Below are 57,671 nucleotides of genomic sequence, written 5' to 3'. Positions count from 1 at the left end.
ATCTGCCGGGTGAACGGGATGCGGATCGGCGGCGGCCAGGAAATCGGCATGGCCGCAGACTTCAGTATCGCCCAGGATCTGGCCAACTTCGGCCAGGCGGGCCCCAAGCACGGTTCGGCCGCCATCGGCGGGGCAACCGACTTCCTCCCGCTCATGATCGGCTGCGAGCAGGCCATGGTCTCCGGCACCCTCTGCGAGCCCTTCTCGGCCCACAAGGCGGCACGGCTCGGCATCATCGCTGATGTGGTTCCGGCCCTCAAGGTCGGCGGTAAATTCGTCGCCAACCCCACCGTTATCACCGACCGGTTCCTGGACGAGTATGGCAGGATAGTCCAGGGTGAGTTCAAGACCGGCGCTGACTTCAAGGCGGGACAGGCCCAGATCAAGGAAGGGGAGATCGACCTCAGCCTCCTCGATGAGAAGGTGGAGGAACTGTGCGCCAAGCTCCTGGACACCTTCCCCGAGTGCATGACCAAGAGCCTGGAGGAGCTGCGCAAGCCGAAGCTTCAGGCGTGGAACCTGAACAAGGAAAACTCCCGCGCGTGGCTGGCGCTCAACATGATGAACGAGGCCCGCACCGGCTTCCGCGCCTTCAACGAGGGGACCAAGGAGACCGGCCGCGAAATCGACTTCGTCAAGCTTCGCCAAGGTCTGGCCAAGGGAACTCCCTGGACCGAGGAACTGATCGAAAGCCTCATGCCGACAGGTCAGAAGTAAGGAAGCAAGCGCGTCCGGCGCCCCGATCCTGAAGGGGCACCGGACGCGGAAGCGCGGAAATCGTTTCGAGAAAAACGTCTAATCAAATATTGTTTGACAGAAAATAAGTATTGTAGTACTAAATTACCAAAGAGCAACAATGTTGCATCGGTCCCGATAGGCGGAGCCCGTATTAAGGTTACTTACGAAGGGGTAATAATATGAGGTATGCAGAGACCGGATATGTTCTGGAAGTCGATCTGACCAAGGGAAGCATTGAGAGGGTGGCCACGGATCCGAAAGACACCGAGCTTTATCTCGGTGGACTGGGAACCAATGCCAAGATTCTGTGGGACAGGGTTCCCCCCGAAGTCGAGCCATTCTCGCCGGAGAATCTCCTGATTTTCGCCGCAGGCCTGTTGTGCGGGACGCCGGCAACGGGATGCAACCGCACCATCGTCTCCACCGTTTCTCCCCAGACCAAGTTGATGGCCTTCTCGATGATGGGGGGGTTCTGGGCGCCGGAGCTGAAGTATGCCGGGTATGACAAGATCATCTTCCGCGGCAAGTCGCCGGAGCTGGTCTACCTCTATATCAACAACGACAAGGTTGAGATCCGTGACGCCTCCCACCTGAAGGGGAAGGGGGCCATTGAGACGGCGGAGATCATCAAGAAGGAGTTGAATGAGCCGCGGGCCCAGGTGGCGGCCATTGGCAAGGCCGGGGAAAACCGGGTCTTCTATGCCTCCATCGAGCAGGGGCGGTCCAGCGCCAGCCGTGGCGGCATCGGCGCCGTCATGGGGGACAAGGGGCTCAAGGCCGTCGTCGTGCGCGGGACCAAGGACCTCTGTGTGGCCAAGCCGGAGGAGTACATCGGCCTCTGTAACGAGGTGCTCGACTACATCAAACATCGGGAAGAGAATCCGATTCCGGACGTCATGCCGATCCTGGCCGGCCTGGGTTCGCCCCAGGAGATGAAGGTGCACGACGAAAAGTGGCACACCGAGAACTTCAACTGGGGGAACGCCCGGACCCGCCGCAAGGACTTCTGGACCGACGAGGTGTCGCACGCCTGGGAAGAAACCATGGAGAAGGCCCGGACGCGCCTCATCAGCTGCTACAACTGTCCCATGAAGTGCGGCGCCACCATCTCCATGGAAGGGCTCCCCACCTACATGATGAAATGCTTCACCAAGCTCACCTATACCATGGCTGCCTTTTCGAACCTGGATTTCGGGCTGCGGATCGCCCAGAAGGCTACGGAATACGGGCTCGACGGGTTCTCCGCCCCCCAGGTCATGGCCTTTGCCTTTGAGCTCCTGGAAAAGGGGATTCTCAAGGAGTCCGACTTCCCGGGGCTGCCCGAGAGCAACGAAGAGAGATTCTTCTACCTCCTCGACAAGATCGTCAACCGGGACGGAATCGGAGACGTGCTGGCCAACGGCACCTACTGGGCGGCGCAGGAGATCGGCAACGGCGCCGAGGAGTACGCCCACAACAACATCAAGAAGCACGAGCAGCTGCCGCTCAAGCTCTCCATGCTGAACCCCATCTACTATCTCATGTACTGCACCGGCGAGAAGATCAACATCACCCAGATCGAGGGGCAGTTCCCCCAGGCGCCGTATCCGAAGCTTGAGCAGCGGGAAGCCTTTGTCAAGGATTGGATCCAGGTGCCTGACGAGAAGTTCAAGAAGATCTTCCTGGAGTGGGAGCCCCGCGGCGAGAAGTCGATGCCCCACTTCCCCACCGTGGACATGTGCTGCGACATCGTCGACTGGCAGGAGATGATGCACTACATCGACGACGCCCTCGGGCAATGCGCCGGCCTCTCCTCGTTCCCCCTGAAGCCGCCGTATCACATCCACAACTATCCCAAGTTCATCGCGGCCGGCGCCGGCATCGAGATGGACACGGAGAAGCTCAAGAAGGCGGCGAAGCGCTACCGCACCCTGGTCCGGGCCTTCAACATCAGAAGGGGGATGAGAAGGGTCGACGAGCAGCCCCCCGCGAACCACTGGAAAAACAGGTTCCCCGAGCTTGAGAAGGAGCTTCTGGATTCCTACTACAAGCTCAAGGGATGGAACGATGACGGCATCCCGACGAAGGAAACCCTGGACGATCTGGGCCTGGGCTACGTGGGCGAGGAATTCATCAAGCGCGGGATTCTGTCGGCCAGCTGAAAAGGCTTCCGCGGCAACAGAGATACTTGAGAGTGGAGGGCGAGAACTTGAACAGCGAGACGAAGAAGAGAATAGTCAAGACCATAAATATCGATGCCGACAAATGCAATGGTTGCCGGGCCTGCGAAGTGATCTGCTCCGCCTTCCACGCCATGCCGAGGTACAGCAGCAACAATCCGGCCCGCTCCCGGGTCAGGGTGGTGCGCGACCCCCTGAGAGACATCTATGTGCCGCTCTATGCCGGGGAGTACACCGAGTCGGAATGCATCGGCAGGGACAAGTTCACCATTGACGGCAAGGAGTACGACGAGTGCGGGTTCTGCCGGGCATCCTGCCCGTCCCGAGACCTGTTCCGGGAGCCCGATTCGGGCCTGCCCCTCAAGTGCGACCTCTGCGACGGCGAGCCCGAGCCCCTCTGTGTCAAGTGGTGCCTCGTGGGCGCCCTGAGCGTCACGGAGCGGGAGGTGGAAGAGCCCGATGAGAGCACGAAGCTGAGCGAGATGGAAATCGGCCTGGAATCGCTCATCAGCAGGTTTGGCGCGGACAAGGTAGCCGATACGGTTGAGCAGCTCACCAAAAAACGCTAACTCGACAGAACAGGATGGGTGCCATCGTGGAAACCGTTACTCCATACAAAGAGATCATCGATGTCATAAAAGAGAAGGGGGGCGACTCGCTCAAGTACTGCTACCAGTGCGGTCTGTGCGATTCGGTCTGCCCCTGGAACCGGGTACGGCAGTTCAGCATGCGCAAGATCGTCCGTCAGGGGACGTTCGGCCTGACCGAGATCGAGCAGGAAGACATCTGGCGCTGCAGCACCTGCGGCACCTGCCCCAGCCGCTGCCCCAGGGGGGTGAACCAGATCGAGGCGGGAGTCGCCATGCGTCGGATCGGCGCCGAGTACGACGTCTATCCCGGCCACGTGGGGACGATCCGCAACGTGGTGGCGAGCCTCACCTCCGAGGGGAACTCCCTGGGGGGCGACCGGACCCAGCGGGGCGATTGGGCCAAGGACCTGCCGGTCAAGCCCTATGCCGAGGGGATGGAGCTTCTCTATTTTACCGGCTGTTACCTGAGCTACGACCCGAGAATGAGAAAAGTGGCCGCTGCAACCGCCGCGATTCTCAACAAGGCCGGCGTTGATTTCGGCATCCTCGGATCAAAGGAGAGCTGCTGCGGGGAGAGCATCCGCAAGACCGGCAACGAGGAGCTGTTCAAGCGGCTGGCCAAGGAGAACATCAAGCAGTTCATCGACAACGGCGTCACGAAAATTCTTGTTTCCTCTCCCCACTGCTACCACACCTTCGTGAACGAGTATCCCGAGTTCAAGGTGAACTTCGAGGTGGTCTTCATCTCCCAGTACATCGGCCAGCTCATCGCCGAGGGGCGGCTCCGGATCACCGGCGAGTTCGCCAAGAAGGTCACCTATCACGATCCCTGCTACCTGGGGCGCCATAACGGCATCTACGACGAGCCCCGGCAAGTGCTGCAGCAGGTCCCCGGCCTCGAACTGCTGGAGATGGCGGATAACCGGGAAACCAGCCTCTGTTGCGGTGGCGGCGGCGGCCGAATCTGGATGGAAACGCCCAAGGAAGAGCGGTTCGCCGATCTGCGGATCAGGCAGGCGGTCGACGTGGGGGCGACGGTGCTGGCAACCTCCTGCCCTTACTGCATCACGAACTTCACGGACAGCAGCCTGGATCTGGCCGAGCACGAGAAGGTCGAGGTGAAGGACCTGGCGGAAATCATCCTGGAAGTGATCTAGGAACAACGGAAGCAGAGCATTGAACAGCATTCCAGTCGAAGGGCGAACTCTATGAATACCTCAGACAGAAATATTGGTGACGTACTTATTGTCGGCGGCGGGATCAGCGGTATTCAGGCCGCTCTCGACCTCGCCAATTCGGGATTCCGGGTCTTTCTGGTCGACAAATCTCCCGCCCTTGGCGGCAAGATGTCCCAGTTGGACAAGACCTTCCCCACCAACGACTGTTCCATGTGCATCGAGTCCCCCAAGTTCATCGAATGCGCCCGGAACCCCAACATCGAGATCATCACCTACACGGAAGTGGAGCGGGTGGATGGCGAGGCCGGCGACTTCCGGGTGACTCTGACCAAGAAGCCCCGTTACATCTCCGAGGAGAAATGTACTGGCTGCAACATCTGCGTGGACTACTGCCCGGTCAAGATCCCTGATCCGTTCAACCAGAACCTGTCCGAGAACAAGGCGGTCCACATCTACTTCTCCCAGGCGGTGCCGCTGGTCACCTACGTGGACCCGGAGACCTGCCTCTACCTCAAAGAGGGGAAATGCCAGATCTGCGTCGGCGCCTGCAAGACCAAGGCGATCGATCTCCACCAGAAGCCCGAGACCATGGTGGTGGAGGTGGGGGCGATCATCCTCTCCCCCGGCTACGAGACCTTCAACCCGAAGCTTCGCGGGGATTTCGGCTACGGCAAAATGCAGAACGTGGTCACCAGCCTCGACTTCGAGCGGATTCTCTGCGCCACCGGTCCCTACGAGGGTGAGATCCTGCGCCCCTCGGACAAGAAGCACCCCCACAAGATCGCCTGGATCCAGTGCGTCGGCTCGCGGCAGGTGAACGAAGGGGGGAACAACTACTGTTCGGCGGTCTGCTGCGCCTACAGCCAGAAGCAGGTGATCCTGGCCAAGGACCACGACGCCGACCTGCAGGCCACCATCTTCCACAACGATATCCGGGCCTACGGCAAGGACTTCGAGCGCTTCCACCAGCGGGCGGAAAAGCTTTCCGACGTGCGCTTCATCCGGAGCTACGTGACCGTGGGGAGAGAGATTGAGAGCACCAAGAACGTCACCATCCGGTACTCGACCCTTGACGACGGCGTGAAGGAAGAAGAATTCGACATGGTGGTCCTGTCGGTGGGTCTCAATCCGCCGAAGGATGTGGAGGCGCTGGCCCAGAAGATCGGCATCGAGCTCACCAGCCAGCGGTTCTGCAAGAACAACCCGTACAACCCCATCGAGACCTCCCGCAAGGGGATCTTCGTCAGCGGCGCCTTCCAGGGCCCCCTGGACATCCCCGAGTCGGTCGTGACCGCCAGCGGCGCCGGCGCCCTCTGCGGCCAGCTCCTCTCCTACCGGCGCGGCCGGCTGGAGCGGGAGCGGGTCTACCCGCCGGAGAAAGATGTCTCGCAGGAGGAGTTGAAGATCGGGGTCGTTGTCTGCTACTGCGGCGCCAACATCGGCCGGGTCGTCAACATCCCCGAAGTGATCGAATACGCGGCCACGCTCCCCAACGTCGCCTGGGCCGGCGAGAACCTCTTTGCCTGCTCCACGGAGAACGCCAAACAGATATCGGACGCCATCGTGGAAAAGGGGCTCAACCGGGTCGTCCTGGCGGCCTGCACGCCGCGGACCCACGAGCCGCTCTTCCGGGATACCTGCCGGGAAGCGGGGCTCAACCAGTACTTCTTCGAGTTTGCCAACATCCGCGAGCACTGCTCCTGGGTCCACTCCCGCGAGAAGGAGAGCGCCACCCAGAAGGCAAAAGAGATCGTCAGGATGTCCGTTGCCCGGGCCGCCCACCTGGAGCCGCTGCAGGAATTCCAGCTGCCGGTGGACCACACGGGGCTCGTGGTCGGCGGAGGGGTGGCCGGCATGACCGCCGCCCTCAACATGGCCGAACAGGGATTCGAGGTCTACCTGATCGAAAAAGACGACGACCTGGGAGGGATGGCACGGCGCCTCCACTACACCCTGGAGGGGATGGATGTCCAGTCCTTCCTCGCGGACCTGGTCAAGAAGGTCTACCGCCACCCGCGGGTGCATGTCTGGACCGATGCGAACATCACCGATGTCTCCGGTTACGTGGGGAACTTCGTTACCACGGTGGCCTCCCAAGGGCGCAACCGGGAAGTGAAGCACGGCGTGGCCGTCATCGCCACCGGCGCCCAGGAATACAAGCCGACCGAATACCTCTACGGCCAGAGCGACCGGGTCCTGACCCAACTGGAACTGGAAGGGGAGATCGTCAACCAGAGCGAGAAGGTGACGGGCGCCCAGAGCGTGGTGATGATCCAATGTGTCGGCTGCCGGCAGGCTGACCGCAACTACTGCAGCCGCGTCTGCTGCAGCCAGGCCATCAAGAACGCCCACAAGCTCAAGGAGATCAATCCGGAGATGGAGATCCAGATCATCTTCCGGGACATGCGGACCTACGGCCTCAAGGAGACCTACTACCGCGAGGCGTCGGAGAAGAACGTGAAGTTCATCCGCTACGAGGCGGATACCAAGCCGGTGGTGGAGGCCGCCGGGGATGGCTTCAAGGTAACGGTCCCCGATCCGGTCCTGGGGCAGATGATGGAGCTCGAAGCCGACCTGGTGGTGCTCGCCGCCGCGGTCATCCCGGCCGAATCGAGCCAGGACGCCGGGAAGTTCTTCAAGGTCTCCAACAACCCCGACGGCTTCTTCCAGGAGGCCCACGTGAAGCTCAGGCCGGTGGATTTTGCGGCGGACGGCGTCTTTCTCTGCGGCACGGCCCACTATCCGAAGCACCTGTCGGAAACCATCAGCCAGGCCTATGGCGCAGCGGGACGCGCCGTGGGGATCCTCTCGCGGGAGACGGTCACCGCCTCCGGGGCCGTATGCGATGTGACCGAGAGCGACTGCGTATCCTGCGGGGCATGCATCACCGCCTGTAAGTACGGAGCCATCTCCTTTGTCGACACGCCCCAGGGGAAAAAGGCCAGGGTCGAACCGATCCTCTGCAAGGGTGACGGTCTCTGCAACGCGAAATGCCCGACCGGGGCAATTTATCTGAAGCACTACACCGATGACGAGATATTTGCCCAGATCGACGCGGCCTTTCCTGAGCACTAAGGAAGGCACTACACAGAGGGCAGCGGCTGTTGCCCGGGAAGGAGAGTACAGATGAGTACCGATCATAAACCCAGCGTAGTCGGTTTTCTGTGCACATGGTGAGCGTACGGCGCTGCCGACCTGGCTGGAGTTTCCAGACTGCAATATACAACTGAAACAAAGATTATCCGCGTAATGTGTACCGGCAGAGTGGACCTGGCATTCGTGCTCAGGGCATTCTCCAAGGGGGCGGACGGCGTGTTCATCGGCGGCTGCTGGCCCGGCGAATGCCACTATGTCACCGAGGGCAACTACGATGTGCTGAAGAACGTGCACATCGCCAAGAAGATCCTGGAACGGATCGGCATCAATCCCGACCGGCTGCGGCTCGAATGGATCGCCGCCTCGGAGGGGATGCGGTACGCCGAGGTGATGAACGACTTCGGCAAGAAGCTGAAGGAACTGGGGCCGTTGGGCAAAGGGGAGGGGATAGAGCCGGGCGCCCTCAAGCTCAGGCTGGAAGCGGCCAACAAGCTGGTCCCCTACGTGAAGCTGGTGGAACGGGAACGGCTGCGGCAGCGCTTCAAGACGGAGCAGGAGTACGCTGATTTCTTCGCCAGTGATGAGCTGAAAAAGCTCTTTGACGAACTGGTGGCGAACAAGCTGGCGGTGAGCCAGATCACGCTCCTCCTCCAGGACAAGCCCCTGAACACGGGAGAGATCGTAACAACCCTCGGCCTGAACGCATCTGAAGTATCACGGCATTTGAAGAGCGCGACCATGCACGGGCTGGTCAGGTTCGACGAAGAGCTGAAGCGGTACGCACTGGCCTGAGAAACAGGGGTTTCTGATTACGGAAGAAAAGGAAGGCGACCATGGATATCTCAAAAATAGACCAAATCATTGACAAGCATGACGGTGAAGCCAGTTCGCTCATCCAGATCCTGCTGGATATCCAGAGCGAGCACAATTGGTTGCCCAAGGAGGCGCTGAAAAGGGTCAGTGAGAAACTGCAGGTGCCCATGAGCCGCATCCAGCACATTGCCACGTTTTACAAGGCCTTCAGCCTCGTTCCGAAGGGGCGTCATCAGGTTCACGTCTGCATGGGGACCGCCTGCCACGTCCGGGGCGCCCAGCGGGTCCTCGACACGGTGCAGGAGGTGACCGGCGTCAAGTCCGGCGAAACGGACTCAGACCTGAAGTTCAGCGTCGAAACCGTTAACTGCCTCGGTTGCTGCGCCTTGGGGCCGGTAATGGAAGTGGACGGCAAGCACCACGGCAACATTGCCCCGTCCCAGATTGCATCCGTGCTGAATAACTGCGAGTAAGGGTGATTTATGACAAGGTTGAACTCCCCTGAAAAATTGGAATGCGCCAGGAAGGATATCGTCTCCCGCATTGACCCGACCAAGCCGTGCATCTCGGTTTGCGCCGGCGCCGGCTGCCTCGCCTCCGGGGCAGCCGAGGTCATCGCGGCCTTCAAGACGGAGCTTGATTTCCATGGCCTGACGACTGAAGTGAACACCAAGGGAACCGGCTGTCCCGGCTTCTGCGAGCGTGGGCCCATCGTGATGATCTACCCCGAGGGGATCTGCTATCTCAAGGTGAAGCCCGAGGACGTCCCCGAGATCGTCTCCCACACCATCAAGGAGAAAAAGGTGGTGGACCGCCTCCTCTACGAGGACCCGGCCACGGGGACGAGGGCGCTGCGGGAGTCGGACATCCCCTTCTACAAGAACCAGCAGCGCAACATCCTCAGCGAGAACATCCGGCTCGATTCCAAGAGCATGGACGACTATCTCGCCATTGGCGGCTACTCGGCCCTCTCCAAGGTCCTCTTCCAGATGACCCCCGAAGAGGTGATGGGGGAAATCAAGAAGTCGAACCTGCGGGGGAGGGGAGGGGGCGGTTTCCCGGCCTGGCGCAAGTGGGAGGAATCCCGCAACGCCCCGGACCCGATCAAGTACGTGATCGTCAACGCCGACGAGGGTGACCCCGGCGCCTTCATGGACCGGGCGCTCATCGAGGGGAATCCCCACTCGATCCTCGAAGGCCTGATCATCGGCGCCTATGCGGTCGGCGCCCATGAGGGGTTCATCTACGTCCGCCAGGAATATCCCCTGGCCGTCGAGAACATCAACCTCGCCATCCGGCAGGCCAGTGAGCGCGGGTTTGTCGGCAAGGATATCCTCGGGTCGGGTTTTGATTTCACCGTCAAGGTCCACATGGGTGCCGGCGCCTTTGTCTGCGGCGAATCCTCGGCGCTCATGACGGCCCTGGAGGGGCGTGCCGGCGAACCGCGGCCCAAGTACATCCATACCGCCGTCAAGGGGGTCTGGGACCACCCGAGCGTCCTGAACAACGTGGAAACCTGGGCCAACGTGCCGCAGATCATCAACAAGGGGGCCGACTGGTTCACTTCCTTCGGCACCGCTGGGAGCACCGGGACCAAGATATTCTCCCTTGTTGGCAAAATCACCAACACCGGTCTCGTGGAAGTGCCGATGGGCGTTACCCTGAGGGACATCATCACGAAAGTGGGGGGCGGCATCCCCGGCGGCAAGAAGTTCAAGGCCGTGCAGACCGGCGGCCCCTCCGGCGGCTGCATCCCCGAGGCGCAATTGGACCTGCCGGTGGATTTCGATGAGCTGACCAAGGCGGGGTCCATGATGGGGTCCGGCGGCATGATCGTTATGGATGAAGACACCTGCATGGTGGACATCGCCCGGTACTTCATCGACTTCCTCAAGGACGAATCCTGCGGCAAGTGCACCCCGTGCCGCGAGGGGATCCGCCAGATGCTGGCGGTCCTCACCAGGATCACCGCCGGCAAGGGAAAAGAAGGGGACATCGAGCTTCTGGAGGAACTGGCGGAGTCCATGGGGGCGGCCCTCTGCGCCCTGGGCAAGAGTGCCCCCAACCCGGTCCTCAGCACCATCCGCTACTTCAGGGACGAGTATGAGGCCCACATCAGGGACAAGAAATGCCCGGCCCTCTCATGCAAGGAGATGATCGCCTTCCACATCGATCCGGCCAAGTGCAAGGCCTGCGGCAGCTGTTTCAGGCAGTGTCCCGCCGAGGCGATCCACGGCGGCAAGAAGCTGATTCATATCATCGACCAGGAAAAGTGCACGAAGTGCGGAACCTGCCTCGACGTCTGCCCGTCACGTTTCGGTGCGGTGCGGAAGATTTCCGGCGAACCGGTTCCGGCCCCTGTCCCTGAAGATAAACGAGCCATTGCCTGAGAGAGAAAACCATGAGCGAAATCAACTTGCAGATTGACGGGAAAGAGGTTGTCGCCACCGAAGGGATGACCATTCTGGATGCGGCGAAGTCAGTCGGGATTTCCATCCCCACGCTGTGCCACCACGAGAAGCTTGAGCCCTACGGCGGGTGCCGCATATGCACGGTGGAAGTGGAAGTCCGCGGGTGGCCGAAGCTGGTCGCCGGGTGCATCTATCCGGTGGAGAAGGGGCTGGTGGTACGGACCAGGACCGAGAAGGTGGACAAGATCCGCAAGGTGCTGCTGGAGGAGATGCTGGCGCACGCGCCTGACTCCGAGGAGCTGAAGGCGCTGGCCCAGGAGTACGGGGCGGACAGGGATCGCTTTGAGAAACATCCCTCCTTCTGTATCCACTGTGGCCTCTGCGTCAGGTACTGTGCCGAGATAAAAAAGAAGAATGCCGTAGGATTTGTTGACAGGGGGTCAAACCGTGAGATAAGCTTCATTCCGGAAATAGCCGCCAAGGAATGCTGGGACTGCAAGGAGTGTTTCCCTCTCTGTCCCACTTCGGCGCTGCAGGCGGCATACGTGTTGGCCGGGGCGCTGATGACACCTCCCGAGGAGGCACATTCAGGCGGCTGCGGGTGCTCATGTTCATGCGGCTCCGCGCCGGAAAAACAGGCCGGATAGAATCTTACCTCAAGGAGGAATCACGTGAACCCATTGGCTGTTGAATTGAATGATCTGCTTGCCCAGCACAATCCCCACGTCCTGGAGATGCTGTCCGATCTCGGCAAGAACCTTTTCTTTCCGAAAGGGATCCTTACCCAGTCGGCTGAGGCAAAGGAGAAGGCTCACAAATTCAATGCAACTATCGGCATTGCCACGGAAAACGGCGGTCCGATGTATCTGCAGTGCATCCAGGACAAGCTGTCCGCCTTTGATCCAAAGGACATCTATCCCTATGCTCCCCCCGCGGGCAAGCCGGAGTTGCGCTCCCTGTGGCGGGAGAAGATGCTGCGGGAAAACCCCAGCCAGCAGGGTAAGCACTTCAGCAACCCCATCGTCACCAACGCCCTGACCCACGGCCTCTCCATCGTGGGCGACATGTTCCTCGACAAGGGAGATCACCTGCTCCTCCCGGACATGCTCTGGGGGAACTACAACCTGACCTTCGGCACCTGCTGTGGGGCCGTCATCAGGAAATATCCGACCTTCACCGTAAACGGCGGCTATGACGTCGATGCGTTCAAGGCGGAGCTGAAGAACAGCGCCGAGGAAAAGGGGAAGGCGGTTGTGCTGCTCAACTTCCCCAACAACCCGAGCGGCTACACCCCGACCGTTGCCGAGGGTGATGCGCTGGTGGCAGCCATCAAAGAGGTGGCGGAGGGAGGCTGTAACATCGTTGCCATCACCGACGATGCCTATTTCGGCCTCTTCTACGAAGACAGCCTGAAAGAGTCCCTGTTCGGCAAGCTCGCCAACCTTCACCCCCGCATCCTGGCGGTCAAGCTGGATGGCGCCACCAAGGAGGAGTTCGTCTGGGGCTTCCGTACCGGCTTCATCACCTTTGCCGATGGCAACGGCTATGAGAACGCGCCGGTCATGACCGCCCTTGAGAAAAAGGCCATGGGGATCATCCGCGCCCGCATCTCCAACTGCCCGCACCCTTCCCAGACGTTCGCCATCGAGGCGCTCCGTTCGCCGAAGTTCCTGCAGCAGAAGGAAGAGAAATTCCAGGTGCTCAGGGGGCGCGCCCTCAAGACGAAGGAAGTCCTGAACAGCGGCAAGTTCGACAAGGCCTGGGACTACTACCCCTTCAACTCCGGCTATTTCATGTGCCTGAAGCTCAAGACCGTGGATGCCGAAAAGCTGCGCGTCCATCTGCTTGACAAGTACGGCGTCGGCGCCATATCCATCGGCAAGACCGACCTGCGCATCGCCTTCTCCTGCATCGACGAGAAGGATATCCCCGAACTCTTTGCCACTATTCACCAGGCGGTGCAGGATCTTTCGTAGTCACTCCACGTAGCGGACACTGTTAACAAGCAAAGGCGGTTGGGTTTTCCCATCCGCCTTTTTTTCATTTTTGAGTATCTAGTCCCCCCCACAGAGAGGAGGGGGACGTGCCGCTCCCCTCATCCGGCCTTCGGCCACCTTCTCCCCAAGGGAGAAGGATTTAGCGAAATATCTGTGTTAGTCAGATATTTTTCGCATTAAAGTGCTTGCCAATAATCATGTATTGTGGTACTTAAATACCATAATAGTTATCGGTGACAGTTTCGCTGAAATCATGGAAAATTCCTATCCGGATACGCATATGAAAGAACAGATTATCATCCGCAACGCCAGGCCGTCTGATTTCGACGCCGTACTTGCCCTGGATGAAACGGGTCATATCGAAGGAAAACAGGCCACTTGGCGCAGGATCTTCGAGCACTACGTGAACTGCGGAGACGACGACTGTCATTTCCTTGTGTCCGAAATCAATGGAAAGGTCGTCGGTTTCATTGTTGGTGAAGTCCGTGCCTGGGAATTCGGTTCCCCCCCTTGCGGATGGGTCTTCGCGCTTTCGGTTTCGCCACGGAACCGGAAGATGGGGATCGGGCAGCGGATGTTTGAGGAGATCTGCACCTGCCTGAAACATTCCGGGGCTGCAACCGTGCGGACAATGGTGGAACGCGAAGACAAGCTGACCTTGTCCTTCTTCCGCAACCAGGGGTTGTCTTCCGGCAGGTATGTAGAGCTTGAGAAGTCATGAGCGAAGCAGGGGGAATCGGCCATGAAGAGCATTTACCACTACGACAAAGGCAAACTGGCGGCAACTGAGAAGGAGTTCGTGGGTGAGTTTCCGCTCCTCCTGAATGTCAACGGCCGGGAGATCGCCACCCTCATCGCCTCGCCCCATGATCTCCGTTTTCTCGTCGCCGGATTCCTGCGGTTGCAGGGGTTTGTGGAGAAGGTTGAGGACTTCCAGCTTCTCTCGGTCTGCAATGATTTCGGCATTGCGCGGGTTCAGATCAAGGGTGATCTGCCGGAGAAACTGAAGCCGGTCCTCACGTCGGGATGCGGCACCGGGATTACCTTCACGATTCCGCAGGCCACGAAGGGACGGTCCGGCACCTCTGCGGCTAGGCACTTTTCGCCCATGGCAGTATTCGCCATGATGGAGGAACTGGCCAGAAAGGCGGAGGGGTACCGCAGCCACGGCGGGATGCACTCGGCGGCAGTGGGGGACGGTTCCATCGTCCTCTACGCGGAGGATCTCGGTCGGCACAACACCCTGGACAGGATAGCCGGAGAGGCGCTGCTGAGGGGGGTAGACCTGGCCGGCACGATGCTGGTCACGTCGGGGCGGGTCTCCACGGAGATGGTGGCGAAATGCGTTCTTCTCGGCATTGAGCTCATTGCCTCCCGAACCTCTCCGACGGATATGGCGGTCAGGATGGCGGATGAAGCGGGTATCACCATGATCGGCTACGTGCGGGGCGGAAGGTTCGAGCTCTATACCCATCCCGAGCGACTGCGGGTTGACTCAATGGAGGAGGGCCGTGCGTGTGCCACCGGAATATAGTCACTGGTTCGGCCAGGACGGAATCTGTCCGGGATTTATTTCAAGCACGGTCAAAATTCTCTTGACTTAAAATTGGTATTCCGGTACTTGTTTACTTAAAGGTGACAGTGTTTTATTTGCCGCATGTGGGAATAGGGGCAAGTCATATACAAACTGCCTGGGAAAGGCCCGAAAGGAGACAAAAATGAGTGTTACTACAGAACTGACGGATTACATGGGGTTCCAGGGACTTCTGACGGACGAGGAGAAACTCGTTCGCGAGACTGCCCGCAAGTTCGTCAATGATGAGGTGCTGCCGATCATCGAGGAGCACGCCCTGAACGAGACCTTTCCCAGCCACCTGATCCCCAAGATGGGCGAACTCGGTTTTTACGGTCCGAACCTCCCCGAGAAGTACGGCTGCGCCGGCCTCTCCAACGTGGCCTACGGCCTGCTGATGTATGAACTGGAGCGCGGCGACTCGGGCCTTCGCAGCTTTGCCTCGGTCCAGGGCTCCCTGGTCATGTATCCCATCTACGCCTATGGCAGCGAGGCCCAGAAGGAGTACTGGCTCCCCAAGCTTGCCGCCGGTGAGAAGATCGGCTGCTTCGGACTGACCGAGCCGGATTTCGGCTCCAATCCGGCCGGGATGCGCACCAACGCCGTGCGCGAAGCAAACGGCAAGTGGCGGATCAACGGCTCCAAGATGTGGATCACCAACGGCAGCGTTGCCGACGTGGCCGTGGTCTGGGCCAGGACCGACGACGGCATCAGGGGCTTCCTGGTGGAGAAGGGTACCCCGGGCTTCTCCGCTCCCAAGATGCACGGCAAGTGGAGCCTGCGGGCCTCCGTCACCTCCGAGCTCGTCTTCGAAGACGTCATCGTTGACGAGGAGAAAAGCCTCCTTCCTAACGTAAAAGGTCTCAAGGGACCCCTGGGATGCCTCACCCAGGCCCGCTACGGTATTGCCTGGGGTGCCCTGGGCGCGGCCGACGCCTGTTATCAGGCTGCTCTTGAATACGCCCTCAGCCGGATCCAGTTCGACAAGCCCATCGCTTCCTACCAGTTGCAGCAGCGCAAGCTGGCGGAAATGGTCACCGAGATCACCAAGGGACAGCTCCTCGTCATGCAGCTGGGTCGCCTCAAGGACCAGGGGAACTACTCGCCGGCCCAGGTCTCCATGGCCAAGATGAACAACGTCCATGTGGCCATCAATATCTGCCGCACCGCCCGGACCATCATGGGGGCCAACGGCATCATGAGCGAGTACCCGATCATGCGCCATGCCAACAACCTGGAGGCGGTCTACACCTACGAGGGTACCCACGACATGCACCTCCTGATCATCGGCGAGAAAGTCACCGGCATCTCGGCCTTCCGGTAAGGAGCGAACAAATATGAGTGACGTCTATGTAATCGAATCCCTGCGTACCCCCCTTGGCTCTTTCGGGGGGGAGTTGTCCGACGTGGAGGCTCCCCGTTTGGCCGCCGCGGTCATCCGGGAGCTTGTTGGCCGCTCCGGCCTGCCTGCCGATGCAGTGGGCGAAGTCATTGTCGGCCAGGTCCTGAGCGGAGGGGCAGGGCAGGCGCCCGCCCGTCAGGCTATGCGTTATGCCGAACTTCCCGACACTATCCCTGCCATGACCATCAACAAGGTCTGCGGCAGCGGCCTCAAAGCCCTCATGCTCGGTGCCGATTCTATTCAGCTCGGCAATGCCGACGTGGTCATCGCCGGCGGCATGGAGAATATGTCCCTGGCCCCGTATCTCCTTGGCAAGGGGCGTTACGGCTACCGCATGGGAAACGGCGAGTTGATCGACCTGCTGGTGAACGACGGCCTTCTCGACCCTTACAGTGGTAACCATATGGGAGTGATCGCCGAGGCCACCACCGAAAAGCACGGCATCTCCCGCGTCGACCAGGATGCCTTTGCATTCCGCTCCTACCAGAAGGCGCAGGCGGCGGTAAAGGAAGGGATCTTCCGGGATGAGATCGTGCCGGTGGTTAAAAAGGGGCGCAAGGGAGAGGTGACCGTCAGTGATGACGAAGAACCGTTCAAGGTGGACTTCACCAAGATTGCCGGCCTGCGGGGCGCTTTCAAGAAAGACGGCACCGTTACCGCCGGCAACGCCTCCTCCATTAACGATGGGGCAGCCCTGACGCTTCTGGCCAGCGGTGAGGCGGTGAAAAAGTACGGCCTCAAGCCCAAGGCACGCCTGATCGCCTATGCCTCCAACAGCCAGCACCCGGATCAGTTCACCGAGGCGCCGGTGGGGGCCATCGAAAAGGCCCTTGTTAAAGCTGGGCTCAAAACAAGTGATATCGATCTCTTCGAGATCAACGAGGCCTTTGCCGCCGTGACCATGCTTGCCATCAGGCAACTGGGGCTCGACCCGGAAAAGGTCAACGTCAACGGCGGGGCCGTGGCCATCGGCCATCCCCTGGGGGCAAGCGGCGGACGCCTGGCCGCAACCATCGTCCGCGAGCTTCATCGCCGCCAGGCCCGCTACGGGCTCGCAACGCTCTGTATCGGAGGCGGTGAAGCAGTGGCGGCCATCTTTGAGAGGGTATGAAACGCCACTTTTCCGCAATATTTGAGGAAGTCTACGGATTGCTTGTGCGACGTAGCGCTGCTACGCCTCCGCGCAATCCCTCGACAGCCTTGATCTTGCGATAAATTGTCGTTTTCGAAATTTCACACGCAACCCTGGAGGGATGTGATGATCAATAAAGCCGGAGTACTCGGCGCTGGGCAGATGGGGAGCGGCATCGCCCATGTCCTGGCCCAGCAGGGAATAGAGGTGGTGCTGTTCGATATCGCCGAGGCCCAGCTTGGCAAGGCTGTGGCCGGCATCGAAAAAAACCTGGAGCGTCAGGCCAAGAAGGGGCAGCTGGAAAGCGCCGCTATCCCGGCCATCATGGGGCGCATCCGCACCACCCAAGCCATGGAAGACCTGGCCGACTGCGACATGGCCATCGAGGCGGTGACCGAGAAGGAAGCCCTGAAGCTGGAGATCTTTAGAAAGCTGGATGGAATCGTGAAGGCAGGGGCGATACTCGCCTCCAACACCTCGTCGATACCCATCACCCGCATTGCGGCGGTGACCGGCCGGCCCGACAAGGTCATCGGCATGCACTTCATGAACCCCGTGCCGGTCATGCAGCTCGTGGAGGTGATCCGGGGGCTCGCCACCAGCGACGAGACCTTTGCCGCCACCACGGCTCTCGTGGCAAGGCTCGGCAAGGAGACGGCGGTCTCCGCCGACTATCCCGGCTTCATCGTGAACCGCATCCTCATCCCCATGATCAATGAGGCGGCCTTTGCCCTCTTTGAGGGGATCGCCACGGTGGAGGACATCGACAAGGGGATGAAGCTCGGCACCAATCAGCCCATGGGGCCCCTGACCCTGGCCGACTTCATCGGCCTCGATACCTGCCTCGCCATCATGAACGTGCTCCACGAGGGATTCAAGGACAGCAAGTACCGCCCCTGTCCGCTCTTGGTCAAGATGGTGGAGGCCGGGTATCTGGGCCGTAAGACGGGTCGGGGATTCTACACGTATTGACTTGCGAGCGACTGCGTACAGGCGGTTTGTCGGCACGTAAGTCAGGACAGAAGGACCCCCCTCAATCCCCCCTACCTTGTAGGGGGGAAGCGAGCAAAGCGAGCAGGGGGGTGAAAAGGAGATATGCCATGGGAACCGAGAATCTGCTAGTTGACATAAAGGATGGCGTGGCCCTTCTGACCATCAACCGGCCCAAGGTGCTGAACGCCCTTCACACCTCGGTGATTGCCGAGTTGCAGGAGACCTTCGAGGCGTTGAACGCCAATCCTGCTGTCAAGGTGATCGTTATCACGGGCAGCGGCGAGAAGGCCTTCGTTGCCGGCGCCGACATCGCCGAGATGGCGGTCATGGACGCCCAGCAGGCCCTCGTTTTCGCCCGCACGGGACAGAGGCTGGTGAACTTCATCGGCGCCATGCCCAAGCCGGTCATCGCCGCCGTCAACGGGTTTGCCCTGGGGGGAGGGATGGAGCTGGCCCTGGCCTGCGACTTCATCTACGCCTCGGACAACGCCAAGATGGGGCTGCCGGAGGTGACCCTCGGGATCATGCCCGGGTTCGGCGGTTCCCAGAAGTTCGCCCGGCTCCTGGGGCGCAGCCGGGCCAACGAGCTGATCTTTACCGGTAAGATGCTCTCCGCAGCCGAAGCGAAGGAGTGGGGGATCGTGAACGCCGTCTTCCCGGCCGCGGAACTGGTGGGAAAGGCGCTTGAGACAGCCGCCAGGATTGTCGGCAACGGCCTCCTCGGGGTCGCCCATGCCAAGGAAGCCATCCGCCGGGGCCTCGATATGACGGAACCGGACGGCATGGACTACGAGTCGGTTCTCTTCGCCTCCCTCTTCGCCTCCTGTGACCAGAAGGAAGGGATGGGGGCCTTTGTGGAAAAGCGGAAACCGAACTTTACCGGGTCGTAAGAGTTTGTTCGAGATGTGAACCTATCAACACTATTGGAGATTGAGCCATGGAAGCTACCCGCGAACTCTATTGGAATATCGGCCACGGGGCATCGGTCCTCATACCGATGTATCTCTTCACCTTCGCCGCCCTGGGATTTCTGGTGCGAAGCGGGTTGCAGCGGCTGAATATCTACAAGCAGGGAAAGCCCCTGAACCGCTTTGACCAGCGTGATGTGCGCATCAAAAACCTCCTGAAGAACGTCCTGTTGCAGAGCAGGGTGCTGAAGGTAAAGGGGCCGGGCTATGCCCACGGGCTCTTCTTCTGGGGGTTCTTCCTCCTCTTCATCGGCACCTGCTTCGTGGCTGCCCAGGCCGACTTCACCGATCTTCTGTTCGGGTTCCGCTTCCTTCACGGGGACTTCTACCTCGTCTTCTCGGCAGTGCTCGACCTTGCCGGCCTCGTGGCCATTGCCATGCTGGCCGGGTTCTTCGTCCGCCGCTATCTGGTGCGCCCCGAGGGGCTTGAAACCACCCGCGACGACGCCATCATGCACGGCCTCCTCTTCGCCATTCTCATCACCGGTTTTGTCATCGAAGGGGCACGGATGGCCGTGACCGAACTCCCCAACAACATGGCCCTGGCGGCGTGGTCGCCCGTCGGACTCGTGGTGGCCAAGGGACTCTCAGGCATGGGTGAGGGTTCCCTCCGGGGACTCCACCAGGGGATGTGGTGGCTCCACTTCGCCCTCGTCATCGGCTTTATCTGCTCCATTCCCTTCACCAAGTTCCGTCATATCTTCACCACCAGCGCCAACTACTTCCTGGCCGACCTCGGCCCCAAGGGTGCCCTCGTCACCCTCAACATGGAGAGCGAGGACGCCGAGAGCTTCGGCGCGGCCCAGATCAAGGATCTCACCTGGAAAGACATCTTCGACACCGACGCCTGCACCAAGTGCAAGCGCTGCCAGGACCGCTGTCCGGCCCACAACACCGAAAAGCCCCTCTCCCCCATGAAGGTCATCAACCAGTTGGGTGAGGTGGCTGGCACCAATCCGGACGCGAACCTGATCGAGACCGTGAGCAAGGACGCCCTCTGGTCCTGCACCACCTGCCGGGCATGCCAGGAGATCTGCCCTGCAAGCATCGAGCACGTGGGAAAGATCGTGGACATGCGTCGCAACATGGTGCTGATGGAAGGGGAATTCCCCGGCGAAGAGGTCATGGTGGCCATGGATAACACCGAGGTCAACGGCAACCCCCTCGGCCTGGCGTTCGCCTCCCGGGGCGACTGGGCCGAAGGGCTCCCGGTCACGCGCCTCTCCGACGACGCCGAGGTGGACATCCTCTACTTTGTCGGCTGCTACGCCTCCTTCGACAAGCGCAACATCAAGGTCGCAACCAGCTTCGTGCAACTCTGCGCCGCGGCCGGCGTCAAGGTCGGCATCCTCGGCAAGGAGGAGAAGTGCTGCGGCGAGCCGATGCGGAAACTAGGGAACGAATACCTCTACCAGTCCATGGCCACCGAGAACATCGAGACCATGGAGTCGTACAAAGTGAAAAAGGTCGTGACCGCCTGCCCCCACTGCTTCAACACCCTGACCAAGGACTACCGTGATCTCGGCTTCAGCATCGAGACCGAGCACTACACCACCTTCCTGAACCGCCTCATCCAGGAAGGGAAACTCAAGGTGAAGGCCGACGGCTTCGACTGCACCTACCACGACTCCTGCTACATCGGCCGCCACAACGACCTCTATGAAGAACCGCGGGCCTTGGTGGCGGCAGCGGGCGGCACCATCCGCGAGATGGAGCGGAGCAGGGCGGAGGGGTTCTGCTGCGGCGCGGGCGGCGGGCGGATCATGGCCGAAGAGAAACTGGGGAGCCGGATCAGCGGCAAGCGCGCCCTGATGGCGGCGGAAACCGGCACCGGCACCCTCGTCTCCAACTGCCCCTTCTGTCTCACCATGTTCGAGGACGGGATCAAGGGGGCGGAGCTGGAAGGGAAGCTCGTTCCCCGGGATATCGCTGAGATCCTAGTGGAAAGGGTGATTGCCTGAGAAATGAGGCTCCTACAAGGCTGTTGTTTGCAGGAGTCTCAAGAGTAGCTCCAGGGAGAATGCGATGAATTCAAACCCTGATGAACGGGAGCTGCTTGCCGTACCCCGATGGGGCGGGGCAAGCAGCTCCCCTGCCATTCCCATGCATGGCTATCGATGCAATAGGACAAATCTCGCCCTCTGTTGCACTGATGGTCACTTCCATATGCCGCCATGAAAAGTGAAAAAATTTTGCTTGCCATTAAATCGGTATTGAAGTACCGTATTGCTAAATTGGTACTGCGATACGTGAATTAAAAAACTGACTCGCGGGAGGAATCGGATGAACATCCACGAATATCAGGCAAAAGCAATCCTACGCAGATTCGGCGTACCCGTCCCCGATGGGCACGTCTGCTATAACGGCGCCAGCGCCCGTGAATGGGCCAAGCGTCTCGGTGACGGCCCCTGGGTGGTGAAGGCCCAGATCCACGCCGGTGGCCGCGGCAAGGGTGGGGGGGTGAAGCTGGCCCGCACCAACGAGGAAGTGCAGCTCATCGCCCGGAACATGCTCGGCATGACCCTGCGCACCCATCAGACCGGTCCTGACGGCAAGGTCGTCACCCGGGTCCTGGTGGAGAACGGCTGCAACATCGACCGGGAGCTGTACGTAAGCCTCCTGGTGGACCGGACCACGTCAAAGGTGACGGTCATGGCCTCCACCGAGGGGGGGATGGATATCGAAGAAGTGGCGGCAACGACCCCGGAGAAGATCTTCAAGGAAGCCATCGATCCCCTGGTGGGGCTGACCCCGTTCCAGTGCCGCAACCTGGCCTTCAGCCTGGGGCTCACCGGGAAGCTTCTTCCCAAGGCGCAGAAGCTCCTGGAGAATCTCTACACCACCTTCATCGCCTGCGACTGCTCGCTTCTTGAGATCAACCCCCTGGTCGTCACCAAAGAAGGGGATCTCCTGGCCCTGGACGCCAAATTCGGCTTTGACGACAACGCCATCTTCCGGCACCTGCAGATCGCCGACATGCGCGACTACGACGAGGAGGATCCCAACGAGGTTGAGGCCTCCCAGCACGACCTCTCCTACGTTTCCCTCAACGGCAACATCGGCTGCCTCGTGAACGGCGCGGGCCTCGCCATGGCTACCATGGACATCATCAAGTTCTCCGGCGGCGAGCCGGCCAACTTCCTGGACGTGGGGGGCGGGGCCACCATCGAGCGGGTCACCGAGGCCTTCAAGATCATCCTCTCCGACAAGAACGTAAAGGGGATCTTCGTCAACATCTTCGGCGGCATCATGAAGTGCGACGTCATCGCCACCGGCGTCATCGAGGCGGCCCGGCAGGTATCGCTCCAGGTGCCGCTCGTGGTGCGGCTCGAAGGGACCAACGTGGCCCTTGGTAAGCAGATGCTGGCCGAAAGCGGCCTCAACATCGTGGCCGCCGACGGCATGGCCGACGGAGCACAGAAAATCGTCCAGGCCGTTGCCGCCTGAGGAGGGGAGAGAGATGAGCATTCTTATCAACAAGGACACGAAAGTCATCACCCAGGGCCTCGGCGCCACCGGCCTCTTTCACGCCCAGGGTGCCCGGGAGTACGGCACGCAAATGGTCGGCGGCGTCACCCCCGGCAAGGGGGGGACGGTCATCGACGGCTTCCCCGTCTACGACACGGTGCGGGAGGCCGTATATGCCACCGGCGCCACCGCCTCGGTCATCTACGTGCCGCCGCCGTTTGCGGCCGACGCCATCATGGAGGCGGTTGACGCCGGCATCGAGCTGGCCATCTGCATCACCGAGGGAATCCCGGTCCTCGACATGGTGAAAGTGAAGCAGTACATGCAGGGGAAAAAGACCCGCCTCGTGGGCCCCAACTGTCCCGGCGTCATCACCCCGGGAGAGTGCAAGATCGGCATCATGCCCGGCTACATCCACAAGCCGGGGAAAGTGGGGGTCGTCTCCCGCTCCGGCACCCTCACCTATGAAGCGGTCTGGCAGCTGACCAACGTTGGTCTGGGGCAGTCCACCTGCGTCGGCATCGGTGGCGACCCGGTGAACGGCACCAACCACGTGGACGTGCTCCGGATGTTCGAGGAGGACCCGGACACCGAGGCGGTGATCATGATCGGTGAGATCGGCGGCAACTCCGAGGAGGAGGGCGCCCGCTTCGTCAAGGAGCACATGACCAAGCCGGTGGCAGCCTACATCGCCGGGATCACCGCTCCTCCGGGGAAACGGATGGGTCACGCCGGCGCCATCATTGCCGGCGGCAAGGGGACGGCCACGGAGAAGGTCGCCATCCTCGAAGAGTGCGGCATCAGCGTGGCCCAAAGCCCGGCCGACATGGCCAAGGCGCTCCTGAAAGTGTACAAGCCCGGCGGGCTGAAGATAGCGGTTTAACGAACGAGGCTCGTGCAAGGCTACCGCGGGTCAGTCTTGCACGAGCCGCGAACCCCAAGGAGAAGTTCTATGCTCGTGATCTCCTGCATCAAACAGGTGCCCGACACCACCCAGGTGAAGATCGACCCGGTGACCAACACCCTGGTCCGGGAAGGGATCCCCTTCATCGTCAACCCCTACGACACCCATGCCCTGGAGGAGGGGTTGAACCTCAAGGACCGCTACGGTCTGCGGTCGGTTGCCATCTCCATGGGGCCCCCGAACACCGAGGCGACCCTGCGGAAGGCCTGCGCCCTTGGCGTTGACGAGGCGATTCTGCTCTCCGACCGCGCTTTCGGCGGTGCCGATACCCTCTCCACCAGCAACGTCCTCTCGGCGGCCATCGAGAAGCTGGGAGCCGAGGAATCGGTGGGGATCGTCTTCTGCGGCAAGCAGACCATCGATGGCGATACCGCCCAGGTGGGTCCCGGCATTGCCACGCGCCTTGGGTATACCCAGCTCACCCTGGTGGACCGGATCGAGTTCCTCGATCTGAAGCGCAATGTGATCCGGGTGCGGCGCAAGCTTGAAGGGCGGCACGAGATCGTCGAGGCTCCTTTGCCCGTGGTCATTACCGTGGTCCGGGAACTGAACCGTCCCCGCTATCCAACGGTGCCGATGCGCCTTGCGGCCCAGGAGACCGAAGTCAAGGTATGGGACAACTCGGTTCTCAAGCTCGACGTGGAAACGGTGGGCCTGAAGGGTTCCCCCACCTGGGTCAGCAAGATTTTCTCCCCGGAGCGGGACAAGGGGGAGATCATCGGCGACGGTGTCGGTGATCCGGAGGGGACGGCCAACCTCCTGATCGACAAGCTGCTCAGCAAGGATCTCTTGGCAGTGTGAGATGTGAAGGGGGAATGACAATGACTGAAACGAAGAAGCCAATCAAGAAGCCCCGCGGCAAGGCCCGCATCGTCGAGGGAAAGTGCATTGCCTGCGGCGCCCGGTGCGAGAGTTCCTGCCCGGTGGACGGCATCGAGATGAATGCCGTCGGTGAACCATCGGTCCTTGCCGAGAAGTGCATCGGCTGCGCCAAGTGCGTGAAGGTCTGCGCGGCCGGCGCCCTGGAGATGTTCTACACTCCCGAGGAACTGGAGCTCCTGAAGCAGTGGGAGAAGCAGCACGGCGCCGTCGAGGAAGAGGTTGACGAAGGGGAGAAACAGCTTCGGGAGATGCTCGCCCGCTATCGGGGCGTCTGGGTATTCATCGAGCAGTACGACGGCGAGGCCGCCAAGGTCTCCTGGGAGCTTCTGGGAACCGGTGCGGAACTGGCTGAGAGCCTCGGCGTGGAACTCTCCGCGGTGATCATCGGTCACAAGGTGGAACACCTCTGTGACGAAGCGTTCGGCTACGGCGCCGACAAGGCCATCACCCTCGATGCCCCTGTGTTCGCCAACTACCGGACCAAGCCGTACACCGACGCCATCTGCCACCTGATCAACAAGCACCGGCCCGAGATCATCCTCATGGGAGCCACCGGCCAGGGGCGCGACCTGGCAGGCGCCGTGGCCACCGTGGTGAAGACCGGCCTCACCGCCGACTGCACGGGGCTCGGCATCGACGACAAGCGCAACCTCATGCAGACCCGCCCCGCCTTTGGCGGCAACATCATGGCCACCATCATGTGCGACCGGTTCCGGCCCCAGATGTCTACGGTCCGTCCCCACGTCATGCCCATGCCCGAGTTTCAGGTGGGGAGGACCGGGGAAGTGGTGCGCGAGCAGTACAACCTCCGCGAGGAGGATGTGCTGGTCAAGGTTATCGAGGTCTTGAGCGACAAGGGCGGCAAGGATATCGACATCGCCGGCGCCGAGATTATCGTCTCCGGGGGGCGTGGCCTCATGAACAAGGAGAACTTCGCCATGCTCCAAGAGCTGGCCGACGAGCTGGGCGGGGTGGTCGGCGCTTCCCGGAGTGCCGTTGACGCCGGCTGGATGCCCCACAGCCGCCAGGTGGGCCAGACCGGCAAGACCGTCCGTCCCAAGATCTACGTCGCCTGCGGCATCTCCGGGGCAATCCAGCACCTGGTGGGGATGCAGGACTCCGATGTTGTCATCGCCATCAACCGCGATCCCGAGGCCCCCATCTTCCAGGTGGCCACCTACGGCATTGTCGGCGATCTGTTCCAGATCGTTCCGGCAATCATCCGCAAGGTCCGCAATCTGAAGGGCCAGCGCGGCGGTGTCATCCCCGACCGGGTCGCGGTCTGATTCTGCGCCGTCATCGCAATATCGTTTGTGAGGTGTATCATGGCAATCAACCACTCGCTCTTCATTCCGCTCTTTGTGGTCGCCGTCGCGACTTTCTGCTTCAGCTGCTATCAGCGCCTGCAGCTGGTTGCCGTCGGCGCTTCCGAGAACCGCTTCGACAACCCGGCTGAGCGGCTGGCAGGGATGTTCTCCTATGCCTTCGGCCAGAAGCGGGTTCTGGCCAGGCCCTACGGCTTCAATCACTTCTTCCTCTTCTGGGCGTTCATGCTCCTGCTGGTGGCCAACGGTGCGTTTCTCCTGGAGGGGCTCTTTCCGAGCTTCAGCCTGGCGGCCCTGCCGGCGCCGCTCCACCACGGCCTTGAGTTCCTCTTCGACATCGTGTCGCTGGTGGCCCTGGTCAGCGTGGCGATTGCCTTTGTGCGGCGGGTCCTCTTTCCTCCCGCGTACCTGGGGAACGACTACACCTCGCCCAGAAGCGGCGAGGCCCTTCTCATCCTGGCCATGATCGCCACGCTGATGGTTGCCTTCTTTCTCCTCAATGCCGCCCAGATCGCCATGGGGCAGCCGGGGAACTGGAAGCCCGTATCGTCCGCGATTGCCACCTTCCTGGACGGATTTTCCGGAAGGCCCCTGGAGAGCATCGCCACCGTATCGTGGTGGGTCCACGCCGTGGTGCTCCTCCTCTTCATGAACCTTCTCCCCCGCAGCAAGCACATGCACATCCTTACCGCCATCCCCAACTGCTACTTCCGGAGCCTGGACAAGCCCAATGTCCAGCCCCGGGAAGAATTCAAGGTGGGGAATCGCTTCGGGGTGAGCAAGGTGGAACAGTTCTCGTGGAAGGATCTCCTCGACAGCCTCTCCTGCACCGAATGCGGCCGCTGCCAGGACCTCTGCCCGGCCCACAACACCGGCAAGCCCCTGAACCCCCGGCGCATTGTCCACGACATCAAGGTAAACCTGCTCGATAACGGGTCGGCTCTGAAGCATGGCGACCGGGGTGTTGTCCCCCTGATCGGTCCCCAGGGTGAAGGGTCCAATCACGAGGATGCCCTCTGGTCCTGCACCACCTGTGGCGCCTGCACGAGCGTCTGCCCGGTCCTCATCGAGCAGATGCCGAAGATCATCAAGATGCGCCGCCACCTGGTCCAGGAGAAGGCCCGGTTCCCCGAGGAACTCCTGAACCTCTTCGAGAACATGGAGCAGCGGAGCAACCCCTGGGGGATCGCCCCGTCGGACCGGGGGAAGTGGGCCGCGCTGCTGGGCGAGCGCCCCTTCAAGGCCGGGGAGACCGACTATCTCTTCTTTGTGGGGTGCGCAGGCTCCTTCGACAGCCGCGCCAAGCACGTCACCGTGGCCCTGGCCACGATCCTGGACAAGGCCGGGGTTTCCTGGGGAATCCTGGGGCGTGAAGAACAGTGCTGCGGCGACAGCGTGCGGCGTCTGGGGAACGAGTTCGTCTTCGACAAGATGGCCAAGGAGAACGTGGCCCTCTTCAAGGAGCGGGGTGTCACCCGGATCGTCACCCAGTGTCCCCACTGCTTCAGCACCCTCAAGAACGACTACAAGCAGTACGGGCTGGAGGTGGAAGTGCTCCACCACAGCGAGCTGATTGCAAAGCTCGTGGAGCAGGGGAAACTGAAGCTCCCCAAACAGGCTGACCAGGGGAAGATTGTTTTCCACGACTCCTGCTATCTGGGGCGGCACAACGACACCTTCGAGGCTCCCCGGGCGGTGATCAAGGCGGCAACCGGCAAGGCTCCGGTCGAGTTCGAGCGCAACCAGGAGAACGGCTTCTGTTGCGGCGCCGGCGGCGGCCGCATGTGGATGGAGGAGCAGATCGGGAGCCGGATCAACCTGGAACGGGTGAAAGAAGCCCTCAAGCAACAGCCCGACACCCTCTGCGTCAGCTGCCCCTACTGCATGACCATGATGGAGGACGGCCTGAAAGACGAAGGGGCCGAGCAGGTTCGGGTGAAGGACATCGCCGAGGTGATGGCCGAGGCCATGGCGTAAGGGGAATCCCCCGGCTCTGCCGGGGGATTGCTTCGTCGTACGGTTCCTGACAGCCGGAGGGAACACGAACCATGAAGACAAAAAGCAAAGCGGTTCCTGTGATAAAATCGGTCGACCACGCCTTCGAGCTGCTGGAGCAGTTCCGGGGGGATGTCAACGAGCTGAGCCTGAGCGAGCTGGGGAGGCGTCTGCAGCTTCCCAAGAACAACGTGTTCAGGCTGCTGGCGACCCTGGAGTCCCGCAGGTTCATCGAGCATAACTCGACCACCGGCAGCTACCGGCTCGGCCTCAAGGCCTTTCACCTCAGCCGGATGGTTTCCCGGCAGATGAGGCTCGTCAGCCGGGCGAGACCAACCCTGGAGGCCATGGTCAGGGAGAGCAACGAGACGGTCTGCCTGACGGTTCTGAGGGATTTTTCCATTGTCTGCCTCGATGCGGTGGAGTGCAGCCAGCCGGTGCGGGTCGTACCCCCCATCGGCATGAGGCTTCCCGCCTATTGCACGGCGGCCGGGAAGATACAGCTGGCCCACCTCCCGGAAGACAAAGTGGCAAGGTTTCTTGCGGAGCACAAGCTTGAGCGGAACACCCCCTCTACGATCACCGATCCGGCATCATTTCTGGAGCACCTCCAGCCGTTGAAAGAGCAGGGGTACGCCGTCAGCCGGGAAGAGCTGGAGGTGGGAGTCACCTGCGTCGCGGCTCCTGTTCACGATTACAGTTCCAATGTCATCGGGGCAGTTGTTCTTCCCGGCCCCATCACGCGGTTCAGCGAAGAGCGGATCAATGAGGTGCTCATCCCCCTCGCGAAAAAAGGGGCTGAGGAAATTTCCAGCCAGCTCGGGTATTTCTGAAATGGGTATTCATGGGGAGGCGCGCGTGTCCGGGACACTGTTTACCTATCGACGAAAAGTCGATTTCGGAGACTGTGACTCCGCCCGCATCTACTTCACGCCGCGGGCTGTCGATTACGCCGTGGAGGCCGTCGAGGCCTGGTACGGGGATGTGCTTGGCGTCTCCTGGCCGGATCTGCTCCAGGGGCACGATCTCGATGTGACGTTCGTGCGGATGGGGTGCGAGTACTTCCGGCCGGTGATTGCCGACCAGACAGTGTATGTGCGGGTAAGGGCGACCGCTGTCGACCGCTCCTCAGTGACTTTTAGCGCCGCCGGAGAGGACGACTCCGGCGGCGTCTTTTTTCGGGCCACCCTCGTGGCGCAATTCAGCGCGGGGCGGAACCGCGCACCGGTTCCGATTCCGCCCCGTTACCGCGAGCGGATTGAGGCCTGTCTGGAGCAGGCAGACGGGGAGCCGGGTACTGTCGCTCAAAGGATTTGCGGCGAACCGTTCCCCTCCCGAGTGCAGTCCGATGGGGTCCCCTTTACCGTCCGGCGTCGCGTGGCCTATGGGGATTGCACGCTTTCCGGCACTGTTTACGCTCCGCGACTTCTCAACTACGCCGTCGAGGCGGCGGGGGAGTGGTACCGGGAGACCCTGGGCATTTCATGGCGGGAGCAGTGCATCCTCCAGAGGGGAGCCCCTTTCCGGGAGGTCTGGTGCGAGCGGCTGGCCCCCCTTGTCCCCGGTCAGGTAATCACCATGGCGGTCGGGATTCCGCGGTTGGGGAAATCGAGCATAGGGTATGAGGTTGCCGGGTATGATGACCGGGGTGAGCCCTGTTTCCATGCTGAGATGTCGGCCTGCTACATCTCGGAGGAAACCGGCTCCTTCAAGGTGATACCGTTTCCCGACGACATGCGGAGCCGGATCCTCGCCTATCAGGCGCTCTGCGATCAGAGTATAATTCCTGCCACGGCCTCTTAGAGTGCCTTCAGAACGACCAGGGAGACGTCATCGGTCAGGTTCTGGTTTGCGGCGAACGATCTGACCTCGGCGAGGAGATTGTCGATAATCTGCTGGGGATGGAGTGCGAGATACTCGGCGAGAAGGGAACAGAGCCGGTCCTCGCCGAACAGTTCGCCGGCGGGATTTGCCGCCTCGGTGATGCCGTCGGTATAGAGCAGGAGGATGTCTCCCGGTTCCAGTCGCACCTGTTTCTCTTCAAACGCGATCTTTCTCTTGATGCCGAGAATGAGTCCCTCCGCGTCGAGGTACTCACAGGCCCGCGAACCGGACCTCCTGAGTATCGGCGGATTGTGACCGGCGCTGGCGAAGGAAAGCAGCCGCGTCCCGGCATCGTAGTTCAGGTAGAACATGGTGATGAAGAGTTCGGCACGGGTGAGGTCTTCGTAGAGAAAGTCGTTGAGGACGCCCAGTATCTCGCCGGGACCCCGGACGATCTTCGCCTCTGCCTGGATGATGGTGCGCACTTCCGCCATGAGGAGGGCGGCACCGACGTTGTGACCCGATACGTCGGCGATGACCAGGTCGAGACCCGTGGCGCCGCGTGCCAGGAAATCGTAGTAATCTCCCCCCACCTCCCGGGCTGGGACACACGTTCCCGCCAGGGATATTCCCGCCACATCCGGTGCCCGCGTCGGCAGGAGCCCCATCTGGATAGTCCGGGCGATCTGCATCTCCTTTTCATGCTCCTTCGCCTGGATCAGCTTCTCGGCCTGGAGGGCGTTGCGAAGGGCTATCCCGATCTGTCCCGCCAGATTGGTGAAGAGTTCAACGAACTCGTCGGTGAAGATCCCCTTCCTCGACTTTGAGAAGGCCGACAGAATACCCACGGGTTTCCCTTCGACCGTGATGGGGGCATGGGCAAATGACCTGATTCCTTCACGTCGCGCGACCAGGGCGGAGGCGGGCTTGTCCATGGAATCCGCATCGTTGACCACTACGGCGGAGTTTGTGAGGAATGCTTCGCCGGAGTATGTTCCCCTGCTCAACTCACGATCCGATTCATTCAGGTGATCGGAGCTCATCCCCTTCTGGCTCTGCACGGTAAGTGTCTTCATTTCTTCGTCAAGAATGCGGATAACGCACGTGTCGAACTTGAACTGCTGCTGGAGAAGCTCAAGGATGCTGTCAAGGATGGTCTTCAGGTCGGACTTTCCTGCCACTAACCGCGCAGCTTCGTAGAGAACACCAAGCTGTTCCCTGCTGGCGGTGCGGCTGAGGGAAACCGTGCCGAAAATGTCGAAAACGTCCTCAAGTTCACTTCCCCGCGCAGCCAGATAGCTGTCCACGATGATCCCTGCCGATGCTGCCCCCACCGAACCGGCCAGAACCTTCTCGGTATACCGTTTCAGGATAGGAAGCTCGTATTCCGAGAGGCTTCCTTTTTCATCGATCTGCTTGTGTTCAAGGAATCGGGCGATGGCGGCGTGGGCCTGGTCCTGGCCGATGAACTTGGTCATCAGATCCACGAATTCCACGACGGCGAATGACTTGCTCATCCTCTTGCGCGTGACCGGCTCTTCGCGCACCTCGAAAACATCCACAAATTTCACTGCCTGTTCGGTTTCGCTGTCGTCCGGGTCGCTCAGGAGGGAAAAGGCAATGAAGGCCCCCAGGTTAAAGAACAGGGTCCAGAACAGTGAGTGGGAGATCATGTCGAGACCGCTCAGGCCAAACAGTTCCAGGGGGCGCAGGAATCCGAGGCCGAAGGGGCCGTTATCAAGAAGATCGCCAGGCAGCCAATCCGAGTTGACAAAGAGGGGAATCAGCAAGGTGTAAAACCAGACGACGAATCCCAGCACGATACCGGTCAGCGCCCCGCGACGATTTGCACGCTTCCAGAAGAGCCCCCCGATGACGGACGGCGCGAACTGGGCCACGGCGATGAACGTGACGACACCGGTGTTGATCAGTGCGTATGATTCGCTGATGAACCGGTAGTAGAGGTAGCCGAAAAAGACGACGGCAATGATCCCCGCCCGTTTTGTGTTCAGGAGCACCCTCGATATGTCCGAAGCTTCCAGCCTGAGCTTCAGAATCACCGGCAAGGCCAGATGGTCGAGAATCATGGTGGAGAGCACCACCGATTCGACGATGACCATTCCCGCCGAAGCGGAAAAGCCTCCTATGAAAGCCAGCAAGGCCAGCCAGGGATGACCGGACTCCAGGGGGAGGTGGATAACAAAAAAGTCGGCCATGGCGGTATCCCCTCCGCTGAGGATGATGCCTCCCAGGGCTACGGGCATCACGAACAGGGCGAGGAGAAAGGCATAGGTGGGGAGGTGCCACATGGCGTCTTTAATGTGCCCCTCGTCGGCATTCTCGATAACCATGACATGGAACATGCGGGGGAGGAACATGAACGAAATCATGATCATGAATAATCGCGAGAACCATTGGGAATGGGTGACATGGGAGGGGCCCACGAGAAAGAGCTTCGTCCGGTCGGGGAATTGGGCTGCGAAGCGGGAAAAGATGTCTCCGAAGCCGTCGAATAGGCCGTAGGTGACGAAAATACCGACGGTGACGAAGGCGACGAGCTTGACCACCGATTGCAGGGCGATGGCGGCAACCAGCCCCTCGTGGCGCTCGGAGACGTCCAGGTGCCGCGCTCCGAACAGGACGCCGAAAAGGGCGAGGAACAGGGTGACGATGAAGGCGGTATCCGCGAAAGGGGGGAGCGCGGGGATGAGATTGTTCAGACTGCCGGCGATGTGGGGCGGTTTTGTGAGGAGATCGAAGGTGTGGGCCACTGCTTTGAGTTGCAGGGCAATGTACGGAGGGAACGCCGCAATGACGATAATGGTGACGATCGCCCCCAGGAGCGGTGACTTTCCGTAGCGGCTGGAGATGAAGTCGGCGATGCTGCGAACGTTCTGCTCCTTGCTGACCCGCACCATCTTCCGCAGCAGGAACCACCAGCAGAAGGCCATGAGGGTTATCCCTAGGCTGTCGGTGAGGAATTCGATGCCGCTGGTGGCGGCCCGTCCCACGGAACCGTAAAAGGTCCATGATGTGTAAATGACGGCCAGGGAGAGGGAATAGACGAAGGAGTTGGCAACGATGCTCCGGCCGGCCTCATGCCGTCTGTCGGCAAAATAGGCTACGGCATACAGAAGGCCAATATAAAGGAGAGATAGTGTGGAAACGATCTCAATCGGGATCATCCTCGGGATTCCCTCTCTGCCGAGTCTTCTGTGGCGCTTCATCCATTCCGGGCATCCAGGCAAGCGGACCGGAATCGGTCGGCCCTTGGAAGCAGTCGGGTGTCTTTACCTAATATCACAGAATGGTGGGTTGTCATGAACCGTCCTCAAGGGATTAAAAAGATAGCAATAAAATAGAATGCATGCTAACTATATTTCATGCACAAAGACAATGTGATTGACATGCTTACCCTTACCGTACGCAGGCAACTCGTCCTCCAGCGGCCACAACTGATGCTCGCGGTCCGCGGTACCGCTGCCGCCCTCATTTCCCTTGCGGTAGCCGTGCTGTTGCGTCTGGAGTCTCCCTACTGGGCGGCAATGACGGCGATCATCGTGATCCAGCCGACACGGGGGCTTTTGCTGGAGAAGAGCTATTACCGCCTCGTCGGCACGGCCATCGGGGCCGCGGCAGGGCTGCTGCTCATGCTGCACGTCACGTCGCCTCTGGTCCTCACCCTTGCGCTTTCCCTCTGGCTGGCAGGGTGTGTCGGCATCGGCAACCTGATCTATGGCCTTCGCTCCTACGCCATTCTTCTGGCCGGTTGTACCTGTGCCATCATTGGCGCCCGCGCCTACCAAACCCCCCTCCATCTCCATGACCTCGCCTTCGGAAGAATCGCCGGGACGATCGTCGGAATCATGGTCGCGACGACGGTCACGCTCCTGTTTACCCCCCGCCAGCCGAAGGACGACTATGTGGACCGACTGCGCCGGGTTTCCGGGGAGGCCGTCGCGTGGCTGGCGCTGCTGCTGCGTCATGGGGGCGAGAGTAGCCAGGCGCGGCTGGAACAGGAAATTCTGCTGGAGATCGCAGAGATCGAAAGCCTCATCGATGTTGTTGGGGCGGGGTCGCTGCGCTTCAAGAGGAAAAAGCGCCACATTCAAAGTCTCGTTGCCTCGCTTCTCTCCCTTCTGGCCGCCGGTCGGTCGGTTGCCCAGGGAAGCGGTCGGCATGCCTCCAGCGACGATCGATTGAGCCAACGTGTCCTGCGCCTTGAGGAGGTTGCCGGCAACCTGAAAGGAGACACGACTGCCGCGTCATGCATCGACGATCTCCAGGAGATTGCGACCGAGACCGTGGCCAATCTTCCCATTCTGGGGGAGGCGCTGACAGACCTCGTGTCGGCCCTTCGACTCGTTCTGTCGGCGTTCGATACTGCGCCCGGCATACCCGAAGAGGAAAGCGCGAGTCGGCTCATTCGCCATCGGGATTGGAGTGCGGGGCAGAGGGCTGCGCTGCGAGCCGCTGTCGCTATCCTCACCGTGGGGCTGATCTGGCAGGTGACCGGGTGGAAGCAGGGGGCAGTGATGCTGATGCCCGCATCCATCATGGTCAGTCTCTTTTCCACGCGGGATTTTCCCGCCGATACACTGGTTCACGTCTTTGTCGGCGCCTCGATTGGTTCCGCGGCTGCTCTTTTTTGCCGGCTGGTTTTGCTGCCGGGGGTGACCAATCCCCTCGTTGAAGGAGCCGTAATCGCTCCGTTGATCCTTCTCGGCGTTTTCGCCATGCAGTATCGACAAACGGTGGCTGCCGCCACTGACGCCACGCTCATCTTCATGTTCGTCGAGCAACCCGGCGTCCCGCTCACCGGTACGGCTTATGACCTGCTGACCGGCGCCTTTGCCACCGTTGCCGGTATCGGGATTGCCTGGGCTTCGTTTCACTACCTGATGCCGATCAATCCGGCAATGCGGATGCGTTCCCTTCTGAGTGCCATTGTGCGGGACCTTCACGCCATGGCAGAGAGTGAATCCTCCCTCATGGCAGAGCGATTGCTGGCGCGCCTTCATCACCGTGTCATCCGCCTGGTCGCCATGGCAAAGAGCTTCGACGCCAACCATCTTGTGGTGGTGGAGGGAGGACTGGCGGCACTGGTCATCGGCAGGTGTATCCAGCGCCGGAAGGAATTGGAAAATAATGGCCTCCTTTCTGCGGAGCCCCATGGGGCATATCAGGAGACCGTGGCTCAAATAGCTTCTGTTCTGCAGCGACCGGAAGGAAGTCTCCCGGTGCTGGAGAGCGCGGCTGCCAGACTCTGTGCGGCACTTGGCCCCCACTATTGCCACCTCAACCCTCGAAGCCAGGAAAATCAACAAGTTATTTCCGGTGCAGCAGTGCCTCCTGGAGACGAACGCGTCTGTTTTGAATAATTGCTAGTGTCCCAGATAAGAGGCGTAAATTTTTGTTGACATAAAATAGGTATTGCAGTACTTATTTACCATAATGCTTAAATTTTGAACGCCCGGCCCAGAAGCAGGATGCCGAATAACAACACCAACCCAGAAGAGTCAAAAAGGAGGAAGACATGGAGCTCAAAGGAAAAAATGCAATTGTTACCGGGGCTAGTCTTGGTATCGGCAGCGCCATAGCGCTGGACCTGGCGAAAAGCGGTGCCAACGTCGCCATCAACTACCGCAAGCACAGCGAAGAGGCCAACGCCATCTGTGCGGAGATCCATAAGATGGGGCAGAAGGCCATAGCGGTCCAGGCCGATGTTGCCAGCTTCAAGGATGCCCAGACGATGGTGGACAAAGTCGTTGCCGAATTCGGCAGCGTCGACATCCTGGTGAACAACGCCGGCGTCAACCGCGACGCCGTCATCTGGAAGATGACCGAGGAGCAGTGGGACGATTGCCTCGCCATCAACCTGAAGGGGTACTTCAACTACTGCCGCGCCGTGGCACCGCTTATGAAAGAGCAGGGGAGCGGCAAGATCGTCAACGTCACCTCCATCAACGGCATGCGCGGCAAATTCGGCCAGACGAACTACTCCGCCGCCAAGGCCGGCATCATCGGCCTGACCAAGGCCCTTGCCCGCGAACTGGCCAAGTCCAACGTCAACTGCAACGCCATCGCCCCCGGCCTCATCGAGACCGAGATGATGGCAGCCCTGCCGGAAGACGTGAAACAGAAATCACTGGCCGACATCGTCCTTGGCCGCATGGGCAAGCCGGAAGAAGTCGCCTGGCTGGTCACCTTCCTCTGCTCCGAGAAGTCCCGTCACATCACCGGCGAATGCATCAAGGTGGACGGCGGCCAGTACATCTAATTAACTCTTAATTCGCAAAGCGATGGAGGTTCCAATGCGTGAAGCAGTAATCGTCGATGCTGTCCGTACTCCGGTGGGGAAATTCAACGGCGCCCTGAAAAACGTCCGCTCCGACGACCTGGCCGCCCACTGTATTTCCGAACTGGTGAAGCGTAACAATCTCGATCCGAACTTGGTCGAGGACGTGGTGCTCGGTTGCACCAACCAGGCGGGCGAGGACAACCGGAACGTCGGACGGATGGCGGCGCTTCTGGCCGGTCTGCCGTATTCGGTTGCGGGGCAGACCATCAACCGTCTCTGTGCCTCGGGCCTGAATGCCATCAACAGCGCGGCCCAGGCGATCAAAGTGGGCGAAGGGGATGTTTTCATTGCCGGCGGCACCGAATCCATGACCCGTGCTCCCTTTGTCATGGCCAAGTCCGAATCTCCCTTTTCCCGAGACATCAAGGTGTTTGATACGGTTATCGGCTGGCGGTTCACCAATCCGAAGATGACTGAACCCTATGCCAAGGAAGGAATGGGCGAAACCGCCGAGAACGTGGCGGTGCGGTATGGCCTCACCCGCCAGGAGCAGGACGACTTTGCCCTGGAAACGCAGCGCAAATGGGCTGCCGCCGATGCGGCCGGCAAGTTCAATGACGAGATCGTTCCCGTGGTCATTCCCCAGAAGAAGGGGGACCCGATCATCGTCTCCAGGGATGAATTCCCCCGCGGCAACGACGTCACCATGGAGCAGCTTGCCAAGCTGCCGGCTGCCTTCAGAAAGGAAGGCACCGTCACCGCCGGCAACTCCAGCGGCATCAACGACGGCGCCGCAGCGCTCCTCCTCATGGAGGCCGAAACCGCCAAGAAGCTCGGCTACAAGCCCCTTGCCAGGGTCGTGGCCAGCGCGGTTGCCGGCTGCGATCCCTCGTACATGGGGCTCGGTCCCATCCCGGCGGTCCAGAAGGTGCTGCAACGGGCAGGCCTGAAGATCGAGGATATCGACCTCTTCGAGCTGAACGAGGCCTTTGCCGCTCAGTCCATCCCCTGCATCCGTGAACTGGGGATTGACCCGGCCAAGGTGAACGTCAACGGCGGCTCCATTGCCATCGGCCACCCCCTCGGCTCCACCGGCGCCCGGATCACCGCCACGCTGGTCCATGAGATGAAGCGCCGTGGCTCCCGCTACGGTCTCGTGTCCCTCTGTATCGGTGTCGGACAGGGAATTGCGACGATCTTTGAACGCGTGTAAGTGAGCAATGGGAGGTGGCATGGAGATCATGCCACCTCTTTTTTTATGGGAGCTTGATATCCAGCATGAACGGTGAAGTATTAAATGTTGCGGCTGTGCCGCAGTTGAAGGATTCCTCCCTGGAGCTGCACGGGGGGGTAGCTCTCCTTACCTTCCAGCGGGACGATGTGCGCAACGCCCTGACCGGAACAACCCTTGTCGATGATATCGTGCGGACGGTGCAGTGGGCCAACACCTCGTCGGAAGTCTCGGTGCTGGTTGTCACCGGCGCGGGGGCGGCGTTTTCTTCCGGCGGCAATGTCAAGGAGATGCAGGAGAAGAGCGGCATCTTCGCCGGCGGGCCCGTCGATGTCCAGGACCAGTACCGGCGCGGCATCCAGCAGGTTCCGCTGGCCCTCCACCGGGCGGAGATCCCGGTCATTGCCGCCGTCAATGGCCCGGCCATGGGGGCCGGTCTCGATCTGGCCTGCATGTGCGATATCCGCATCGCCTCGGACAAGGCCTTGATTGGCGGAACCTTCATCAATCTCGGCATCATTCCGGGGGATGGTGGCGCCTGGTTCCTGCCACGCCTCGTGGGGTACCAGCGGGCCGCGGAGATGCTGTTCACCGGAAGGGTCATGAAGGCGGCGGAGGCGCAGCAGTTGGGCCTGTTCCTGGAGGTCGTGGAACCGGAGGAGTTGCTTCCGCGGGCACGGGAGCTGGCCGGTCAGATTGCCGCCAAACCTCCCCAGGCATTGCGCCTCATGAAGCGTCTGCTCAAACTGGCCCAGCGCAGCGACCTGCCGGATTTCCTCGATGCGACCGCCTGTTTCCAGGCCATGGCCCACCATGCTGACGATCATCTGGAGGCGGTCACGGCCTTTCTGGAAAAACGGGCGCCCCGCTACAGCGGGCGGTAGTGGCCGCCCGTGCTGAATATTCTACGGCCGGGAGCGCGATTATGACCTCTGAGATTATCGATGTCCACATGCATTGCTTTGTGGGACGCCAGCAGGAGGCGGCTCTTGCCCGCGATATGGCCCTACTGCGCCGTGAAGGGCTCAGGCGGATGGTTGTCGCTGGTTTGGTGAATACCCACCCGGATCCTGAAACCACCTGGAACCTGATTCCCGATTACGTCGAAAATCATGGGGATCCCCATTTCAACGAAGCGGATGATTTGCTGGCGCTCGCGGAATCCGTGGATCACGCCCTCTTGCCGTTCGTCGATACGCGCTACCTGCGGGGCGACGTAGCGACAGCCCTTGACGGGTACATGGGGCAGGGGTTCAAGGGGGTCAAGGGGATCTATCTCCCTGACAACGAGAACGACCTCGGTGTCGGCAACGTGCCGGATACCCTTGGCATCAGTCTCGAACAGTATCGTCGCAGGGAATGGGACCTGTTTGCCTACGCCGAGAACCATGATCTCCCGCTGCTCTACCACATGGACGCCCGCCGGTACGGCGACGTGATGAAAGACCTTCTGGACGATTTCCCCCGGGTACGGGTCAATTTCCCCCACCTGGGGATCGGCCGCAAGGCGTTCAGTGCGTTTCTCGACCGCTATCCCAACATCTTTACCGACATTGCCGGTCTCCTGCCATACATGCGGAGCAATCCTGCCGGCTACCGCGACTTTATCATGCACTATCCCGACCGGGTCTGCTTCGGAACTGATACCTTTCTCTACCAGGCCGGCGCTGCCCTTGACTACATCAGCATGGTCAGGGAGCTGAGATTGCCCGAAGATAATGAAACCCAGGTGTTCAACGGTAATCCTGCAAGGTTCCTGGGGCGGGCATTATCTGCCGTATAATATGGGCATGCATTTAGGTGAAATAATGTTTTATTAATTGACAATTGTCTAACCTCTTGCATAAACTCAATTATATTGTGCAGAAAGATAACCTGGAATAAACGCTGTCGCGATCCCGGTTAATAATTTTCAATATGTGATGATTGGTGTGTCGGGTGAGCGAGGGGAAGGTTTTTCATGAAATGTGCCGATGATAACGCACTGGCTGGGTCGAACGGGAACCCATTGGCAGAGTCCGGCAGCGCAGGGGTTCTCAGGATAGATACCGACCTCGCAATTGTTTCTCTCGACGAGACCGCTGGAAGACTGCTAGGGGAAGCTCCTGAACCCCTGCTGGGAAAGAGAATCGGCGATGTGATCGATCTGGCGAACCTCGGCAACCTCATGCGAGGTGGCATCAGTTTCAGCAACCAGGTCATAAAGGCGAAGACAGGCTCCATAGTCTGCGATTACGTGCCGATCGTCGATGGCGACCGGATCGTGGGGGGGACACTCTCTCTCATCAGAATGCTCCCCGACGACCTCACCAACTCGACTGACGAGTTGGGCGAGATTCTTCGCTCCACCAATTCCTTCCTTAATTTTGACCATGACGGCATCATCGTTGTCGACCGCAAAGGGGTTGTGGTCCTGGTCAACCAGTCCTTCGCCAAGCTGTTCGACACGACCCCTCAGGCCATGATCGGCAAGCACATTCGCCAAGCCTACACTACTACCTCCCAGCCCTCGCGCATGCCGATGGTTATGGAAACCGGCAAGCCCGAGATCGGGGTTGCCCATTACCTGAACGGCAAGCAGGTTTACGCCAGTATCTTCCCGCTTATCAAGGAGGGGAGGGTCATCGGTTGCGTGGGAAAGATCCTCTTCAGCGACATACGGGAGATCACGCTCATCGCCAACAGGCTTCAGGCCGCGGAACCGCAGAAACAGCAGCGACATACCACGGGGGCCGAGATCCACTTCAAGTACGATATCAACAGTATCGTCGGTCAGAGCAGAAAGATCGTGGAGTTGAAGGAGACCCTGCAGCGAGTCGCCCTCAAAACCTCCAACATTCTCCTGCGGGGGGAGAGCGGGACCGGCAAGGAGCTTTTCGCCCACGCCATTCACTCCGCCAGCAACCGGCGGTATGCGCCATTTGTCAGCATGAACTGTGCGGCCATCCCCGAACACCTTCTGGAGTCGGAGCTTTTCGGCTATGTGGAGGGGGCCTTCACCGGTGCCAAGAAGGGGGGGCAGCTCGGGAGGTTCGAGCAGGCCCATACCGGCACCATCTTCCTTGATGAGATCGGCGACATGCCGCTCTATATGCAGGCCAAGATGCTGCGGCTGTTGCAGGAGAGGGAGCTGACGCCGCTGGGGAGCACGGTTTCGAGGAGTGTTGATGTCCGAGTGGTGGCAGCGACCAACAGTAACCTGGAGCAGCAGGTAAAGGAGGGGAAATTTCGGGAAGACCTCTACTATCGGCTCAACGTGGTCACCTTCGCCATCCCTCCGCTTCGGGAGCGGAGGGAAGATATACCCTTGCTCATCAGCAGCTTCATCTCCAAGTTCAACACCGAATTCGGCCTTGACGTGCAGGGACTTGATGACGACGCGTGGGACATCATCAGCCGCTACGACTGGCCCGGGAACATCCGCGAACTCCGCAACGTCATAGAAAGCGCTTTCAACGTGGTTGTCGGGCCTCTGATCCGAAGAGAGCATTTACCCGACCAGCTTTGCCGGCTCTTTCCCCGCGAAGGTATTGAGTCCGCCCGTGTCGCTGCCTCGGGAGCCGAGGAGTTTATCCGCGCCAGCCTCGGCCAAAAAGACATCAGCCAGATTATCGACGACTTTGAAAAACTCCTCATTCATGAGGCAATCGAACTCAGTCATGGGAACAAAGTCCACGCCGCCCATCTGCTGGGAATCTCCCGGCAGGGACTCTACAAAAAACTGCATAAGCATGCCGGCGATGATGGCTGTCCGAGCTGAATGTCCCATCCATTATTACGAATCTCAATCATGTTGCCACTTGATGGTTTCCCCGATCCCCCGCCTGCTTTTACTTGTCCTCCGATTTCTCCATACATCCCCTCCTGAATCCGATAAACAATGTTTTAAGGCAAAACACCTTGCTTGCCTGAATAGGGGCTTGGATTTGATAAAGCGTCCGTACCATTCCCGCGAGATAGCGCGCAAACAGAGTAGTGACAACAGTCGTTTACATTTGTTTCTTAGGCTGTAAACAAATGAGTTTTTATTGGATTGACGATGATCTTTACGGTTGTTGCAATTAATTACCATCTGTCCTGTGACAACGGTGGTTTACTGCATAAATGTTAGAGATTATTTAATAATTGAAGGGTGTTTGATAATCCTGTGGATTTACAGCGCATTAGCGACGGCATCGTGCTTTTTGAAAAAATAACATTGTTTGGTATTGAGATTGCTATAGGTAGTGTATCGATGTTTGGCGCTGAGGGGACATCGCCCGCGAATGGAGAATGTCCCGAAGGATGTATATGCGATTGGTGCAGTGAAGTGTCCAGTCCATCAGAACATACTCACATAGGGAGGTAACGGTCATGAACGTCGTCACACTGAGCAAAAAGAATTTCCAGCAGGAATACCAGCAGAAACTCTGTACAGCGGCGGAAGCAGCATCAATCGTGAGGTCTGGCGACCACCTCTGTTTTCCCCTTGGCGTGGGGGAGCCGACTCTTCTCGTGAAAGCCTTGGCGGCACGCAAGCGCGAACTGGAAGGAGTTGTTGTCAACCAGCAGCATCACCTCTGCCCCGACTATTTTACCGAGGACTCCGTTCCCCACATCAAGGTCAACGCCTGGTTCACCAGCCACGTTTCCCGCGAGGCGGTCCAGAAGGGATGGGCCGACTTTGTCCCCAACCACTTCAGCGAGGTTCCCAAGCTTATGAGGGAGTATTGGCCCGTTGACGTGGCGGGGACGGTGGTTTCCCCCATGGACGAGTACGGCTACTTCACCTGCAGTCTTTCCGTGGGCTATACCATGGAGGCGATTAGAAAAGCCGTGCAGACCGGCGGCAAGGTTGTGGTACAGGTGAACCCCCAGTGCCCCCGTACCCACGGCAACTGTCATATCCATATTTCGGAAGTTACTCACATCATTGAGTGCGACGAGCCCCTCAAGGAGCAGGATATTCCACCCATCTCTCCCATCGAAGAGGCAATAGGCGGCTACATAGCGGAAATGATCGATGACGGGTCCACGGTCCAGATGGGGTGGGGCGGCATTCCCAACGCAGTCTGTAATGCTCTGCTCAAGAAGAAGGATCTGGGAATACACACCGAACTGATTTCCAATGGCATCGTCGACCTGATGCTCGCCGGCGCGGTAAACAATTCGCGCAAGAACCTTCACCGCGGCAAGACCGTCGGCACGTTTGCCCTGGGGACGCGGAAAGTCTTCGATTTTATGAACGAAAACCCGACGATCGAGATGCATCCCGTGGACTACGTCAATGATCCGTACGTCATTGGCCAGATCGACAACATGGTCGCCATCAACGCCACCATCCAGGTGGATCTCCTGGGGCAGTGCTGCTCCGAATCCTTTGGCCACCTGCAGTGGAGCGGCACCGGCGGACAGGCCGACTTTGCCCGCGGCGCCAACAGATCCCGTGGTGGCAAGGCCTTCATCTGCACGGCGGCAACTGCCAAGAACGGAACGGTATCGTGCATCGTGCCGACACTGGCGCCGGGAGCTTCCATCACCACCAGCAAAAACGATGTGGACCATGTCGTCACCGAGTTCGGGGTTGCCAAGCTCCGGGGCCAGACAGCCAGGCAGCGGGCCATGAACCTGATCAATGTCGCCCATCCCGACTTCAGGGGCGAGCTCATGGAGGCAGCCCGGAGAATGAACAGGATCTAGCAGCAATAATAGATTTGGCCCGGTACCCTCCCGGACTGGGACCAAGCACCGTACGCCCGGAAGCAGTTTTCCTGCGGCGTATGGTGCATTTTTTTTGACGGACACGCATGGAGAGGCCCGGCAGAGAAATGCTCCGGGTTTTTTATTTTTATGATATGCTGCGATTCCCGCGTAGCGGAATTGAATCGCTAGAGGGGAAGAGGTACCACGTGTCGACCCGTATCAGAATTCTCCCTGAAAACCTGACCAACAAGATTGCTGCCGGCGAGGTGGTGGAGCGCCCCGCCTCGGTGGTGAAGGAGTTGGTGGAAAATTCCCTGGACGCCGGATGTCGCGACATCATTGTTGAGATCGAGGCGGGGGGGCGGCGCCTCATACGGGTCACCGACGACGGGAGCGGCATGTCCAGGGAGGACGCCCTCCTTTCCCTTGAACGCCACGCCACCAGCAAGATCGCCTCCGATGAGGATCTCTTCGCCCTCGGCACCCTCGGTTTCCGGGGAGAGGCGCTCCCCTCCATTGCCTCCGTCTCCCGATTCTCCCTTGCTACCCGCCAGCGGGGAGCCATCGAAGGGACGGAGATCTACGCCGAGGGGGGGCGAATCAAGGAGGTGAAGGCCTGCGGCATGGCCGAGGGGACGGTCATCACCGTGCGGAACCTTTTCTTCAATACGCCGGCGCGGCTCAAGTTCATGAAGAGTGCCGAGACCGAGGCCGGCCATGTGGGGGATCTCCTCACCCGCCTCGCCATCTCCCGCCCCGAGGTGCGCTTCACCTATGTGAACGACGGCAAGACCGTTTTCCGGGCCCTGAACGGCACCATGGAGGAGCGGGTGGCAGCGCTGCTGGGGCGCACCATTGCCGGTGCCCTGTACCCACTGGATTCCACCGTGGAGGGGGTGGCGGTGCGGGGGCTCGTGGCCCGGCCCGATGTGAGCCGCTCCGCCGCAGGCCATCTCTACACCTTCATCAACGGCCGCTTCATCCGGGATCGGGTGGTGCAACACGCTGTCCTCCAAGCCTACCGCAACTTCCTGGAGCGGGGGCGCTACCCCGTGGTGGTCCTCTTTATTCAGGTGCCGGCAGGGGAGGTGGACGTGAACGTCCATCCCACCAAGCATGAGGTCCGGTTCCGGCAACAGGGGGTCGTTCACGACGTGATCCAGGGGGTGATCGAGGAGGCGCTTCGCCCGACCCCATGGTTGCGCAAGGATTCGCCGTCAACGGTTTCCTCACCCGTCCCCGAGCGTCGCGAGCCAGCCACGAGTTCGGAACGGGTCGCCGAGGTGCGGGAGCTCCTCGTCAACTACCGTCCATCGCCGGCCCCCAGCCGTCCCTTCTTTCAGCCTCAGTCTGCCGTTATTCCGGCACCAGACCATTCCGAGGAGGAACCGGACCGGTCCATGGATCGCGGCTACTTCTCACGGCTCGCGATCATCGGTCAGTTCCATGCCTCCTACATTCTCTGTCAGGACGGAAGCGACCTGGTCATCATCGACCAGCATGCGGCCCACGAACGGGTGGCCTTCGAGCGCCTCAAGGCCCAGTTCGCCGCCGGCGGGGTGGAAGGGCAGGGGCTCCTTTTCCCCGACACCCTTGAGCTCTCCCATCGTGAGGCGGCGGAGTTGCGCGAACATGGCGAGGAACTGCGCCGCCTCGGGTTTGACCTGGATGAGTTCGGCGGCACCACCTGGGTGGTGAAAGGTGTGCCGCGGCTTCTGGCCGGGAAGGACTACCTCCGCATCCTGAGGGATACCCTGGAGGAGTTCCAGGCGGTCGGAGCGAACCGTTCCGTTGCCGACGCCGTAGAGGAGATCCTTACCCGCATTGCCTGCCACAGCGTGGTGCGGGGAGAGCACCCCCTCACCACCGCCCAGATCGAGTCCCTGTTTGCCCAGATGGACGCCACCGACTACTCAACCAACTGCCCCCACGGCCGCCCTGTCCTTCAGCGGCTCACCCTCGCCGAGGTGGAGCGGATGTTCAAACGGTAGGAGTGATGGCGTGAGGGAAGAAGAAAAGGCCAGGCTCGTCATCGTCCAGGGACCAACGGCTTCGGGAAAGTCGGCGTTGGCCCTGGAGCTTGCCGAGCGGATCGGCGGCGAGATCGTCAACGCCGATTCCATGCAAGTCTATCGGGGCATGGACATAGGCACCGCAAAGCCTTCCCAAGAGGAGCGCCGGCGGGTTCCCCACCACCTCTACGACATTGTCGATCCCGATGTGAATTTCACTGCAGCCGACTTCCGCGAGCACGCATCCCGGGCGATCACGGAGATTGGGCGTCGGGGGAAGCGGGTCGTTCTGGTGGGGGGCACCGGTCTCTACATCAGGATTCTGACTCAAGGGCTTGTGGATTCTCCCGGCGGAGACGACAATATCCGCCGCGAACTGGAAGACCGGGCCCACAGCGAAGGCTTGGAGTCCCTGCACCGGCGTCTCGCCGCGGTCGATCCCGTTGCAGCAGCCCGGCTTCACCCCAATGACGGGGTCCGAATCGTGCGGGCGTTGGAGGTCTTTCTCCTGACGGGGCGTCCCCTGTCGGCCTTTCAGGAGGAGCACCGCTTTGCCGACGAGCCCTACCGCTGCCTCAAGATCGGCATATCCGTCGAGCGGGAGCTTCTCTACCGAAGGGTGGAGGAGCGGGTGGACCGGATGATCGCCGAGGGGCTTGTTGAGGAGGTGAGGGGACTCCTGTCAGCCGGATATCCTGCAACCCTCAAGGCCATGGGCTCCATCGGCTACCGGGAAATCTGCGCCCACCTTGCCGGTGGATTCTCCCTCGATGAGGCCGTGCGGCTCATCAAGCAGAACACGCGGCAGTATGCAAAACGCCAGATGACATGGTTTCGCCGGGATTCGGAAATTATCTGGGTTGAATATCCGGGGAAGTTTGATAGTATCTTGAGTACTGTCATGGGATTTTATCATTAAAGGAGCGGCATATGGCAAAAGCACCGTTCAATATCCAGGATCAATACCTCAACCAGTCGCGGAAAGAGCGGATCAAGGTTGCTGTTCGGCTCATGTCGGGAGAAAAGCTCGAAGGGTACATCAAGTCATTCGACAATTTTTCGGTTCTCATGGAGATCCAGGGCGATATGCTGATTTACAAGCATGCCATTTCGTCCATCACCTCCGTTGACGGTACCTTCAAACTTCACCAGTAACCCCCTTCCACCGGGGCGTAACCGGCCCTTCCCCCATTGACGGGGGAGGGCCGGTTGCGTCTTGCCGGCAGATATTTTTCCGTGATCACCTATCTCAAAGAATACTCTCCATTCATTATTCTCGGAGTGCTCGTCCTGGCGGGGCTTTTCTTTGCCTGGTCGCTCAGTTCCATTTTCCTTCCGGTGCTCCTTGCCCTAATCCTCGCCTATGTGCTCAATCCGCTCGTGTCATGGCTGGAAGGGAAGCGGGTTCCGCGGGTCGTGGCAATCCTGCTGGTCATGGCCGGGATTGTTGTCGGCTTTGCGGGGGCATTCGCCTTCTTTGCCGGTTCCATCCAGAACGAGCTGGCGGCGGTGCAGATCAACCTCCCTGATTACGCGAACCGTTTTTACGGCCTTATCCCCGAGAAGGTGAAGGTTTATCTTCAGATTGAAACCCCGGATAAGCTCTACCGTCAGGTGGACCGGATGCTGAACGAACTGCGCGGCATCTCCTTCGACATTGCCCGTGGGGCCTACGATTTCGTGAAAAAGGCCTTCTCGTCGACCCTGGGGTTCATCCTGACCGTGGTCGGCTATTTCATCACGCCGGTTTACCTCTACTACTTCCTGGCCGATCTGCCCCATTTCAAGGAGGGGGTTCTGAAACTGGTGCCCGAGCGTTCCCGGGAGACGGTAACCGGTCTCGGCAGCGAAATCGACGGTGTCCTTTCCGCCTTCGTGAGGGGGCAGCTCTCGGTCTGCGCCATTCTGGCGGTCCTCTACAGCATCGGCCTTTCCCTGATCGGCGTTGACCTGGCAATCGCGATCGGTACCCTCTCCGGCATCCTCTTCATCATCCCCTATGTGGGGACCATCTTCGGAATTGTGGTGTCCATGACCATGGCTTTTCTCAAGTTCCACGACCTGCTCCATCCACTCCTCTGCCTCGGCTGGTTCGTGGTCGTGCAAGCCATCGAAGGGGCGCTCATCACCCCGGCCATCGTCGGCAACAGGGTGGGGCTCCATCCGGTGGTCGCAATCATCGCTCTTTTCATCGGCGGGCAGTGGTTCGGCATTTTCGGCATGCTCCTGGCGGTCCCCGTGGCGGCCGTTCTGAAGGTTTTTCTCCGCCACCTCACCGGCTGGTATCTCACCACTCCATTCTACCGGGGGACCTGATGGAAGGACTTCTTATCGACTACGTTCAGCCGGGGACCATTGCTGAAGAGCTGGAAATAGAGGCTGGTGACCGCCTTGTGGCCATAAACGGCCAACCGCTCCGCGATATTATCGACTTTTCGTTCTATGCCCATGACGAGGAGCTCACTCTGGAAATTGTGAAACCCTCAGGGGAGCGCTGGGAGGCGGAGATAGAACGAGACGGCGATGAGCCCTTAGGCCTCGTTTTTGCTCCGCCCGTTCCGGCCCAGTGCGGGAACAAGTGCGTCTTCTGCTTTGTCCACCAACTCCCCAAGGGGCTTCGGCGACCCCTCTACGTGAAGGATGAAGACTACCGCCTCTCTTTCCTCTACGGCAACTACGTGACCCTGTCCAATATCGGCCGTGACGACCTGGACCGGATTGTCGCCCAGCGTCTCTCTCCCCTCTATATTTCGGTCCACGCCACGAACCCCGCTCTGAGGGAACGGCTCCTGGGTCGCACGGAGATCCTGCCGATTCTTGACGTGATGCGGGAGCTGGCTGCTGCCCGCATTGCCATGCATACCCAGATTGTCCTCTGCCCCGGCCTGAACGACGGCACCGAACTTGAGAAGACGGTCCGGGATCTGGTCGAACTTCACCCCTGGGTTGAATCCCTTGCCATTGTCCCGGTTGGCCTCACGAAACACCGGCGTGGACTCCCCGCGCTGGAGCCGGTCACGGCCAGCTATGCCAAGGCCTTCATTCGTGACTGGCAGCCTGCGGCGGAGCGTCTGGAGCGCGAGTTGGGAGCGCCGTTTCTCTTTATCGCCGATGAGTTTTACATCAAGGCCGGACTCCCGTTTCCGCCCCTTGAAGCCTATGGCGACTTACCTCAAATTGAGAATGGTGTCGGCATGATTCCGCTTTTTCTCGACGAGGCAGAGCGTGTCCTCAAGAAGGCCCGGAAGGGGAAGCCTGTTACGGTCACCGTCGTAACCGGCGAATCCCCCTATCGCTATCTGGCTGCATTTCTCGAAAGGCTCTCGGCGAGGACAGGTGCCACTTTCAAACCCGTGGCGGTTCATAATCGACTCTTTGGGGAATCGGTTACGGTGACCGGCCTCGTTGCCGGCAGCGATATCGTCGAAGAGTTGTCGGGAAGGGATCTTGGTGATGCGGTCTTGATTCCCGATGTGATGCTCAAGGAAGGAGAGGGAATATTTCTGGATGACCTGTCGGTGGATGGCCTGGGAAAGTCCCTCGGGACCCGGGTGTTGATTGTTGAGGCAACACCTCAGGGGGTAGTGGATGCGTTGAGGCGGGCGCGGTCCATGTAGGTCGTTGCCGCTTGTTTATTCAATGGTGCCACAAACCAGAAACGGCGGAGTGTCCTAACACTCCGCCGTTTCTGGTTTGTGTATATTTACATTGGTATTACATGTTGTGACACTTGACGCAGTCGTCCTTCACCGAGAAGGCGTCCTTGCCGTTGTGGCAGGTGCCGCAGGAAGCTCCCGCTTCCATCTGGGCCATGGTGGCAGAGGAAGCACCCTTCCTGTATTTGAATACTTTTGTGTGGCAATCGGCACACTTGAACATCCCGAGATGGAACCCATGGTCGAAGAAAGCATCGCCGACGCTTGTCTTGTAGGTCAGCTTGCCCGGCTTGAGACCCGGGTGGCATTTCCCGCAGTCACCGGTGGAGGCGAAGGCGTCCTTGCCGTTATGGCAGGCGCCGCAGGATTTGCCGTTCGCCATGTCGGCCATGGTGTTATGTTTGGCGCCAGCCCGATATACGAAGAGCTTTGTGTGACAGTTGGCACATTTGTACATGCCAAGATGGAACTCATGGCTGAACGTGGCGTCGGCAACTCCCTTGATCTTGAACGCTACGGTTTTCGGCGGCGCCATTCCCTGGTGACACTTGCCGCAGTTGCCGGAAACGGTAAACGCCTTCTTGTCGTCGTGGCAGGCGCCGCAGGATTTCCCTTTCTCCATCTGGGCCATGGCAACCTTCTTGACACCAACTATGTTCGGGTTGCTATGGCAGGTACGGCATTTGCCACCGAGCTTGGGAACATGGATCTCATGCTTGAAAGCTACTTCAGTGGCCCCCTTCATCTTGAAGACTACTGGGCGGGGTTTGCCTTTGTGGCAACGGACGCAATCAGCGTCATTGGCAACACTGAAGGCTTTGATGCCGGTGTGGCAGGCGCCGCACGACTTACCTTTTTCCATCTCGAGCATTGTGTAACGTTTACGATTCTTAAGATTGAAAAGGGTGTTATGACAAATACGGCAGTTGTTGTTATACTTGGCAAGATGATAGTCGTGGCTGAAAACGACAGGTTCCGCGTTCTTGAGCTTGTAGGTTATCTCTTTGGTTTCCTTGGCCGTTGCCGGCAATGCACAGGCAAGGAAGAGCATGCAGGTGATCGAGATTGAACGAAAATTCATGATGTGTCCCTCATATAGTGAAGTTCGGCTGATTGACAGTTTATAAACGCCGTACTATACACTTGAGGTGCCTGGTCGTCAACGCAAAATAGCCAGTTGCCATGCGGCATTGGGGCTGATTGTATAGCATGAGGAGGCATTGATGCGGAGGTGGCAAGAACGATGAAACAACTTATCATCGCTTTGGCAGTAGTGACTGGGTTCAGTGGTGCTGCTCGGGCTGATACCTATCGATGGGTCGACAATAAGGGGGTTGTCAATTTCACCGATAATCCCGACCTAATACCATCCAAGTACCGGAAGCGTGTCCGGAAGAGTCCATCGATGGCAAGCCCGACGCCCTCAACGGAGAGTAAGCCAGAGTCCCGCCCGCAACGGCAATCAACGCCCCCTGCAAACAGTTCCGAGAAGAAACCCACCGGCGGTCTTTCCGAGCAAGAGTGGCGTTCGCGATTTGCGGCTCTTCGTTCGGAACTGAAGGCTCTGCAGGACGGGCTACCCAAGAAACGGGAGGCCCTCGATCAACTTCGTCGCAAGCGGACCATTTATCAGCGCCCCCAGGATAGAGTGGCCTACAATGAGCAAATGGACAAGATCGAGCGGGATGAAGCACGCATCAAGGAGTTGGAAGCACAGCTTTCCGCCCTTGATAACGAGGCAAGCAGGTCAGGGGTGCCGTTTGAGTGGCGGAAGTGAAAAATGGTGTTGTTCAAGTAAGTAGCCTATTGATGTTTGTACGATATTTTGCTCAAGAAATTTAGTGACTTGACGAAAAGGTGTGAGGAGGAATTTAATTGGATAACGTCAAAATAAACCGGAGAGAAAAAAATGGACAATAACATTGTTCAAGAAGAGTTTTTGAGAAATATCGGTCTGTTGACGGTTGAAGAGCAAAAGCATCTCAATTCCTCACGGGTTGCGGTTGCCGGCGCAGGGGGAGTTGGTGGCATCCATGTTCTTACCCTGGCCCGGCTTGGAGTTGGTCGCTTCACCATCGCTGATCATGATACGTTCGATGTGGTCAACATTAGCCGGCAATTCGGGGCATTCCACAGCACCCTCAACCGCAATAAGGCGCAGGTGCTGGCGGATATGGTGAAGGATATCAACCCGAATGCTGAAGTTCGCGTCATGGAAGAGGGAGTTACGGAAAACAATATCCATGCTTTTCTTGAGGGCGCTGATGTCTATGTGGATAGCATTGATTTTTTTGAGATAGACATGCGCCGTCTGATTTTCAACACCTGCCGTGCAAAAGGCATCTACGCACTGACTGCTGCACCCCTCGGTTTCGGCGCCACGTTGCAGGTTTTCGACCCTGAAGGGATGAGTTTTGATGACTATTTCGGCATTGATGACCAGACTCCTCCACTGGAGAAAATAGCAGCTTTTGCCGCCGGTTTGACTCCCAATCCCTATCATCTTTCCTATATGGATGCTACTAAGGTGAGTTTTAAACGCCGGACCGGTCCTGCCGTATCTCCCGCCTGTACCATGGCCGCTTCACTCGTTGCGACGGAAACGGTCAAGATCCTGACCGGAAAGGGTGAGATTCGTCCCATCCCCTGTTATCTTCAATTCGACATGCTCCTCAACAAGGTCAAAATGGGGAAAATTGCATTGGGGGCGAAAAGCCCGTCTCAGAAGAAAAAGCGTCGTCTCATCATGGAAAACCTGCTCATGAAGTCGGAGGAACAGCAATGAAGTATCGTGAAGTGCTGGAAGCCGCCGTCCGTGCACCCTCGGGTGACAACTGCCAGCCGTGGCGTTTCGCCATCGAGAACGACGTAATACGCATATTCAATATACCCGACAAGGATACGTCGCTCTTCAATCTTCGGCAGAGGGCATCCTATGTGGCACACGGCGCTCTGCTTGAGAATCTTGCCATTGCCGCATCAGTATTCGGTTATGCTCCGGACATATCCCTTTTCCCCGACAGCCAGCTTCCGAACCTTGTTGCCGTGGTTCGGATGAAAGAGGAAACCACTCCCGCAGACTCTCTCTATGAGTACATCCCCAAACGCTGCACGAACCGTAAGCGTTACAATGGGGGGGCTCTCTCTGCCGCCGAGAACCAAACACTCCTGACTGCTGCTGGGCATATACCCGGTGGAAAGGTTGCGCTGACGGGGAGTGACCGGGAAAAATCTGAAGTTGCCGAAGTTATTGCCCTGAACGACCGCCTGATTTTCGAAAACGAGCATCTCCATGCCTTCCTTTTTGAGCATGTGCGATGGAGCGACGCTGAAGCGCGTGAACGGGGTGACGGGCTCGATATAAAGACTCTGGAACTGGCGCCGCCGGACTCCCTTGCTTTTCCGCTGCTTAAGAGCTGGCCGCTGGTGAGCTTTCTGAAGAATTTCGGCGTACCCCGAGTAATAGCGGGATCCGCTCGAAAACTTGCCCTTTCAGCCGCTGCAATCGGGGTTGTTTCGGTTCCGGGCAAAGGGGATAAGGATTGTATCACTGCAGGCCGGCTCATCGAGCGAGTGTGGCTCGAAGCGACGAAACTCGGTCTAAGTTTTCAGCTTATGACGGGGATAACGCTTCTCATGCGGAGGGTGCTCGATGGAGAGACAGAAAATATTTCTTCTCGGCACGGAGAGCTGATAAGGAAGGCCTATGGGACGCTCGCCAATCGTTTCGGAATTGAGGATGGTTCTCTGTTCATTATGTTCAGAGTTGGCAGGTGTGGACCGCCCAATGTGTATTCGATGCGGTATCCTCTGGAAAAGGTGATTGGTATCTCTTGATCAAATTGTCAATTACGGAGCGGGTTCTGCTTCCAGAAGATGGAGCAGTCCATCGTCCAGACGCATCAGAAAGCGGGGTTCATGGGCTGAGGAGAACAGCGAAGCCCCGTAGTAGTCCTTTGAGGTATCGAGCCTGCCAAGAATCAGGGGGGTGCTCCATTCCCCGTTTTGATAGCTCAACATCACGTCACCCTGCCGCTGAAGCACCTCATAGTTCGTTGTTTCGCAATCGATCCGCCGGTAGAGAACCCACAGCCGATGCGTCAACGACAGCCCGAATTCCTGGGTTCGCTCGACGTATTCCGGAAAATCCTGGAAGATTTTTCTCTCGTCGGCCGTTATCCGCACAATACTTACCAGTGAGCGTTTAGCGAAAAAATATGGCTCCATTCGAAGGGTGGTGCCTTGAGTACAACTGCCATTCATGAAATTCCCATCTCCATCAGAAGCATACATGATCTCAGAGCGATTGTTCTGATAGGCAAGAACAATCGTTTTGTTAACGGAATCGGCAAGGGCTGAAAGGTAGGGGAACTCTCCTTCAGGTCCGTGGATTCCATCCTTTCTTCCAATGAAATCAGTTCTGAGCCAATCGAGCTTGACCCCTTCCATCGTTTCCTTCAGATGGAGAACACTGATCTCGTGATAGCTATCCCGCTTGAAAAACACCCAGATGCTTCCGTCAGTTGGGTGCTGTGCCATGGCCCAGCGCGTCGCGACCGGGGTTCCTTCTTTGCCGGGTGCTAAGATGGGATAGTTGGTCTTAATCTCCCCCTTTGGGCCGACGTGGACAAGACCTATGTCCAGCCGACGATCTGGATGGTATTCGAACTGGTACCAGACTGCGATGACTCCTCCACTCGACAATTTCAGCATTGCTCCTGGCCGGGTATCTTCATCCCCCACCTTGGTTACAGAGACACGTACTGCCTTGTCCGGCAATCGGCTGTTGTTGGATTTCAGCAGTTGGTAATGTCGCAACATCGTCCGTCCTAATACCCCTGACCATATCCAGAGATCGGAGGGGCTTGTCAGGAGATATTCGGCATTGGCGCGGTCATTCAGATCAAAACGGTCTGGGAGTGGTATGTGTGACTCATTTCCAGAGCCATCATACATATAGAGCCAGTCTCCGGAGGATTCCGTCCGGTAGAGAAACGCCGATACTTCCCTGTAGGAGGCGATTCTCCCTGTACCCCATGGCAAGAGCTGCCCGTTCGTTGCAGGATTTGTGACGATCCTATTCTTCACGAGATAACCAGCATGGGCGTCTGGACGGAAATGCAGCATTATCAGCAGCCCTATGATGAGGGCGGCAACAGCCCTGTTGAATCTCATGAACTCCTCCCTCAGAGACTCTTACCACACTGACAATCAGTTTCAAGTACTGGTGAATCGCTGGAGCGATAAAAAAGGGAGATGGTTTCCCATCTCCCTTGGTACAGAGGAGCTAATTATTGCAGTGAATTGCAGAATCAATCATCGTGATGACTATCACTGCTTTCGTGGTCGAAGAAGTTGAGACAGCTTGATTCTCCGTCGTGCGAGCCGCAGTAGGTACTGCTGTAGTGGTCGTCGTCATAGCTTGAGCATGATGAAGACGATACCCGGCAGAACTTCCCGCCATTCAGGCTATACCCCTCCACAACGGTGAAGGAACCAATTCCCATCCCTGGATAGATCGGTTTGGAGCAATCCGTGTAGATCGTAGCTTTGTAGCTGTCGTTAACGTAGATCTTCACGTATTGACCCATGGTTCCATTGGTGGACTTGCCGGTGAAGTTGAAGCTGCTGTCCGGTGCAACAGAGCCGTAGAACAGCGTCTGGCCATTGCTGTCTTTCACGACGACCTTTGCAATACAATCACCAGTGTACTTGAGTACCAGCTTCGTTGTCCCACCACTGCATTGACCGCAGGTCGGTGCAGGGGGAGGCGGAGGCGTGCATGAACCGCTCCCGCCGCACACCAGTTTGCCATTGATGTAATCGTCAAGTGTCAGATACCAGGGTTCTGCCTGCTTCCAGGCATAACTGTCACCGGCAACTCCACTCCCGACAGGGTGCAGAGCCATCCATGCGTCGGATTTGGCGATGGTGTCGGTTACGCAGGAAGAGTCGCCGCAGCCCATGGCATCCAGTTTTGCTGCCACCAGTGCCTTGAACAGGGTGTATGTCTTGTCTCCGCAGACCGGAGTGTTCATGAGGCTGATGGCCTGGGCCTTTGTATACGTCTTGCCACCGATGGTGATTGATTCCACCGGCCAGGCTTCAGGATGGTTCTTCCAGTAGCCGGGGGATTTCGGCGCGGTTCCGTCGCACCCGTAATAGTAGCCCTTGTCGGTATCAGTAGTGGTTACGCCGCCATATGTTCCTGTTGCCGTAGCGGTGTTTACCTGGAGTCCGGCCTTGGCCGGCAGGGGCCCGATTGTGCAGGTGAAGGAACCGTTGGGATCCAGCGCGGCCGGTATTGTGCAACTGCTCACGCTGTTCTTGTCGTCGGTGAGAGTGAGGTTCGTCAAGGTAGTTGATCCGGTATTGGTCACGACGTACTTGAAGTAGACCTTGCCGCATGTCGGTGAGGGATAACCGCCACTTCCGCTGCAGCTGGATTCCCGATCGCTTTCCTCTCTTGAACGCTCTTCACACCTTGTCTTGTCATAACTGTCGTCGCAGCGATAGTGACGCTTGGAATCGCCGTGATCCCTGTCATGATCATCACATCCGTAGGGACTGTTCTTGCAATTGTCGATGTCGCGCTCGTCGCACTTGCCATCGCGGTTGTAGTCGGCGTGGTCCCTATCATGCTCATACTCGGCCTTATCCTGGCACGAGGTCTTGTAGGAACTGTCATCGCAACGATAGGTCCGTTTCCTGTTGCCGTGGTCGCTGTCGAACTTGTCGCAAGCGTCGCGATTGTACTTGCAGTAGCTGATGTCGCGCTCGTCGCACCTGCCGTCGCGATTGTAGTCGCTGTCGTCCTTGTCACTCTTGTTTTGCGAATACCGGGCCGATTCGCAGAGGGTCTTGTTGGAGCTCTCGTCGCAGCGGTATGAGCGGGTGAAGTTGCCGTGCCCCTTGTCGTGCTTGATGCACTCCTCATCGTTCCCCTTGCAGTAGTCGATGTCGCGCTCGTCGCGCTTGCCATCGCGGTTGTAGTCGCTGCGGTCCTTGTCTTGCTCCTGTTGTGCGTAGGAACCACATGAATACTTGTTGTAGCTGTCGTCGCACCGATAGGTACGTTTTGTCAGCTTATGGTCCCTGTCGTGCTCGTCGCACCGCTCCTGCTCATTCTTGCAGTAGTCGATGTCACGCTCGTCGCACTTGCCGTCGTGATTGTAATCGCTGCCATCCTTGTCATGTTCACGCTGGGAGTAGGAGCCACAATCTTCCCTGTGTTCGCTGTCGTCGCACCGGTAGGTGCGCTTGCAGTTGCTGTAGTCACGGTCTTGCTTGACGCACCGATCCTTGTTTTCCTGGCAGTATTTGATGTCGTCCTCGTCAAGCTTCCCGTTGTGATCGTAGTCACTGCGGTCATGGTCGTGTTCTTTCCGGACCCTGTCCTCGCACGATGACTCGTTGGAACTGTCGTCGCAGCGGTAGGTGCGCTTGCCGCTGCCATGGTTCTTGTCGTGCTGATCGCAAGCAGAGCGATTGTACTTGCAGTAGTCGATGTCGCGCTCATCGCACTTGCCATCGTTGTTGTAATCTCCGTCATCCTTTTCGTGCTCTGTGCGTGCCATATCCTCGCACTTCCCGCCGCTGGTGCTGTCGTCACACCGGAAGCGCCGTTTGAGGTTGCCACGGTCCCTGTCAAACGAGTCACAGGATGACTTGTTGCTTTGGCAGTAGGCTACGTCGCGCTCGTCACACTTGCCGTCGCGGTTGTAGTCGCTACGCTCCTTGTCAGACTTCTCTTCATCCTTCTTCTTGCTTTCGCACGTGGTCTTGCTGGAGCTGTCGTCGCACCTGTAAGACCGCGTAGCGCTGTGATGGTCGGCATCGTGCCGGTCGCAGGTGGATTTGTTGTACCTGCAGTAATCGATGTCACGCTCATCACACTTGCCATCGTTGTTGTAGTCGCTGTGATCCCGCTCGTGCGCATCCTCTGCCTTGTCTTCGCAGTAGGACTTGTTCGAACTGTCATCGCAGCGGTGCTTGCGCTTGTTGCTGCCATGCTCGGAGTCGTGCCTGTCGCAGTCGTATTTGCTCGACTTGCAGTAGTCGACATCCTTTTCGTCGCACTTGCCATCGTGGTTATAGTCGCAATGCTCCTTGTCGTAGTCCTCTTCGCAGGTGGCACACAGCGCGACCTTGAGGACATCACTGCTGTCCGTGTGGAACCAGGTTTTTCCGTCGATGGAGACGTATTTTGCGATGTCAATCTTTGTAGTAGTGACTGTGACCGTAGAATCGTCGCAATCAGTTACCACGACGGCGCCAGCCATTCCTTCCGTACATGCGGTGTTTGTGAAGCCGTTGAGCACCATCGGAGCAGTACAGGTGTAGGAATAAACCTGCCCCGGGTTTAGGGTGCCGATGGTCGTATTGCATGCAGGCACCAACTGATCGGTAACTTTGACATTGTTCAATGCCACGTTGCCGGTGTTGGTGACAACGATTGCAAATGGAACATCTGATCCGGCAGCAAAGCTTCTGGTATCAGGGCCTTCTGCCTGCTTACGGATGTCAATGCTCGCCTTGACACCGAAGTAGTGGCTCGGATTCTGATCGGTAACGGTAGTGTTGCCATACGTGCCCGTTACGGTACCCATGTTGACATACTGGCCCATAACAGCGGTGCCCGTCTTGGTGCAGGTTTGGGAAGCACCAACTGCCAGGGGACCAATGGTACAGATAGCGCCGAGCTTATCGTCGGTGACGACAACGTTGGTGAGATCCACGTTGCCGGTGTTGGTAACTACGTACTCCCACTTGACTTCGCCGCCAACCGGGATGTAGGGACCGGGAGCCAAGTCGGCGTCGTCGCCGTTGGTGTATTTCTTGATGCTAATTAACGGCATTGGTGTGAAGAAGCCGAAGTCGATGGTCTGGTCGGAGGAATTGTTAGCGGGCAGCGTCACGGTTGCGGGGCTGCCGTTGCTGTCGGTAGCGGGGGTACCCTGGCCGGTGGGCGACGGGGTGTAGCCCGCGGGGGTCGGCACGGTCACCGTGTAGGTGCCCTGGCACAGGCCGGTGAACTGGTACATGCCGCTGGTGTTGGTGTTGACCGTCATGTTGACGGGGGTGCCGTAGATGTTGGTGCCGGTGATGGTGACCGGAACGCCGGAGAGGCCCGGCTCGCCAGCATCCTGGACGCCGTTGTGGTTCAGGTCGTTCCAGACGAAGTCGCCGATCGATCCGGTGCAGGGTGTGAAGAAGCCGAAGTCGATGGTCTGGTCGGAGGAATTGTTAGCGGGCAGCGTCACGGTTGCGGGGCTGCCGTT

43 protein-coding genes (1 of these 43 running past the window's edge) are annotated in these 57,671 nt (G+C 59.2%); 39 read left to right on the top strand and 4 right to left on the bottom strand.

Annotated features, from left to right (window positions below; genetic code table 11):
- The 24 genes from oah to KI811_RS17460 form a co-directional block, all read left to right on the top strand.
- Positions 1 to 717, top strand: the 3' portion of a protein-coding gene (oah, locus tag KI811_RS17575; protein ID WP_214187774.1) for a 6-oxocyclohex-1-ene-1-carbonyl-CoA hydratase. The gene continues 429 nt to the left of window position 1, outside the view; the window shows 717 of its 1,146 coding nt (coding positions 430-1,146); the start codon falls outside the window, past its left edge; the stop codon is at positions 715 to 717.
- A gap of 200 nt (positions 718 to 917) precedes the next feature.
- The gene (locus tag KI811_RS17570; protein ID WP_214187773.1) at positions 918 to 2,879 is read left to right on the top strand and encodes an aldehyde ferredoxin oxidoreductase N-terminal domain-containing protein; all 1,962 of its coding nucleotides are present in this window, start codon (positions 918 to 920) and stop codon (positions 2,877 to 2,879) included.
- A gap of 47 nt (positions 2,880 to 2,926) precedes the next feature.
- Positions 2,927 to 3,466 carry a 4Fe-4S dicluster domain-containing protein gene (locus KI811_RS17565; RefSeq protein WP_214187772.1) on the top strand — a complete coding sequence of 180 codons (540 nt, stop codon included), beginning with the start codon at positions 2,927 to 2,929 and terminating at the stop codon, positions 3,464 to 3,466.
- Between the two features lie 26 nt (positions 3,467 to 3,492).
- Positions 3,493 to 4,644, top strand: coding sequence for a (Fe-S)-binding protein (locus tag KI811_RS17560; RefSeq protein WP_425513824.1), 1,152 nt, complete (start codon positions 3,493 to 3,495; stop codon positions 4,642 to 4,644).
- Positions 4,645 to 4,695: 51 nt separating this feature from the next.
- Entirely contained in the window at positions 4,696 to 7,740 is a 3,045-nt protein-coding gene (locus tag KI811_RS17555; protein ID WP_214187770.1) for an FAD-dependent oxidoreductase, read from the top strand.
- 51 nt (positions 7,741 to 7,791) lie between these two features.
- The gene (locus KI811_RS17550) at positions 7,792 to 8,553 is read left to right on the top strand and encodes a hydrogenase iron-sulfur subunit (protein WP_214187769.1); all 762 of its coding nucleotides are present in this window, start codon (positions 7,792 to 7,794) and stop codon (positions 8,551 to 8,553) included.
- A gap of 41 nt (positions 8,554 to 8,594) precedes the next feature.
- On the top strand, positions 8,595 to 9,047 hold the full coding sequence (locus KI811_RS17545; protein ID WP_214187768.1) for a complex I 24 kDa subunit family protein: 453 nt from the start codon (positions 8,595 to 8,597) through the stop codon (positions 9,045 to 9,047).
- A gap of 9 nt (positions 9,048 to 9,056) precedes the next feature.
- Positions 9,057 to 10,964 carry an NADH-ubiquinone oxidoreductase-F iron-sulfur binding region domain-containing protein gene (locus tag KI811_RS17540; protein WP_214187767.1) on the top strand — a complete coding sequence of 636 codons (1,908 nt, stop codon included), beginning with the start codon at positions 9,057 to 9,059 and terminating at the stop codon, positions 10,962 to 10,964.
- An 11-nt stretch (positions 10,965 to 10,975) separates the two neighbouring features.
- Positions 10,976 to 11,632, top strand: a complete 657-nt coding sequence (locus KI811_RS17535) for a 2Fe-2S iron-sulfur cluster-binding protein (protein WP_214187766.1) — start codon at positions 10,976 to 10,978, stop codon at positions 11,630 to 11,632.
- Positions 11,633 to 11,656: 24 nt separating this feature from the next.
- Positions 11,657 to 12,961, top strand: coding sequence for an aminotransferase class I/II-fold pyridoxal phosphate-dependent enzyme (locus tag KI811_RS17530; RefSeq protein WP_214187765.1), 1,305 nt, complete (start codon positions 11,657 to 11,659; stop codon positions 12,959 to 12,961).
- A 301-nt stretch (positions 12,962 to 13,262) separates the two neighbouring features.
- Positions 13,263 to 13,703: a GNAT family N-acetyltransferase gene (locus KI811_RS17525; RefSeq protein WP_214187764.1), complete on the top strand. Its 441-nt coding sequence runs from the start codon at positions 13,263 to 13,265 to the stop codon at positions 13,701 to 13,703.
- 21 nt (positions 13,704 to 13,724) lie between these two features.
- Positions 13,725 to 14,516, top strand: coding sequence for a formate dehydrogenase accessory sulfurtransferase FdhD (gene fdhD / locus KI811_RS17520; protein ID WP_214187763.1), 792 nt, complete (start codon positions 13,725 to 13,727; stop codon positions 14,514 to 14,516).
- A 184-nt stretch (positions 14,517 to 14,700) separates the two neighbouring features.
- A complete protein-coding gene (locus tag KI811_RS17515) occupies positions 14,701 to 15,879 on the top strand; it encodes an acyl-CoA dehydrogenase family protein (protein ID WP_214187762.1) in 1,179 nt (392 codons plus the stop codon).
- A 13-nt stretch (positions 15,880 to 15,892) separates the two neighbouring features.
- Positions 15,893 to 17,068 carry a thiolase family protein gene (locus KI811_RS17510; protein ID WP_214187761.1) on the top strand — a complete coding sequence of 392 codons (1,176 nt, stop codon included), beginning with the start codon at positions 15,893 to 15,895 and terminating at the stop codon, positions 17,066 to 17,068.
- Positions 17,069 to 17,215: 147 nt separating this feature from the next.
- A complete protein-coding gene (locus KI811_RS17505; RefSeq protein WP_214187760.1) occupies positions 17,216 to 18,061 on the top strand; it encodes a 3-hydroxybutyryl-CoA dehydrogenase in 846 nt (281 codons plus the stop codon).
- Between the two features lie 128 nt (positions 18,062 to 18,189).
- Complete coding sequence (locus KI811_RS17500) at positions 18,190 to 18,972, top strand: enoyl-CoA hydratase/isomerase family protein (RefSeq protein ID WP_214187759.1); 783 nt, start codon at positions 18,190 to 18,192, stop codon at positions 18,970 to 18,972.
- A 47-nt stretch (positions 18,973 to 19,019) separates the two neighbouring features.
- On the top strand, positions 19,020 to 21,011 hold the full coding sequence (locus tag KI811_RS17495; RefSeq protein WP_214187758.1) for a heterodisulfide reductase-related iron-sulfur binding cluster: 1,992 nt from the start codon (positions 19,020 to 19,022) through the stop codon (positions 21,009 to 21,011).
- Between the two features lie 322 nt (positions 21,012 to 21,333).
- Entirely contained in the window at positions 21,334 to 22,497 is a 1,164-nt protein-coding gene (sucC, locus tag KI811_RS17490) for an ADP-forming succinate--CoA ligase subunit beta (protein ID WP_214187757.1), read from the top strand.
- A gap of 13 nt (positions 22,498 to 22,510) precedes the next feature.
- On the top strand, positions 22,511 to 23,401 hold the full coding sequence (gene sucD / locus KI811_RS17485) for a succinate--CoA ligase subunit alpha (RefSeq protein WP_214187756.1): 891 nt from the start codon (positions 22,511 to 22,513) through the stop codon (positions 23,399 to 23,401).
- Between the two features lie 69 nt (positions 23,402 to 23,470).
- Complete coding sequence (locus KI811_RS17480) at positions 23,471 to 24,283, top strand: electron transfer flavoprotein subunit beta/FixA family protein (protein ID WP_214187755.1); 813 nt, start codon at positions 23,471 to 23,473, stop codon at positions 24,281 to 24,283.
- Positions 24,284 to 24,303: 20 nt separating this feature from the next.
- Entirely contained in the window at positions 24,304 to 25,650 is a 1,347-nt protein-coding gene (locus tag KI811_RS17475) for an FAD-binding protein (protein ID WP_214187754.1), read from the top strand.
- Between the two features lie 39 nt (positions 25,651 to 25,689).
- Positions 25,690 to 27,666 carry a (Fe-S)-binding protein gene (locus tag KI811_RS17470; protein ID WP_214187753.1) on the top strand — a complete coding sequence of 659 codons (1,977 nt, stop codon included), beginning with the start codon at positions 25,690 to 25,692 and terminating at the stop codon, positions 27,664 to 27,666.
- 71 nt (positions 27,667 to 27,737) lie between these two features.
- Complete coding sequence (locus tag KI811_RS17465; RefSeq protein WP_214187752.1) at positions 27,738 to 28,517, top strand: IclR family transcriptional regulator; 780 nt, start codon at positions 27,738 to 27,740, stop codon at positions 28,515 to 28,517.
- Positions 28,518 to 28,542: 25 nt separating this feature from the next.
- Entirely contained in the window at positions 28,543 to 29,487 is a 945-nt protein-coding gene (locus KI811_RS17460) for an acyl-CoA thioesterase (protein ID WP_214187751.1), read from the top strand.
- Here KI811_RS17460 and KI811_RS17455 read toward each other — a convergent pair.
- Positions 29,484 to 32,693 (bottom strand): sodium:solute symporter family transporter, encoded by a 3,210-nt coding sequence (locus tag KI811_RS17455; RefSeq protein WP_214187750.1) that lies wholly within the window; start codon positions 32,691 to 32,693, stop codon positions 29,484 to 29,486. The two genes, KI811_RS17460 and KI811_RS17455, sit on opposite strands and share 4 nt — an antisense overlap.
- Positions 32,694 to 32,915: 222 nt before the next feature.
- Here KI811_RS17455 and KI811_RS17450 point away from each other — a divergent pair, with 222 nt between their 5' ends.
- The 12 genes from KI811_RS17450 to KI811_RS17395 all read left to right on the top strand — a co-directional run bounded on the left by KI811_RS17450 (position 32,916) and on the right by KI811_RS17395 (position 48,351).
- On the top strand, positions 32,916 to 34,889 hold the full coding sequence (locus KI811_RS17450; protein ID WP_246551852.1) for an FUSC family protein: 1,974 nt from the start codon (positions 32,916 to 32,918) through the stop codon (positions 34,887 to 34,889).
- Between the two features lie 155 nt (positions 34,890 to 35,044).
- On the top strand, positions 35,045 to 35,788 hold the full coding sequence (fabG, locus tag KI811_RS17445; RefSeq protein ID WP_214187749.1) for a 3-oxoacyl-[acyl-carrier-protein] reductase: 744 nt from the start codon (positions 35,045 to 35,047) through the stop codon (positions 35,786 to 35,788).
- A 34-nt stretch (positions 35,789 to 35,822) separates the two neighbouring features.
- Positions 35,823 to 37,022: a thiolase family protein gene (locus tag KI811_RS17440; protein WP_214187748.1), complete on the top strand. Its 1,200-nt coding sequence runs from the start codon at positions 35,823 to 35,825 to the stop codon at positions 37,020 to 37,022.
- A 65-nt stretch (positions 37,023 to 37,087) separates the two neighbouring features.
- A complete protein-coding gene (locus KI811_RS17435) occupies positions 37,088 to 37,924 on the top strand; it encodes an enoyl-CoA hydratase-related protein (protein WP_214187747.1) in 837 nt (278 codons plus the stop codon).
- 41 nt (positions 37,925 to 37,965) lie between these two features.
- Positions 37,966 to 38,823, top strand: a complete 858-nt coding sequence (locus KI811_RS17430) for an amidohydrolase family protein (RefSeq protein ID WP_214187746.1) — start codon at positions 37,966 to 37,968, stop codon at positions 38,821 to 38,823.
- A gap of 177 nt (positions 38,824 to 39,000) precedes the next feature.
- Entirely contained in the window at positions 39,001 to 40,800 is a 1,800-nt protein-coding gene (locus KI811_RS17425) for a sigma 54-interacting transcriptional regulator (RefSeq protein WP_214187745.1), read from the top strand.
- Positions 40,801 to 41,393: 593 nt separating this feature from the next.
- Positions 41,394 to 42,719, top strand: a complete 1,326-nt coding sequence (locus tag KI811_RS17420) for a succinyl-CoA:cyclohexane-1-carboxylate CoA transferase (RefSeq protein ID WP_214187744.1) — start codon at positions 41,394 to 41,396, stop codon at positions 42,717 to 42,719.
- Between the two features lie 209 nt (positions 42,720 to 42,928).
- Positions 42,929 to 44,713, top strand: coding sequence for a DNA mismatch repair endonuclease MutL (gene mutL / locus KI811_RS17415; RefSeq protein WP_214187743.1), 1,785 nt, complete (start codon positions 42,929 to 42,931; stop codon positions 44,711 to 44,713).
- A 10-nt stretch (positions 44,714 to 44,723) separates the two neighbouring features.
- Positions 44,724 to 45,653, top strand: a complete 930-nt coding sequence (gene miaA, locus KI811_RS17410) for a tRNA (adenosine(37)-N6)-dimethylallyltransferase MiaA (protein WP_214187742.1) — start codon at positions 44,724 to 44,726, stop codon at positions 45,651 to 45,653.
- A gap of 11 nt (positions 45,654 to 45,664) precedes the next feature.
- Complete coding sequence (gene hfq / locus KI811_RS17405; RefSeq protein WP_004514053.1) at positions 45,665 to 45,889, top strand: RNA chaperone Hfq; 225 nt, start codon at positions 45,665 to 45,667, stop codon at positions 45,887 to 45,889.
- An 81-nt stretch (positions 45,890 to 45,970) separates the two neighbouring features.
- On the top strand, positions 45,971 to 47,050 hold the full coding sequence (locus KI811_RS17400) for an AI-2E family transporter (RefSeq protein ID WP_281875745.1): 1,080 nt from the start codon (positions 45,971 to 45,973) through the stop codon (positions 47,048 to 47,050).
- Complete coding sequence (locus tag KI811_RS17395; RefSeq protein ID WP_214187740.1) at positions 47,050 to 48,351, top strand: DUF512 domain-containing protein; 1,302 nt, start codon at positions 47,050 to 47,052, stop codon at positions 48,349 to 48,351. Before KI811_RS17400 ends, KI811_RS17395 begins: the two co-directional genes overlap by 1 nt.
- 97 nt (positions 48,352 to 48,448) lie before the next feature.
- Here the strand turns inward: KI811_RS17395 and KI811_RS17390 are convergent, their stop codons facing one another.
- Positions 48,449 to 49,471, bottom strand: a complete 1,023-nt coding sequence (locus KI811_RS17390; RefSeq protein ID WP_214187739.1) for a cytochrome c3 family protein — start codon at positions 49,469 to 49,471, stop codon at positions 48,449 to 48,451.
- Between the two features lie 162 nt (positions 49,472 to 49,633).
- On the opposite strand from KI811_RS17390, the gene KI811_RS17385 reads away from it, so the two are divergent.
- The 3 genes from KI811_RS17385 (at position 49,634) to KI811_RS17375 (ending at position 52,227) form a co-directional block, all read left to right on the top strand.
- Positions 49,634 to 50,167 (top strand): DUF4124 domain-containing protein, encoded by a 534-nt coding sequence (locus KI811_RS17385; protein WP_214187738.1) that lies wholly within the window; start codon positions 49,634 to 49,636, stop codon positions 50,165 to 50,167.
- A gap of 132 nt (positions 50,168 to 50,299) precedes the next feature.
- The gene (locus KI811_RS17380) at positions 50,300 to 51,175 is read left to right on the top strand and encodes a ThiF family adenylyltransferase (protein WP_214187737.1); all 876 of its coding nucleotides are present in this window, start codon (positions 50,300 to 50,302) and stop codon (positions 51,173 to 51,175) included.
- Complete coding sequence (locus KI811_RS17375; RefSeq protein ID WP_214187736.1) at positions 51,172 to 52,227, top strand: nitroreductase; 1,056 nt, start codon at positions 51,172 to 51,174, stop codon at positions 52,225 to 52,227. Before KI811_RS17380 ends, KI811_RS17375 begins: the two co-directional genes overlap by 4 nt.
- 12 nt (positions 52,228 to 52,239) lie before the next feature.
- On the opposite strand, the gene KI811_RS17370 is transcribed toward KI811_RS17375, so the two are convergent.
- The gene (locus tag KI811_RS17370) at positions 52,240 to 53,565 is read right to left on the bottom strand and encodes a hypothetical protein (RefSeq protein WP_214187735.1); all 1,326 of its coding nucleotides are present in this window, start codon (positions 53,563 to 53,565) and stop codon (positions 52,240 to 52,242) included.
- Between the two features lie 137 nt (positions 53,566 to 53,702).
- A partial coding sequence (locus KI811_RS17365) for an SdrD B-like domain-containing protein (RefSeq protein WP_281415270.1) occupies positions 53,703 to 57,671 on the bottom strand: 3,969 nt, incomplete at its 5' end.

It is taken from the genome of Geobacter hydrogenophilus (assembly GCF_018501225.1).
Classification (GTDB): domain Bacteria; phylum Desulfobacterota; class Desulfuromonadia; order Geobacterales; family Geobacteraceae; genus Geobacter; species Geobacter hydrogenophilus.
The sequence above is the reverse complement of the archived record's forward strand: the minus strand, read 5'-3'. Positions and strand labels throughout refer to the sequence as shown.

Coding starts and splice junctions, on each gene's coding strand:
- KI811_RS17570 (WP_214187773.1), top strand. CDS start 918: ATGAGGTATGCAGAGACCGGATATGTTCTGGAAGTCGATCTGACCAAG.
- KI811_RS17555 (WP_214187770.1), top strand. CDS start 4,696: ATGAATACCTCAGACAGAAATATTGGTGACGTACTTATTGTCGGCGGC.
- KI811_RS17545 (WP_214187768.1), top strand. CDS start 8,595: ATGGATATCTCAAAAATAGACCAAATCATTGACAAGCATGACGGTGAA.
- KI811_RS17540 (WP_214187767.1), top strand. CDS start 9,057: ATGACAAGGTTGAACTCCCCTGAAAAATTGGAATGCGCCAGGAAGGAT.
- KI811_RS17535 (WP_214187766.1), top strand. CDS start 10,976: ATGAGCGAAATCAACTTGCAGATTGACGGGAAAGAGGTTGTCGCCACC.
- KI811_RS17525 (WP_214187764.1), top strand. CDS start 13,263: ATGAAAGAACAGATTATCATCCGCAACGCCAGGCCGTCTGATTTCGAC.
- fdhD (WP_214187763.1), top strand. CDS start 13,725: ATGAAGAGCATTTACCACTACGACAAAGGCAAACTGGCGGCAACTGAG.
- KI811_RS17515 (WP_214187762.1), top strand. CDS start 14,701: ATGAGTGTTACTACAGAACTGACGGATTACATGGGGTTCCAGGGACTT.
- KI811_RS17510 (WP_214187761.1), top strand. CDS start 15,893: ATGAGTGACGTCTATGTAATCGAATCCCTGCGTACCCCCCTTGGCTCT.
- KI811_RS17505 (WP_214187760.1), top strand. CDS start 17,216: ATGATCAATAAAGCCGGAGTACTCGGCGCTGGGCAGATGGGGAGCGGC.
- KI811_RS17500 (WP_214187759.1), top strand. CDS start 18,190: ATGGGAACCGAGAATCTGCTAGTTGACATAAAGGATGGCGTGGCCCTT.
- KI811_RS17495 (WP_214187758.1), top strand. CDS start 19,020: ATGGAAGCTACCCGCGAACTCTATTGGAATATCGGCCACGGGGCATCG.
- sucC (WP_214187757.1), top strand. CDS start 21,334: ATGAACATCCACGAATATCAGGCAAAAGCAATCCTACGCAGATTCGGC.
- sucD (WP_214187756.1), top strand. CDS start 22,511: ATGAGCATTCTTATCAACAAGGACACGAAAGTCATCACCCAGGGCCTC.
- KI811_RS17480 (WP_214187755.1), top strand. CDS start 23,471: ATGCTCGTGATCTCCTGCATCAAACAGGTGCCCGACACCACCCAGGTG.
- KI811_RS17475 (WP_214187754.1), top strand. CDS start 24,304: ATGACTGAAACGAAGAAGCCAATCAAGAAGCCCCGCGGCAAGGCCCGC.
- KI811_RS17470 (WP_214187753.1), top strand. CDS start 25,690: ATGGCAATCAACCACTCGCTCTTCATTCCGCTCTTTGTGGTCGCCGTC.
- KI811_RS17465 (WP_214187752.1), top strand. CDS start 27,738: ATGAAGACAAAAAGCAAAGCGGTTCCTGTGATAAAATCGGTCGACCAC.
- KI811_RS17455 (WP_214187750.1), bottom strand. CDS start 32,693: ATGATCCCGATTGAGATCGTTTCCACACTATCTCTCCTTTATATTGGC.
- KI811_RS17450 (WP_246551852.1), top strand. CDS start 32,916: ATGCTTACCCTTACCGTACGCAGGCAACTCGTCCTCCAGCGGCCACAA.
- fabG (WP_214187749.1), top strand. CDS start 35,045: ATGGAGCTCAAAGGAAAAAATGCAATTGTTACCGGGGCTAGTCTTGGT.
- KI811_RS17440 (WP_214187748.1), top strand. CDS start 35,823: ATGCGTGAAGCAGTAATCGTCGATGCTGTCCGTACTCCGGTGGGGAAA.
- KI811_RS17435 (WP_214187747.1), top strand. CDS start 37,088: ATGAACGGTGAAGTATTAAATGTTGCGGCTGTGCCGCAGTTGAAGGAT.
- KI811_RS17430 (WP_214187746.1), top strand. CDS start 37,966: ATGACCTCTGAGATTATCGATGTCCACATGCATTGCTTTGTGGGACGC.
- KI811_RS17425 (WP_214187745.1), top strand. CDS start 39,001: ATGAAATGTGCCGATGATAACGCACTGGCTGGGTCGAACGGGAACCCA.
- KI811_RS17420 (WP_214187744.1), top strand. CDS start 41,394: ATGAACGTCGTCACACTGAGCAAAAAGAATTTCCAGCAGGAATACCAG.
- hfq (WP_004514053.1), top strand. CDS start 45,665: ATGGCAAAAGCACCGTTCAATATCCAGGATCAATACCTCAACCAGTCG.
- KI811_RS17395 (WP_214187740.1), top strand. CDS start 47,050: ATGGAAGGACTTCTTATCGACTACGTTCAGCCGGGGACCATTGCTGAA.
- KI811_RS17390 (WP_214187739.1), bottom strand. CDS start 49,471: ATGAATTTTCGTTCAATCTCGATCACCTGCATGCTCTTCCTTGCCTGT.
- KI811_RS17385 (WP_214187738.1), top strand. CDS start 49,634: ATGAAACAACTTATCATCGCTTTGGCAGTAGTGACTGGGTTCAGTGGT.
- KI811_RS17380 (WP_214187737.1), top strand. CDS start 50,300: ATGGACAATAACATTGTTCAAGAAGAGTTTTTGAGAAATATCGGTCTG.
- KI811_RS17375 (WP_214187736.1), top strand. CDS start 51,172: ATGAAGTATCGTGAAGTGCTGGAAGCCGCCGTCCGTGCACCCTCGGGT.
- KI811_RS17370 (WP_214187735.1), bottom strand. CDS start 53,565: ATGAGATTCAACAGGGCTGTTGCCGCCCTCATCATAGGGCTGCTGATA.